General features: G+C 72.6%; 52 protein-coding genes (1 of these 52 cut by a window edge). 28 read left to right on the top strand and 24 right to left on the bottom strand.

Annotated elements, in window-relative coordinates; translation table 11 throughout:
* Window positions 1-65: 65 nt before the first annotated feature.
* From HHX37_RS26815 to HHX37_RS26790, 6 genes are all read right to left on the bottom strand, one after another.
* Window positions 66-1,736, bottom strand: coding sequence for a WS/DGAT/MGAT family O-acyltransferase (locus tag HHX37_RS26815; RefSeq protein ID WP_182887221.1), 1,671 nt, complete (start codon window positions 1,734-1,736; stop codon window positions 66-68).
* Window positions 1,737-2,081: 345 nt separating this feature from the next.
* Complete coding sequence (locus HHX37_RS26810; RefSeq protein WP_182887220.1) at window positions 2,082-2,537, bottom strand: hypothetical protein; 456 nt, start codon at window positions 2,535-2,537, stop codon at window positions 2,082-2,084.
* Window positions 2,538-2,540: 3 nt separating this feature from the next.
* On the bottom strand, window positions 2,541-3,002 hold the full coding sequence (locus HHX37_RS26805) for a MerR family transcriptional regulator (RefSeq protein ID WP_310740554.1): 462 nt from the start codon (window positions 3,000-3,002) through the stop codon (window positions 2,541-2,543).
* Window positions 2,999-3,376 (bottom strand): hypothetical protein, encoded by a 378-nt coding sequence (locus tag HHX37_RS26800; RefSeq protein WP_182887219.1) that lies wholly within the window; start codon window positions 3,374-3,376, stop codon window positions 2,999-3,001. The genes HHX37_RS26805 and HHX37_RS26800 overlap by 4 nt, the downstream gene beginning before the upstream one ends.
* 136 nt (window positions 3,377-3,512) lie before the next feature.
* Window positions 3,513-4,403 carry a peptidylprolyl isomerase gene (locus tag HHX37_RS26795; RefSeq protein WP_182887218.1) on the bottom strand — a complete coding sequence of 297 codons (891 nt, stop codon included), beginning with the start codon at window positions 4,401-4,403 and terminating at the stop codon, window positions 3,513-3,515.
* Window positions 4,404-4,599: 196 nt separating this feature from the next.
* A complete protein-coding gene (locus tag HHX37_RS26790; RefSeq protein ID WP_182887217.1) occupies window positions 4,600-9,018 on the bottom strand; it encodes an NEW3 domain-containing protein in 4,419 nt (1,472 codons plus the stop codon).
* Between the two features lie 148 nt (window positions 9,019-9,166).
* On the opposite strand from HHX37_RS26790, the gene HHX37_RS26785 reads away from it, so the two are divergent.
* Together HHX37_RS26785 and HHX37_RS26780 are read left to right on the top strand one after the other, a co-directional pair.
* The gene (locus HHX37_RS26785) at window positions 9,167-9,502 is read left to right on the top strand and encodes a putative quinol monooxygenase (protein ID WP_182887216.1); all 336 of its coding nucleotides are present in this window, start codon (window positions 9,167-9,169) and stop codon (window positions 9,500-9,502) included.
* A gap of 120 nt (window positions 9,503-9,622) precedes the next feature.
* On the top strand, window positions 9,623-11,905 hold the full coding sequence (locus tag HHX37_RS26780) for a glycoside hydrolase family 3 N-terminal domain-containing protein (protein WP_310740553.1): 2,283 nt from the start codon (window positions 9,623-9,625) through the stop codon (window positions 11,903-11,905).
* A 125-nt stretch (window positions 11,906-12,030) separates the two neighbouring features.
* On the opposite strand, the gene HHX37_RS26775 is transcribed toward HHX37_RS26780, so the two are convergent.
* The 4 genes from HHX37_RS26775 to HHX37_RS26760 all read right to left on the bottom strand — a co-directional run bounded on the left by HHX37_RS26775 (window position 12,031) and on the right by HHX37_RS26760 (window position 14,205).
* Window positions 12,031-12,447: a DUF3592 domain-containing protein gene (locus HHX37_RS26775; RefSeq protein WP_182881095.1), complete on the bottom strand. Its 417-nt coding sequence runs from the start codon at window positions 12,445-12,447 to the stop codon at window positions 12,031-12,033.
* Window positions 12,448-12,532: 85 nt separating this feature from the next.
* Window positions 12,533-12,946 carry a PH domain-containing protein gene (locus HHX37_RS26770; protein ID WP_208758954.1) on the bottom strand — a complete coding sequence of 138 codons (414 nt, stop codon included), beginning with the start codon at window positions 12,944-12,946 and terminating at the stop codon, window positions 12,533-12,535.
* Between the two features lie 114 nt (window positions 12,947-13,060).
* Entirely contained in the window at window positions 13,061-13,639 is a 579-nt protein-coding gene (locus HHX37_RS26765; RefSeq protein WP_182887215.1) for a DUF5709 domain-containing protein, read from the bottom strand.
* 74 nt (window positions 13,640-13,713) lie between these two features.
* Complete coding sequence (locus HHX37_RS26760) at window positions 13,714-14,205, bottom strand: metallophosphoesterase family protein (RefSeq protein WP_182887214.1); 492 nt, start codon at window positions 14,203-14,205, stop codon at window positions 13,714-13,716.
* Between the two features lie 127 nt (window positions 14,206-14,332).
* Between HHX37_RS26760 and HHX37_RS26755 the strand changes: the two genes are divergently transcribed.
* Window positions 14,333-14,473 carry a hypothetical protein gene (locus tag HHX37_RS26755; RefSeq protein WP_165900859.1) on the top strand — a complete coding sequence of 47 codons (141 nt, stop codon included), beginning with the start codon at window positions 14,333-14,335 and terminating at the stop codon, window positions 14,471-14,473.
* 108 nt (window positions 14,474-14,581) lie between these two features.
* Here HHX37_RS26755 and HHX37_RS26750 read toward each other — a convergent pair whose 3' ends face one another.
* Together HHX37_RS26750 and HHX37_RS26745 are read right to left on the bottom strand one after the other, a co-directional pair.
* Window positions 14,582-14,986 carry a hypothetical protein gene (locus HHX37_RS26750; protein ID WP_182887213.1) on the bottom strand — a complete coding sequence of 135 codons (405 nt, stop codon included), beginning with the start codon at window positions 14,984-14,986 and terminating at the stop codon, window positions 14,582-14,584.
* A gap of 129 nt (window positions 14,987-15,115) precedes the next feature.
* Window positions 15,116-16,069 carry a Ppx/GppA phosphatase family protein gene (locus tag HHX37_RS26745; protein WP_117409324.1) on the bottom strand — a complete coding sequence of 318 codons (954 nt, stop codon included), beginning with the start codon at window positions 16,067-16,069 and terminating at the stop codon, window positions 15,116-15,118.
* Between the two features lie 275 nt (window positions 16,070-16,344).
* On the opposite strand from HHX37_RS26745, the gene HHX37_RS26740 reads away from it, so the two are divergent.
* On the top strand, window positions 16,345-18,093 hold the full coding sequence (locus HHX37_RS26740; protein WP_182887212.1) for a RecQ family ATP-dependent DNA helicase: 1,749 nt from the start codon (window positions 16,345-16,347) through the stop codon (window positions 18,091-18,093).
* A gap of 148 nt (window positions 18,094-18,241) precedes the next feature.
* Window positions 18,242-18,496: a hypothetical protein gene (locus HHX37_RS26735; RefSeq protein ID WP_182887211.1), complete on the top strand. Its 255-nt coding sequence runs from the start codon at window positions 18,242-18,244 to the stop codon at window positions 18,494-18,496.
* Between the two features lie 21 nt (window positions 18,497-18,517).
* Here the strand turns inward: HHX37_RS26735 and HHX37_RS26730 are convergent, their stop codons facing one another.
* Window positions 18,518-20,443 (bottom strand): amino acid transporter, encoded by a 1,926-nt coding sequence (locus HHX37_RS26730; RefSeq protein WP_182887210.1) that lies wholly within the window; start codon window positions 20,441-20,443, stop codon window positions 18,518-18,520.
* Window positions 20,444-20,672: 229 nt separating this feature from the next.
* Between HHX37_RS26730 and HHX37_RS26725 the strand changes: the two genes are divergently transcribed.
* Window positions 20,673-23,078 carry a Tex family protein gene (locus HHX37_RS26725; protein ID WP_310740552.1) on the top strand — a complete coding sequence of 802 codons (2,406 nt, stop codon included), beginning with the start codon at window positions 20,673-20,675 and terminating at the stop codon, window positions 23,076-23,078.
* Window positions 23,079-23,457: 379 nt separating this feature from the next.
* On the opposite strand, the gene HHX37_RS26720 is transcribed toward HHX37_RS26725, so the two are convergent.
* Together HHX37_RS26720 and hutU are read right to left on the bottom strand one after the other, a co-directional pair.
* Window positions 23,458-24,690: an allantoate amidohydrolase gene (locus HHX37_RS26720; protein ID WP_182887271.1), complete on the bottom strand. Its 1,233-nt coding sequence runs from the start codon at window positions 24,688-24,690 to the stop codon at window positions 23,458-23,460.
* A 106-nt stretch (window positions 24,691-24,796) separates the two neighbouring features.
* Complete coding sequence (hutU, locus tag HHX37_RS26715; protein ID WP_182887270.1) at window positions 24,797-26,473, bottom strand: urocanate hydratase; 1,677 nt, start codon at window positions 26,471-26,473, stop codon at window positions 24,797-24,799.
* A 381-nt stretch (window positions 26,474-26,854) separates the two neighbouring features.
* On the opposite strand from hutU, the gene HHX37_RS26710 reads away from it, so the two are divergent.
* Complete coding sequence (locus HHX37_RS26710; protein WP_220503168.1) at window positions 26,855-27,979, top strand: MBL fold metallo-hydrolase; 1,125 nt, start codon at window positions 26,855-26,857, stop codon at window positions 27,977-27,979.
* A 214-nt stretch (window positions 27,980-28,193) separates the two neighbouring features.
* Here the strand turns inward: HHX37_RS26710 and HHX37_RS26705 are convergent, their stop codons facing one another.
* Window positions 28,194-28,568 carry an STAS domain-containing protein gene (locus HHX37_RS26705; RefSeq protein WP_165900860.1) on the bottom strand — a complete coding sequence of 125 codons (375 nt, stop codon included), beginning with the start codon at window positions 28,566-28,568 and terminating at the stop codon, window positions 28,194-28,196.
* A 141-nt stretch (window positions 28,569-28,709) separates the two neighbouring features.
* Between HHX37_RS26705 and HHX37_RS26700 the strand changes: the two genes are divergently transcribed.
* The 3 genes from HHX37_RS26700 to HHX37_RS26690 all read left to right on the top strand — a co-directional run bounded on the left by HHX37_RS26700 (window position 28,710) and on the right by HHX37_RS26690 (window position 31,160).
* A complete protein-coding gene (locus HHX37_RS26700) occupies window positions 28,710-28,937 on the top strand; it encodes a hypothetical protein (RefSeq protein WP_182887207.1) in 228 nt (75 codons plus the stop codon).
* Between the two features lie 237 nt (window positions 28,938-29,174).
* Entirely contained in the window at window positions 29,175-29,849 is a 675-nt protein-coding gene (locus tag HHX37_RS26695) for a DUF6766 family protein (RefSeq protein ID WP_182887206.1), read from the top strand.
* Window positions 29,850-29,960: 111 nt separating this feature from the next.
* Complete coding sequence (locus HHX37_RS26690) at window positions 29,961-31,160, top strand: hypothetical protein (protein ID WP_182887205.1); 1,200 nt, start codon at window positions 29,961-29,963, stop codon at window positions 31,158-31,160.
* Window positions 31,161-31,216: 56 nt separating this feature from the next.
* Here the strand turns inward: HHX37_RS26690 and HHX37_RS26685 are convergent, their stop codons facing one another.
* Window positions 31,217-31,801 (bottom strand): hemerythrin domain-containing protein, encoded by a 585-nt coding sequence (locus HHX37_RS26685; protein WP_117410201.1) that lies wholly within the window; start codon window positions 31,799-31,801, stop codon window positions 31,217-31,219.
* A 142-nt stretch (window positions 31,802-31,943) separates the two neighbouring features.
* Entirely contained in the window at window positions 31,944-33,320 is a 1,377-nt protein-coding gene (locus HHX37_RS26680) for a cellulose-binding domain-containing protein (protein ID WP_182887204.1), read from the bottom strand.
* A 499-nt stretch (window positions 33,321-33,819) separates the two neighbouring features.
* On the opposite strand from HHX37_RS26680, the gene HHX37_RS26675 reads away from it, so the two are divergent.
* Together HHX37_RS26675 and HHX37_RS26670 are read left to right on the top strand one after the other, a co-directional pair.
* Complete coding sequence (locus HHX37_RS26675) at window positions 33,820-34,848, top strand: ROK family protein (RefSeq protein WP_182887203.1); 1,029 nt, start codon at window positions 33,820-33,822, stop codon at window positions 34,846-34,848.
* Window positions 34,849-34,975: 127 nt separating this feature from the next.
* Window positions 34,976-35,326 (top strand): hypothetical protein, encoded by a 351-nt coding sequence (locus HHX37_RS26670; protein WP_310738117.1) that lies wholly within the window; start codon window positions 34,976-34,978, stop codon window positions 35,324-35,326.
* Window positions 35,327-35,336: 10 nt separating this feature from the next.
* Here the strand turns inward: HHX37_RS26670 and HHX37_RS26665 are convergent, their stop codons facing one another.
* Window positions 35,337-35,999: an Lrp/AsnC family transcriptional regulator gene (locus HHX37_RS26665; RefSeq protein WP_111701266.1), complete on the bottom strand. Its 663-nt coding sequence runs from the start codon at window positions 35,997-35,999 to the stop codon at window positions 35,337-35,339.
* 130 nt (window positions 36,000-36,129) lie between these two features.
* Here HHX37_RS26665 and HHX37_RS26660 point away from each other — a divergent pair, with 130 nt between their 5' ends.
* Genes HHX37_RS26660 through HHX37_RS26635 form a run of 6 tightly spaced genes read left to right on the top strand, consistent with a single transcriptional unit; the run spans window position 36,130 to window position 42,384 of the window.
* Window positions 36,130-37,725 (top strand): ABC transporter substrate-binding protein, encoded by a 1,596-nt coding sequence (locus HHX37_RS26660; protein ID WP_182887202.1) that lies wholly within the window; start codon window positions 36,130-36,132, stop codon window positions 37,723-37,725.
* A gap of 22 nt (window positions 37,726-37,747) precedes the next feature.
* Window positions 37,748-38,773 carry an ABC transporter permease gene (locus HHX37_RS26655; RefSeq protein ID WP_310738118.1) on the top strand — a complete coding sequence of 342 codons (1,026 nt, stop codon included), beginning with the start codon at window positions 37,748-37,750 and terminating at the stop codon, window positions 38,771-38,773.
* Window positions 38,770-39,645: an ABC transporter permease gene (locus HHX37_RS26650; RefSeq protein ID WP_182881110.1), complete on the top strand. Its 876-nt coding sequence runs from the start codon at window positions 38,770-38,772 to the stop codon at window positions 39,643-39,645. The genes HHX37_RS26655 and HHX37_RS26650 overlap by 4 nt, the downstream gene beginning before the upstream one ends.
* Window positions 39,642-40,445 (top strand): ABC transporter ATP-binding protein, encoded by an 804-nt coding sequence (locus tag HHX37_RS26645; protein WP_182887201.1) that lies wholly within the window; start codon window positions 39,642-39,644, stop codon window positions 40,443-40,445. Before HHX37_RS26650 ends, HHX37_RS26645 begins: the two co-directional genes overlap by 4 nt.
* Window positions 40,442-41,389: an ABC transporter ATP-binding protein gene (locus HHX37_RS26640; RefSeq protein ID WP_182887200.1), complete on the top strand. Its 948-nt coding sequence runs from the start codon at window positions 40,442-40,444 to the stop codon at window positions 41,387-41,389. The genes HHX37_RS26645 and HHX37_RS26640 overlap by 4 nt, the downstream gene beginning before the upstream one ends.
* Window positions 41,386-42,384, top strand: coding sequence for a M24 family metallopeptidase (locus tag HHX37_RS26635; protein WP_259406789.1), 999 nt, complete (start codon window positions 41,386-41,388; stop codon window positions 42,382-42,384). The genes HHX37_RS26640 and HHX37_RS26635 overlap by 4 nt, the downstream gene beginning before the upstream one ends.
* Before the next feature lie 77 nt (window positions 42,385-42,461).
* On the opposite strand, the gene HHX37_RS26630 is transcribed toward HHX37_RS26635, so the two are convergent.
* Window positions 42,462-43,049: a TetR/AcrR family transcriptional regulator gene (locus HHX37_RS26630; protein WP_220501492.1), complete on the bottom strand. Its 588-nt coding sequence runs from the start codon at window positions 43,047-43,049 to the stop codon at window positions 42,462-42,464.
* A gap of 320 nt (window positions 43,050-43,369) precedes the next feature.
* Between HHX37_RS26630 and HHX37_RS26625 the strand changes: the two genes are divergently transcribed.
* The 3 genes from HHX37_RS26625 to HHX37_RS37200 all read left to right on the top strand — a co-directional run bounded on the left by HHX37_RS26625 (window position 43,370) and on the right by HHX37_RS37200 (window position 45,553).
* The gene (locus tag HHX37_RS26625) at window positions 43,370-44,134 is read left to right on the top strand and encodes an SDR family NAD(P)-dependent oxidoreductase (RefSeq protein WP_182887198.1); all 765 of its coding nucleotides are present in this window, start codon (window positions 43,370-43,372) and stop codon (window positions 44,132-44,134) included.
* Between the two features lie 253 nt (window positions 44,135-44,387).
* Window positions 44,388-45,041, top strand: a complete 654-nt coding sequence (locus tag HHX37_RS26620) for a hypothetical protein (RefSeq protein ID WP_182887197.1) — start codon at window positions 44,388-44,390, stop codon at window positions 45,039-45,041.
* Window positions 45,042-45,427: 386 nt separating this feature from the next.
* The gene (locus HHX37_RS37200; RefSeq protein ID WP_259402148.1) at window positions 45,428-45,553 is read left to right on the top strand and encodes a hypothetical protein; all 126 of its coding nucleotides are present in this window, start codon (window positions 45,428-45,430) and stop codon (window positions 45,551-45,553) included.
* Window positions 45,554-45,889: 336 nt separating this feature from the next.
* On the opposite strand, the gene HHX37_RS26615 is transcribed toward HHX37_RS37200, so the two are convergent.
* Window positions 45,890-46,084, bottom strand: a complete 195-nt coding sequence (locus HHX37_RS26615; protein WP_111701274.1) for a CsbD family protein — start codon at window positions 46,082-46,084, stop codon at window positions 45,890-45,892.
* Between the two features lie 169 nt (window positions 46,085-46,253).
* Here HHX37_RS26615 and HHX37_RS26610 point away from each other — a divergent pair, with 169 nt between their 5' ends.
* The 5 genes from HHX37_RS26610 to HHX37_RS26590 all read left to right on the top strand — a co-directional run bounded on the left by HHX37_RS26610 (window position 46,254) and on the right by HHX37_RS26590 (window position 50,496).
* Window positions 46,254-46,709, top strand: coding sequence for an SPW repeat protein (locus tag HHX37_RS26610; RefSeq protein WP_111701275.1), 456 nt, complete (start codon window positions 46,254-46,256; stop codon window positions 46,707-46,709).
* Window positions 46,710-46,836: 127 nt separating this feature from the next.
* Entirely contained in the window at window positions 46,837-47,799 is a 963-nt protein-coding gene (locus HHX37_RS26605; RefSeq protein ID WP_182887196.1) for a glutathione S-transferase family protein, read from the top strand.
* 235 nt (window positions 47,800-48,034) lie between these two features.
* Window positions 48,035-48,946, top strand: a complete 912-nt coding sequence (locus HHX37_RS26600; RefSeq protein ID WP_182887195.1) for a TerC family protein — start codon at window positions 48,035-48,037, stop codon at window positions 48,944-48,946.
* Between the two features lie 27 nt (window positions 48,947-48,973).
* Window positions 48,974-49,852 carry a metallophosphoesterase family protein gene (locus HHX37_RS26595; protein WP_182881117.1) on the top strand — a complete coding sequence of 293 codons (879 nt, stop codon included), beginning with the start codon at window positions 48,974-48,976 and terminating at the stop codon, window positions 49,850-49,852.
* Window positions 49,849-50,496, top strand: a complete 648-nt coding sequence (locus tag HHX37_RS26590) for a 4'-phosphopantetheinyl transferase family protein (RefSeq protein ID WP_182887194.1) — start codon at window positions 49,849-49,851, stop codon at window positions 50,494-50,496. The genes HHX37_RS26595 and HHX37_RS26590 overlap by 4 nt, the downstream gene beginning before the upstream one ends.
* 64 nt (window positions 50,497-50,560) lie before the next feature.
* Here the strand turns inward: HHX37_RS26590 and HHX37_RS26585 are convergent, their stop codons facing one another.
* The 3 genes from HHX37_RS26585 to HHX37_RS26575 form a co-directional block, all read right to left on the bottom strand.
* Window positions 50,561-51,031, bottom strand: coding sequence for a DUF6194 family protein (locus tag HHX37_RS26585; RefSeq protein WP_182873519.1), 471 nt, complete (start codon window positions 51,029-51,031; stop codon window positions 50,561-50,563).
* A 114-nt stretch (window positions 51,032-51,145) separates the two neighbouring features.
* Window positions 51,146-52,006 carry a universal stress protein gene (locus tag HHX37_RS26580; protein ID WP_182887193.1) on the bottom strand — a complete coding sequence of 287 codons (861 nt, stop codon included), beginning with the start codon at window positions 52,004-52,006 and terminating at the stop codon, window positions 51,146-51,148.
* Between the two features lie 126 nt (window positions 52,007-52,132).
* Window positions 52,133-53,536: a cellulose binding domain-containing protein gene (locus tag HHX37_RS26575; protein ID WP_182887192.1), complete on the bottom strand. Its 1,404-nt coding sequence runs from the start codon at window positions 53,534-53,536 to the stop codon at window positions 52,133-52,135.
* 237 nt (window positions 53,537-53,773) lie between these two features.
* Between HHX37_RS26575 and HHX37_RS26570 the strand changes: the two genes are divergently transcribed.
* Together HHX37_RS26570 and HHX37_RS26565 are read left to right on the top strand one after the other, a co-directional pair.
* Window positions 53,774-54,937: a carboxylate-amine ligase gene (locus HHX37_RS26570; protein ID WP_182887191.1), complete on the top strand. Its 1,164-nt coding sequence runs from the start codon at window positions 53,774-53,776 to the stop codon at window positions 54,935-54,937.
* Between the two features lie 4 nt (window positions 54,938-54,941).
* Window positions 54,942-56,448, top strand: the 5' portion of a protein-coding gene (locus HHX37_RS26565) for an N-acetylglutaminylglutamine amidotransferase (protein WP_182887190.1). 275 nt of this gene lie beyond the right edge of the window; the window shows 1,507 of its 1,782 coding nt (coding positions 1-1,507); its start codon is at window positions 54,942-54,944; its stop codon lies beyond the right edge, outside the window.

The following is a 56,448-nucleotide window of genomic DNA, read 5'->3' as shown; positions in this document are numbered from 1 at the left end:
GCCGCGACGGTGCGCGACGGTGCGCGACGGTCGCCGGGAAGGTCTCCCTGCCGGCGTGCGGCGGGTCAGCCGGCCGGTCTCCCGGTCCTGGTGCTCCTGCCGGCCTTCGGGGGCCTCTCGGTCTTCTCGGTGCTCTTCTCGGTGCTCTTCTCGGTGCTCTTCCCGGCGGCCCTCCTGGCGGCCTTCTCAGTGCTCTTCCCGGTGGCCTTCTCCGTGACTTCCTCTGCGGCTTTCCCTGCGGCCTTCTTTCCCCGCCGGCGTGGCTCGGGGGCAGGCGGTTCGGCGGGGCCGGCCATCGCGCCGTATTCGGCGAGCGAGTCCCGCAGGTAGTCGATGAGGTTCCAGACGTCGGGCACCATCTCGCGGTCGGCGACGATGCCGAAGTCGAGCCGGCCGTCGTAGGAGAACACGGTGATGTTCACGCCGCCGCTGACATCCGTGATCACCGACATCGGATGGAGCGCGACGACCCGCGCCCCGCACACGTACAACGGCGACTGCGGCCCCGGCACATTGGAGATCATCAGGTTCATCGCGGGAGCCCGGCGCGAGGCGATCCGGAAGGCCGACCTGGCGGCCAGCGCGCTCAGCGCGGCCGGCATCGCCTGGCTGAACTCCAGGAGCCAGGCCGCCGGCGCGGCGGCGAGCCGTTCCTTGACCAGTCTCATCGAGCGGTTCACCGAGCGCAGCCGCTCGTCCGGGTCGGCCACGTTGGTGGGCAGGGTGGTCATGGTCAGCATGACCTCGTTGGCGGCCGAACCGTTGAACGCCTGACCCCGGGTGGAGACCGGGATCCCGGCCACCAGCGGCTGGCGGGGCAGCTCGTCCCGGCTGGCCAGCCAGCGCCGCAACGCCGTCGCGCACATCGCCATGACGACGTCGTTGACGGTCACGCCGAAGGCGTTCTTGATCCGCTTGACCTCGTCGAGCGGCAGCTCGCCGAAGGCGAAGCGCCGATGCTCCGAGATCGGCCCGGAGAACGGCGTGCGCGGCACCACCGTCCGGGGCAGCTCCGGCAGGTTCACGTCGGTGTCGGAGCCGATGCCCCGGACGAACCGCGAGACCCGCCCCACCCCCGGAAGCTGGGCGACGAACGGCACCTCGTCCAGCCGGGGCACCGCCTCGGCGACGAAGCGCAGCAGGGCCAGCGGGTTGTCCAGCACCCGCGCGACGCCCCTGATCACCATCTCCACCACGTCGGGGGCCCGCTGCGGCTCGGCCGCGTCCCCCGGGGGAGGCGTCTCGGACACCTGCGGCTGGAAGTCCATCAGCGCCGCAAGCACCTCCGCTCCGGTGACCCCGTCCACGGCGGCGTGATGAACCTTCGTGTAGATCGCCGTCCGGCCCTCGGCGAGGCCGTGGATCAGGTAGAGCTCCCACAGCGGCCGCCCCCGGTCGAGCCGCCTCCCGTGCAGCCGGGCGACCTGCTCGGCCAGCTTGTGCTCGTCGCCCGGAGGCGGCAGCGCCAGCTCCCGCACGTGGTAGTCGAAGTCGACCTCCCGGTCCTCCGCCCAGTACGGGTGGTCGAGTCCGAAGGGCACCTCGACCAGCCGCCTGCGCAGCGGCGGCGCGAGGTGGAGCCTCCGCCGGAGCAGCTCGATCAGCTCCTCACGGGCGGGCGCGCCACCCGGCCTGTCCGACGGGTCGAGAATGGTGAGCGCCGCGATGTGCGCGAGATTCGTTGGCGTCTCGAAGTTGAGGAACTGCGCGTCGAAGGCGCTGACTTGCTGTGCCATGTCTACTCACCTGCCCCGAAACGTCCTGGTCCGACCACCGGCGCGACCGGCTGCCGTGCTCCGGCGGTGTCCGATCCGCCGCCCGGCCGGTGCTCGATTCGAGCCTGGTCGGGATGCCCCCTTCTGGAGATTAGTCGGCGGGCGGTCCGATGCGGGCGCGGCCGGTCGGCGCGGCGCCCGCAGCCGGGGTGCGGTGCTCCTCGTGGGTGCTCACGGGTCAGCCCTGCATTAGGGAGCGCCCTTCGGCCAGGCGCCGGTGAAGGGAAGCGGGCAGTCGGGTCAGGTGCAGTGGGTCAGGCTGTCGCACCTGGTGTGGTGGTGCCGCAGGCCGGCGGGATCACAGGGTCAGCAGCCGCCGCACGCACAGCCGGACGGGCCGCACCCTGTTCCGGACGGGCCGCACCCTGTTCCGGACGGGCCGCACCCTGTTCCGGCGCTGCGCGCGGCGGCCGTGGTCGTGCGCCGGTGCAGCCACCACATGCCCGCGGCGGCGGCCAGCAGCAGTCCGGACACGGCGAGCAGCGTCCGCTCGGCCAGCGCCGCGCCCGCGCCGGTCAGCAGCCCGGCGCCGATCAGCACCGGCAGCGCGCAGCAGGCCGCGCACGCCAGCACGGCCAGCGCGACGGCGACCTTGCTGCGCAGCGGCGGCTCGCCCTCGTGGGCGGGGCGGCGGCCCTCCGACGTGTGAGCGGTGACGGCGAGCGGCACCGTGACCGGCCTCGCCGGACCCTCCGCCGGAAGCGCGGACGGGCCGGGCGGCGGGGCCGCGACCGGCCTGCGGTGTTCCTCGTGGGTGCTCACGGATCAGCTCTCCTTCGGGGAGCGGCCTTCGGCCAGGCCGGCGAAGGGCAACGGGCAGTCCGGGCAGGTGCAGTGGGTCAGGCTGTCGCACCCGGCGCTGACCACCTGGGCCAGCGCGTGGCGGATGGTGGTCAGATCGGCGATCTTCGCGTCCACTTCGAGGATCTTGGCCTGGGCACGGGCCCGCAGGTCGGGGGTGGAGTGACCACGCCGGCCGGTGTCGAGCAGCTCGGCCACCTCCTCCAGGGTGAAGCCGAGCCGCTGCGCGGCTTTGATCACTGTCAGCAGGGCGACGGTCTCGGGCGGGTAGGAACGGTGGCCGCCCGGGCTGCGCGCCGGTTCGGCGATCAGGCCGCGCCGCTCGTAGTAGCGCAGGGTCTGGACGTTGACCCCGGCCTGCTCGGCCACCTGCCCGGTGCGCAGGTAGGGCCCGCCCGGGCCCCGCAGCACGACGTCCTGCTTCACGCCGGCCGCCCCACCTCGGCGGGCGCCGTGGATCGGCCGGCCGCGCCGGCCCGGGCCTGCAGCGCGTCCAGCACCTCGGCGTGCTCGGGCGGGACCGCCACGTCCAGCGTCAGGCCGCCTCCGGCGATGGTGAGGGTGAAGGTGAAGAAGGAGCAGCAGCCGCTCTCCCGCGCCGTCAGCTCGGCCGCCCGCGCGGCGTGCTCCGGACCGGAGGCGAGCTCCAGCCGCAGGCGCCCACGCTCTTCGCGCCGCATCCCCTGGACCGTCTCGGCGAACAACGCGTCGAACTCGGCCATCCGCAGCGGCTGGTCGGCGGTGGGCAGCGTGCACGCCGGAGGAGCCCATCCCTGAGCGAGGACGATGTCTTGGGTCATGCCTCGACGGTAAGCCTGTACCCAGGTACCGGATGCAACCCCCAATCCTCCACGCCGCCGGATCGGGCGTGCGGATCGAGCGCCCGGACCGCCGGTGCCGAGGAGCCGCGCAGCCGTGCGGCGCTCCGAGGGCCGGTCAGTGGCGGTGGCCGGCGTCGGGCTGCGCCGGGTCGGCGGGATGCTCGTGACCCGGCGTGAGCCGCACACACCCGGCCTGCCGGGCGTCCAGCCAGCGGGCGAACGCGCGTTCCCCCTCGCGCTCCGCCAGTTCCGCGCGGATCAGCGCACGCACGGCCTCGTAAGGCTCGCGCCGCGCCGCCTCGATCCGCTCCACCACCAGCGTCCACGGACCGCCGGGGCCATCGATCGGCCCGACCGTCTCCCCCTCGCGGGCGGCGAAGACGGCGTCCTCCAGCGGCCCGGTCATGTCCCCTCGCCGTACCGGCCCGAACGGCCTGACCCAGCGCGTCTCGGGAGTGGTGAAACGGTCGAGGTTGCGCCGGTAGTAGTCGCGCGCGTCCTCCTCGGAGGGCGTGCTCTCCGCCGTCAGCGCCCGGCACACCGCCCTCGCGGCCGGGGCCGTCGCCAGCACCGCCGCCGCGACCCCGCCGGTCCGCAGCGCGCCCGCCAAGGTGAGCACGGCCCGGGCGGCGTCCTCCGCAACACGAGACGGCGCAGGACGGCCGGAAGGCGCGGGGGACGCCGAGGGCTCGGTGGGCCGGGCGGAGGTCGTGGACCCGGGCGGCTCGGGCGACTTGGAGGGCTCGGGCGGCTCGGGCGGCTCGGGTGGCTCGGGTGGCAGGCCGAGCCGGGCCGCCTCCTGCCCGGCCAGGATCTCGGCCACCATGACCTGCACCAGCCAGCGGCGCAGGTTGCGGCCCTCGGCGGTATCCGGGGCCGGCAGCCGGGCCGCGAGCGGCCCGCTTCTGAGCAGGCGGAGCCGGTGGTCCACCTCGGCGACCGTCATCACCCGCTCCCCCACCACCGCCGCGATCTCGGCGTCGTGGGCCGGAACGTCAGGTCTCATGGCACACCGCCGCGACCTCTCCGCCACCGGCCGGACCGTCAGATCCCACGGCCCGACCGCCGCGATCTCTTCCGCCGCGGACCGGAACGTCAGGTCTCATGGCACACCGCCGCGACCTCTCCGCCACCGGCCGGACCGCCAGGCTCCACGGCCCGACCGCCGCGATCTCGTCCATCGCGGACCGGAGCGCCCGGGCTCACGGCTCGACCTCGATCTCGATCGTGTCGGTGTAGTGGACCCACCCGGCACAGGCGATCTTCACGAGTGCCCACCACCGGCCGGGCCGGGTGCCGGGCGGCACCCGCACGGGGAAGCGCACCCACGCCTCGTCCCCGGGCGGCACGACCGTGCCGCCGTTCCACTCCGGGAACATCTCGAACGTCTGCCATGGGCTGACCAGCTGAACCTGCGCCGGCATCGGCGACCGCGCGCCGGACTGCAGCCGGACCACGACCTCCGCCCGGCCACCGGGCCACAGCCGGAGGCCGGGAGGGTGGCCCAGACCCTCGACCGTCACCTCCAGGCCCGGCGACCGCCGCCCTCCCTCGCCGGGCCGGGCGAGATGGAGCCGGGTCACGTCCTCGTACGCCTGGCCGCCGAACTCCGTACCCGCCGTGAGCAGGTAGAGGCCGGGTTCGGCGCCGGGCGGCGGCGTCAGCCGCACCGGCACCGCCGCGTGGCCGCCCGGCGGCAGCACGTACGGCCGGACGGCGGGCGTCACGGTCCAGCCGCGGGGGGCGGTGAGCGTCACCACGCCCTCCGCCCGGTCCTCGGTGAGGCAGGAGGCGATGGTTAGTGTGAGGTCCACCGGCCCGGCGACGTCGACGTCCGGCTCGGACAAATGCACCGCGACGGGCAGGTCGCCGATGGGCGCGGGCCCGGTGTCGTTGAGCCAGTACCGCGTGTAGACCGGCTGGTGCGGCTCCGCCTCCGGCACGCCGCCGGGCTCGGCGCCCCCGCCTCCAGTGCTGTCAGCCCCAGTGCTGTCAGCCCCGATGTTGTCAGCCCCGAGGCTGTGAGCCCCGATGCTGTTAGAAACGGTGCCCCCGGCCGGGCCGCCGCCCGCGGCCGCCTTTTCGGGTCTGTCGGCGGGGCCGTCGAGCAGCGGGGCGACGAGCGTGACGATCTCCATGCCGTCGAGCGTGCCGGGGGCGTCCCCGGTGACGTTCTCCAGCAGCCCGGCCCGCCGCCACGCGCCGAGCGGCAGCGTGGTGGCGATCGACAGCGGGATGGTCCCGCCGCCCGCCTCGTACACGCGGGCGGTCAGCGCTGTGACCGGGCCGGGCGTACGGCCCTCGGCGATCGGGTTGCCGGCGGCCTTGAGCGCGGTGAGGACCAGGCCGGGACCGGTCTCCAGGAACGACCGCGACTCGCCCGCGGGCCCGTCGGCTCCCACCGTCGCGATCAGCGGATGGTTGACGTCGTGGCCGATCCGGACGAGCCCGGCGTCGCGCCAGTCGCCCGGGGCGGCCACCAGGCAGCACTCGAACGCGTGGGTCCAGTGCTGGAGCTGGAAGTTGGAGCCGTCGGGCGCGGTGCGGCGGGGCGGGTCGATCCACACGCCGGACGGCCAGCCCGTGCACGAGCGCATCAGCGACATGTGCAGCGCCCCCGACGGATCGACCGCGAAACCCGGAACGCCCCGATTGACGAGCCCGACGGTGTAGCCGGCCAACACGGCGTCGTCCGGCACGGCGTCGTCGAATACACCGTCGTCGCACTCGGCACCCGTCACCACCTCCACCACGGCGTCGGCGAGGTCGGCCACCAGTTCTTCGACGGCGCCCTCGCCGCAGACCACGAGGACGGGAAGGTCTCGGGCTCCGGTGAGGTCCGCGCTCGGCACCCAGACCTTCTCCAGCGGCTCGGCGGCCGGGACCCACAGCCGCGCCCGGCCCCCGGCGCCGAGCCGCGCGCGTAGCTCCGCCGCCTCCTCGTCGTCCAGCAGCGCGGCGACGAACGGGTTCTCCTCCGGCGTGCCGACGGCGATCCGCACGTCGGGCAGGTTCGAGTCGACGGCCAGGTTCCCGTACCGGGGGCCGGGGGCGGTGGAGCACGTCGAGGTGACGCCCTGCCGCACCAGCGCGACGGCCAGCTCCCTGAGCCCGTCCCCGAGCGCCTCCCCGGCCCCGCCCGCCGACGCCTCCGACCGCCCCTCGGACGGCGCCTCGGACGGTGCCTCGGACGGTGCGATGATCTCGGCGACGCCGACGGCCCGCGTGCCGAGGACGCGGCCCGCGGGCGTGCGCAGCACGACGCGGGCGGTGGACGACAGCGCGAACCAGTTGTGCGCGGGGTTGTCCAGCGTCCACGGGTGCTCGGCCGAGTCGACGTCGATCAGGGCGAACCCGCGGCCGACGACGGCGCCGGCGACCTCGGCGACCGGCAGCGCCCCCGGCACGCGCACCGGCCAGCGCAGCCGCAGCAGCACGTCGGAGCCGTGGAAGTCGTCCACGTGCGTGGTGAGATCGACCCGGGGCAGCCCGTCCCATAGGGTGATCTCCTGCGTGTAGGCGACGGGCCCCGACTTTCCGGACCCCACTTTCCCCGACACCGTGATCCGCCGTCCCGCCGGGCACTCGGCGACGGCGACCTCCGCGTGCGCTCCGGCCGAACCGGTCACCTCGCCGTTGGGCAGCAGGTGCCAGGGGCCCTCCCCGAAGCGCGGGTGCGCCGGGTGCTCGTCGTAGACGAGCAGTTCGTTGCCCACCCGCGCCTCCTGCAGCAGTTCGCGGCCCTCCACGACGAGGCTCGAGACCGTCCCACCGCGCTCGGGGTCGACCTCCACCGCGTGGGTGGCGTTCGCGATGCGGTTCCCCTCCCGTGCGGCCCAGCCGATCGGGACGGGGTCGCCGGTCGGCGCCAGGCGGAACGTCCGGTAGCCGAGCGCGGGCACGTCGCGGGCGACGAAGACCGCGTCCACGGCGGCCAGGCTGCCGTCCGGGTGCCGCTCGGGGTGCTCCAGCAGCAGCCCCGGCGCGGGCGGGTCGAGCGTGACGCCGTACGTCCCCGGTTCGGGCAGCGTCAGCCGCACGCGCACGAGGTCGGTCCTCGGCCAGGAGGAGGGGTTCCAGACGGCGACGCCGGTCAGGCCCTCCCCCAGGCGGCGCAGCGACGCGTCGAGGACCCGCCCGCCCAGGTCGTACGCCTCCCGCCAGCCGGTCATCAGGTCCAGGTACACCTGGTCGGACTCCGAGCCGGTGACGGCGTCGTGGTGCGCGCCGTACGCGATCTGGCGCCAGGCCTTGTCGAGGGCGGCGTGCGGGTAGGGCGCGCCGAGGACGGCGGTGGCGACGGCGGCGAACTTCTCGGCGTCGGCGAGGCGCGTCTCGGCGTGCCGCTGGGCCTGCTTGGTGTCGGCGTACGACACGTCCTTGCCGGTGTAGATCGGGTTCATGTCCCGGGTCTGCGGCGTCAGCCGGACGCCCGCGGCGCGCACCGCCGCGAAGAAGTCCTTCGGCAGCCCGCAGACGAACCGGGGCGAGACGTAGCGCCGGTTCCAGTCGCGGTGGATCTCCGTGACCCACTTGTTGGGCGGGGTGTAGTCGGTGCCGACGGGCAGCAGCACGTTGCGGGTCGCCGCGACCTTCTTCAGCCGCAGGAACAGTTCGTAGACGGCGGCCTCGGCCTCCTCCAGGGACGGCGCCGAGTCCATCCACCACCCGGCGCTGTAGTGGGCGGGCATGTAGTGGGTCGGCACGCCCCGGCCCGACGGCGACAGCCACTCGAACTCCGACGGGAACTGCATCACCGACGGGTCGCCCCACCCGCCGCCGAGGAGCATCGGGCCCCACTGGTGGTACGGTCCGCGCGCCCAAGAGCTGGAGGTGAGCCCGGCGTCGGCGGCGAGGCCCGGGAACTGCGGGTCGTGCCCGAACGCGTCGAGCTGCCAGGCCGTCGCCGGGTCGCCGCCGAGCACGTCGCGCTGGAAGCCGATCCCGTGGACCATGTTGCGGATCGTCGCCTCCGGGCCGGTCAGGTTGGTGTTCGGCTCGTTGTACGTCCCGCCGACGATCTCCAGCCGGCCCTCGGCCAGCAGGCGGCGCAGGTACGCCCGGTCTTCGGGGTGGGCGTTCCAGTAGGGCTTGAGGTAGTCGACCTCCGCCAGCACGAACCGGTACTCCGGCTCCCTGCGGGCCGTGTCCAGGTGGAGCCGGACGAGGGCGAAGCCCGCGTGCTGGAACTCCTGCCGGTGGGCCTGCGCGAGGCCGCCCGCCCGGTCCCAGGTGGCGGTGTAGGCGGCCTGGGTGTTCCACCAGACGGGGTCGTAGTGGAAGTGGGGGATCATCCAGACCGTCCAGCCCGGCTCGGCGACGACCAGTTCGCCGTCCGCCGCGCACCGCTCGCCGCCCGCGGCCGCCCGCACGGTGATCGGGACGCGGGCTCCCGGCGCCCGCGCCGGCCCCTCCGTCTCGACGGGCACCTCCACCACCACCGTCGCGGGCCCCGGCTCCGTGGTCTCCCTGACGCCGGCCGTCCGCCGGCCACGCGCTCCCGGGCCGCCGGCCTCGACCACCAGGGAGGATCCGTACGGCACCTCGGCGAGGGTGACGCGCACGACCTGGCGGGGGCCGCGGACGAACAGTTCGGTGGACTCGACGGCGGTGACGCGCATGCGCACCCCTAACCGCGGCCTCTCAGGGCGGCCTCTGGGGGACAGGTGACGGTCGGGACATCCCCCGTCCGCGCCGGGCTCACCCCTGCCGTCCCGGCCGGTCGTCCCGCCCCGGTGGCGCTTGGCCGCGCCGCGCCGTACGCTGACCATGATCAACGACTCAGAGGCCCTGCCGAGAGGAGACCGGACGGTGTCGGTGTGCGTGGCGATCCTGCAGGCCAAGCCCGAGCACGCGGAGGAGGTGGAGGCGACGCTCCGCGACATCGTCGACGCCACCCGGGACGAGAAGGGCGCCCTGACCTTCGTGATCCACCGGCAGGGCGCGGACAGGTTCATCGTCTACGAGAAGTACGCGGACGACGCCGCGCGCGACGCCCACTTCGGCACGCCGTACGTCTCGGGGTTCGTGGCCCGGTTCGGAGAGCTGCTCGTGGCCGAGCCGCAGATCGAGTTCGCCGAGGAGCTGGCCGGCTTCACCCGGTGAGGCGGGCCGCGGGCGTGAAAGTTTCCCGGCGTACGGCTGGTGGCGCGTGTCCGTAGCCGACGTTGTTTGACCCGAAAATCCCTTGATTCCTACGGTCAGCAGGAATGTGAGGGAGGACCCATGACATCCCGGCTGAGATCCCCGTGGATCATCGCGCTCGTGATGCTGCTCGCCGCGGCGCTGGGCGCCGTCCCCGCCGCCGGCCGCGGCGTCGCACGGGCGGCGGACGCTCCCTATAAGGATCCGAGCCTGCCCGTTGCCACCCGGGTGGCCGACCTGCTGTCCCGGATGTCCCTCGACGACAAGGCCGGCCAGATGACCCAGGCCGACCGGGGCGCCCTGACCACGGTGTCCGACGTGGCGGCGTACCGGCTGGGCTCGATCCTGTCCGGCGGCGGCTCGGCTCCCTCCCCCAACACCCCGTCGTCCTGGGCCGACATGTACGACAACTTTCAGCGGCAGGCGTTGTCCACCCCGCTCGGCATCCCGATGATCTACGGAATCGACGCCGTGCACGGGCACAACAACGTCGTGGGCGCGACGATCTTCCCGCACAACATCGGGCTGGGCGCGACCCGCGACCCCGACCTGGTCGAACGGGTCGGCCGGGCGACCGCCGAGGAGGTCTCCGGCACCGGTATCGACTGGACCTTCGCCCCCTGCCTGTGCGTGGCCCGCAACGACCGCTGGGGTCGCACGTACGAGTCGTTCAGCGAGGACCCCCAGCTCGTCACGCAGATGACCACGATCGTGGACGGGTTCCAGAAGGCCGGGAACGCCTCCATCCTCGCCACCGCCAAGCACTACGTGGGCGACGGCGGCACCACGGGAGGCAGGGACCAGGGCAACACCGAGCTGAGCGAGGCCGACCTGCGGGCCATCCACCTCGCGCCGTTCAAGGCGGCCGTACAGCGCGGCGTGGGCAGCGTGATGGTCAGCTACAGCAGCTGGAACGGCGCCAGGATGCACGGCAACAAGTACCTGATCACGGACGTGCTGAAGGGCGAGCTGGGCTTCAAGGGCTTCGTGGTGACCGACTGGGCGGGCATCGACCAGCTCGACGGCCAGACCGGGTTCACCGCGAACGAGATCACCACCGCGATCAACGCGGGCGTCGACATGGTGATGGTGCCGAACGACTACAAGAAGTTCATCACGCTCCTCAAGCAGGAGGTGCAGGCGGGCCGCATCCCGACGTCGCGGATCGACGACGCCAACCGGCGCATCCTGACCAAGAAGTTCGAGCTCGGGCTGTTCGAGAAGCCGCTGACCGACCGCTCCTACACCTCCACCGTGGGCAGCGCCGCGCACCGGGCCGTCGCCCGCGAGGCCGTGCGCAAGTCGCTGGTGCTGCTGAAGAACGCGGGGGACGTGCTCCCGCTGGCGAAGACCGGCGGCAAGATCTTCGTGGCCGGCAAGAGCGCCGACGACATCGGCAACCAGAGTGGCGGCTGGACGATCAGCTGGCAGGGCTCGTCCGGAAACATCACCGGCGGCACCACGATCCTGCAGGGCATCCGCGACCTCGTCGGCTCGGGCGCCCAGGTCATCTACAACCGCGACGGCAGCGGCATCGACTCGTCCTACCGCGCGGCGATCGCCGTCGTCGGCGAGACGCCGTACGCCGAGGGCCAGGGCGACCGGACGGGGTCGATGGGCCTCGACTCCACCGACCTCGCGACGCTGCAGCGGCTCAAGGCGTCGGGCGTGCCGCTGGTCGTGGTGCTCGTCTCCGGCCGCCCGCTGGACATCGCGGGCCAGATCGACCAGTGGAACGCGCTGGTGGCGGCCTGGCTGCCGGGCACCGAGGGGCGCGGTGTGGCCGACATGCTGTTCGGCGACTCCGCCCCGAGCGGGCGGCTGCCGATGACGTGGCCGCGCAGCGCCGACCAGGAGCCGATCAACGACGGGGACGGCAAGGACGCCCTGTTCAAGTACGGCTACGGGCTCGACTACACGGTCCCGCCCCCGCACTCCCCGTCGCCGTCCCCGTCCCCTTCGCCCAGTCCCTCGCCCAGCCCGTCTCCTTCTCCGTCCCTGTCGCCCAGCCCGTCGCCCTCGCCGAGCGTCAGCCCGCCGGCCGGCGGATGCGTGGTGACCTACCGGACGAACGACTGGGGCGGCGGATTCACCGCGGACGTCACGATCACCAACAGGTCGTCCAGCGCCGTGAACGGCTGGCGGCTCCAGTGGACGTACGCGGGGAACCAGAAGATCACCGGCTACTGGAACGCGGTCGTCACCCAGTCGGGCCAGCAGGTCACGGCGTCGAACGCCTCCTACAACGGGACGATCGGCGCGAACGGCGGCACGGCGAGCTTCGGCTTCCAGGGCACCTACAGCGGTGCCAACGCCACCCCCGCCGCGTTCACGCTGAACGGCGCGGCCTGCGCCGCCGGGTGACCGGCCGCGCCGCGCCGTAGTCCGACCGCCCGCCGCTCGGGGTCCAGGAGGAGACATCCCCCTGGGCCCCGGGCAGCAGGGCATGATCCGTCAGGCACGACCGTGTGGCGCGGCCTTCCGGGCGTTCAGAACGTCTGCCCGAGGGCGATGCCCGCTCCCACGGTGAACAGGACGACGCCCAGCGCGAGGAAGATCCCGCCGAGCAGCGTGCCGCTCCCCACCGCGCTGTCGATGCGGATCCGGGTGGGCTTCGCCGGGTCGTACAGCACCGGCACCTCCTCGCCGGGCCGCGCGGGCGGCGGGTTGCTCCCGTACGTGCTCTCGGCCTCGACCTGCTGGCCGTACAGGGTGACGAAGCGGACGGTCGGGTAGTAGACGGTGCCGTCGTCGGAATGGCTCGCCCGCAGCCCCACGACGAGGCCGCTGGCGCGGTGTGCCCGGCGGCGGAACTCCCGGGCGTTGACCGTGATCCCTCCGCCGATGAGGCCGAAGACGAGTCCGAGGCCGGACAGGATCAGAGTGATGAGAGCGGTTTGTGACACGCACCGGACTCTAGGACGCCAAGCTTGACATCCGCTTGCACCCCTTTCGCCGGCCTCCCCGGGCACTGACCGGGAGGCGGCCGGGTCAGGGGCGCAGCCGCATGAGCGCCTCGGCCACGGCCACCACGGGCTCGCCGAGGTCGAACCGGCTGAACAGGTGGATCTGCTCCCCCGCGTCGATCTCCAGCAGTTCCGTGGTCAGGCCGTACCTGCGGTTGGTGTTCACCCGGATGCGGTCGACGTCGTTCCAGGAGATCCGCTCCCTGCCGCCGAGCCCGCTGACGACCAGCCCGTCCTCCCCCGCCGTGAGCCGTACGGGTGCCACCAGGTCACGTCCGGCCAGCACGGCGAAGCCCAGGGCGGCCACACCGGCGAGGAAGAGCAGCCAGCCGTCGCCGGTGAGCGCCAGCACGGCGCACAACACGGCGCCGGCGGCCTTCAGCGCGACGATCCCCCGGGGCACCCGCCACTCGTGCCGCGTCTCCTGAACATCCGCCATCGGGGCAGCGTAACGAATCAGGGGTCCTCTCGCCGCCCCCACCGGACACGACCCCAGGCCCGGGGCGAGGCACGGCCCCGGGCCACCAGGGCCGATCGTTCCGGGTGGCGCGGCTCAGGGGCCCTCGTCCTCCACGTGCATCGCCTGCTCCTCGGCGGTGTATCCGCCGAAGTCCGGCCCCACGTCCTCGGCGATCATGTCCTTCTCGGTGTCCACGCCCATGCCGCCGTCGGGGTCGACGAGCCGCCCGGCCCGGCCCGGCTCGTCGGTGCCGTACCTGCCCGCCTGGGCCGGATTCACGGTGGCGTACCTGCCCGCCTGGGCCGGATTCACGGTGGCGTAGCCGTCGGGGTCCTCCGACCCGTATCCGCCGGCCTCGTCCCCGGTCAGCTCCTCGTACTCGTCGTACGGCCGCTCGCCGCCCTCGGCGCCCGTTTCACTGCCCGCATCAGGGCCGAAGCGCACGTCGGTGTCCGGGACCTCGCGGGACAGGCGGAGGTCGAGGGACTCGCCCTCGCGCATCTCGTTCGGGGTGGTGCCGTACTCGTCGAGGCCAAGGGGCCGGTCGCCGGGCAGCGGCATCTCCTGCGGGTCGGCCGCCCACTGCTGCTCGGGTGTGCCCTCCTGCAGGTCCGGAATGCCTTCATCCTCGAACCGCGACCGCGGATCGGGCTGTGGTCTGTTCTCTCTCATACCGGCCCCATGCCCCGCCGTACGGTCCTTAGGCAGGTCTCCCGGCAGTCCGCCCGGGCCGGTCCGCCGGTCCGTCAGGTGACGGGCACGATCTCGGCCCGCCGCAGCTCGCCCCCGGCGATGTCGAGCAGGCCGATCGTGCCGTGCGGCTGGCGGCGGCGGTCGGTGGGCGAGCCGGGGTTGAACACCCGCACCCCGTCGCCGGTCAGGTCCATAGGGATGTGGGAGTGGCCGTAGACGACGAGATCCGCGCCGGGGAAGCGGCGCCGCATCCGGGCGGTCCGCCCGGTGGCCTGGCCGCTGTCGTGAATCATTCCCACCCGCAGGCCGCCGAGGTCGAGTTCGAGCGTCTCGGGAGCCCCCCAGGCCGCCACGTCCGGGCCGTCGTTGTTGCCCAGCACCGCGCGTACCGGCGCGTAGGCCGACAGCTCCACCAGCACCTCCGCCGTGCAGACGTCGCCGGCGTGCAGGATCAGGTCCGCCCCCCGCAGGTGCCGCGCGACGGCGGCCGGGCACGACTTCCAGCGCCGGGGAGCGTGGGTGTCCGCCAGCACGACGACCTTCATCTCTCCATCTTCACCCGCGAGAAGAGGTGCCAAGCGACGTATTCCGGGAATAGAAAGGCAGGTCCCCGACAACCCTCGGCCCGCACCCCCAATGCCGGTTCCCCGCCGGCGCCGTTCGGGAGGACATATGAGCAGGCAGATCGCCGACGGCTTCCAAGCCCCCACGCTGACCGAACTGGAGGCGCGCGTGCGCGGGCTGGAAAGCCAGGTCGCCCGCCTCACCCAGCTGGTCAAGGAGCTGTCCGGGCAGAGCGGCGACACTCGCTGAGCCGACGAGGGGCCGCGCGAAGCTCCGCGGAGACCCCGGGAAACGAGGCGTCCCCGCCAGGCGGGGCCTGACGGGGACGCCGGGGTGAGTTGTGCGCCAGACGTGGTGTCACGCGCCGCGTACGGAGGCGGCACTCGCACGGACGCGGTGCTCACGCACCGCCGCACCGCCCTTCGCACCGCCCTTCGCGCCGCGCACGGCACCGCTCGCGGCGCTGTTCGCGCCACGAACGGCGCCACTCGTAGCACCACGTTCAGCACCACGTTCGGCACCGCTCGCGGCACCACGTGCGGCACCACTCACAGCGCTGTCCCGCGAGACCGCGCCGCGCGCCGGCTCTCCCGAGCCCTCACCGGCCGGGACGGGCGGCACCCGGCCGTAGTTCTCGCGCCCGGTGCTCGCCGCCAGCGCGCCCAGCGCGACGAGGGTCACGACCGCGATCGTCACCAACGCGCCGAGCGCGAGCACCGCCACCGCCGCCAGGGAGACCACGGCTCCCAGCAGCTCCACCATTCCCATTCCTCCAGAGGTCGACCCCGATACGGCACTCCAGTGACCGGCGGTCCAATCACCGGCCATGCGGTAGGAGCGGAAAAATTGCCGAGTATTGGTGCCTTGCCCCGTTTGGAGGGCGCTCATACCTTACTGATCGGTCACCGGGGAGCGCCCCATGGGCAGGTTGTCGAGCCTGCGCAGGATGACCCCCTCTCGTAAGGCCCACGGGCAGATCTCCAGGACCGGCAGCTCGAACAGGTCCATCGCGGCGTCCGCGACGATCGCCCCGGCGAGCAGCTGCCCCGCCCGCCCTTCGGACACGCCGGGCAGCTCCGCGCGCCGGGCCGCCGGCATCCCGGCCAGCCGGGCCGTCCACTCCACCAGGTGCTCGTGCGTCAGCGTCCGCCTGACGTACGGCCCCTCGGTCGAGGACGCCGCCCCCGCGATCCGGGCGAGCTGGCGGAACGTCTTGGAAGTCGCGACCGCGTGGTCCGGCCTGCCGTACTTGGTCACCGTTCCGACGGTCCGGGCGATCTCCGTGCGGACGTGCCGCCGCAGCGTCCGTACCTCCTCGGGGCCGGGCGGGTCGGCGGTGAACCAGTCGCGGGTGAGCCGTCCCGCGCCGAGCGGGAGCGACACCGCGACGTCCGGCTCCTCGTCGATGCCGGAGGCGATCTCCAGCGAACCGCCCCCGATGTCGGTGACCAGCAGCCGTCCCGAGGACCAGCCGAACCAGCGGCGCACGGCCAGGAAGGTCAGCCGGGCCTCGTCGTCGCCCGACAGCACCTGAACGTCCACCCTGGTCTCGGCCTTGATGCGGGCCAGCACGTCCACGCCGTTGACCGCGTCGCGCACGGCGGAGGTGGCGAAGGCCACGAGGTCCTCCACGCCCTTGTCCTCCGCGATGCGGGCGGCCTCCCGCACGAAGGCCCGCAGCCGCGCGGCCCCCTCCTCACCGAGCCTGTTCCCGTCGACGAGGTGCTCGGCCAGGCGCAGCTCCTCCTTGTGCGAGAAGGCGGGCAGTGGCCTTGCTCCCTGGTGCGCGTCCATGACCAGCAGGTGCACCGTGTTGGAACCGACGTCCAGGACTCCGAGTCGCATGCCCCGACCGTACAGCCTGCTCCCGGCCGCGCCCGCGCACGGCTGATCATTCGGCGGCGACGCCGGCGGGCACCTTTCCGATCACTCCGACCGCACCGCGTCGTGCGCGCCGGCCGTGCGCTCCGGCGGGGAGGTGACGAAGGGGCGGCCCGGCCTCCTCCCCACCCGCGGCGCGCCCGCCGTGAGCGGCGTGGGCCATTCCGGTTCGACCCATGTGCGGCGGGTAGTGGCACGCCGATCGGGCGACGGAGCCCGATCGGCGAGGGAGCGACGGCATGAGCGTCAGGCAGCGGTACGGCGGCCTGTCCGGCGGCAGGCCCGGTGACCGGCTCGGCGGGACGTCGGGCGGCTGGTCGAGGGACTGGTCCGGCGGCTGGGCCAGGGGGTGGGCGGGCGGCCGGTTCGGCCGCCGCTTCGGGCGCAGGGGCAGGCGGCTGCGCGCCACGGCGAGGGATGCGTTCGGCTGGGAGCAGCTGCGCCCGGGACAGCAGGAGGCGATGGAGCACCTGCTCGCCGGGCGGGACGTGCTGCTCGTGATGCCGACCGGCGGCGGCAAGTCCGCCGTCTACCAGGTGCCCGGCCTGCTGCTCGACGGCCCGACGATCGTCGTCTCACCGCTCATCGCCCTGCAGCGCGACCAGGTCATGAGCCTGCTCAAGGCGGGGGCCGCGGGCGCGGTGGCGGTCAACTCGGCCGGCTCCGTGGAGGCGGGCCTCGACCAGGTCACCGCCGGGAACGCCGAGTACGTCTTCCTGTCGCCCGAGCAGCTCGCCAAGCCCGAGGTGGTGGAGCGCCTGGCCGCGGCCCGGCCCTCGCTGATCGCGGTGGACGAGGCGCACTGCGTCTCCTCCTGGGGGCACGACTTCCGGCCGGAGTACCTGCGCCTGGCCAAGGTCATCGAGCGTCTGGGTCACCCTCCGGTCATCGCGATGACGGCCACCGCCGCGCCCACGGTCCGCGAGGAGATCGTCGAGTCGCTGGGCCTGACCGGGGCGCAGCAGATCGTCCGGGGTTTCGACCGCCCGAATCTCCATCTGGAGGTGCGGCGGTTCGTCGGCGAGGACGACAAGCGCACCGCCCTGGCCGACCACGCCGCCGGGCTGGAGGGGGTCGGGCTGGTCTACGTGGCGACGCGGCGGCAGGCCGAGGAGTACGCCGACCTCCTGAAGGAGCGGGGCCGCCGGGCCGAGGCCTACCACGCGGGGATGAAGACCACCGAACGCCGCAGCATCCACGAGCGGTTCCAGGGCGACGACCTGGACACCGTCGTGGCGACGTCGGCGTTCGGGATGGGGATCGACAAGCCCGACGTGCGTTACGTGCTGCACGCGGCGCCGCCCGAGTCGATCGACTCCTACTACCAGGAGATCGGGCGGGCCGGGCGGGACGGCAACCCGGCCGAGGTCGTGCTGTTCTACCGGCCCGAGGACCTCGGGTTGCGCAAGTTCTTCGCGGGCGGCCGGGCGGACGGCGACCTGATCCGGCGCGTCGCGACGCTGGTCCACGAGCACGGCGGCGAGGTGGACGCCGTGGAGCTGCGCGAGCTGCTCGGCGTGGGAGCCGCCAAGCTCACCTCGCAGGTCAACCTGCTGGAGCGGACCGGCGCGGTCGAGGTCGCCCACGGCGGCGCGCTGCGGTACGTCCCCGGCGGCCCGCCGCCGGACGAGGCCGCCGCCCGCGCGGTGGAGCTCGACGACCTCAGGCACCGGATGGAGGACTCCCGGCTGGAGATGATGCGCGGCTACGCCGAGACGACCGGATGCCGCCGCCGTTTCCTGCTGGAGTACTTCGGGGAGCCGTACGAGCGGGCGTGCGGCGACTGCGACACCTGCCGGTCCGGGACGGTGGCCGCGCCGGCGGCCGGCGACGGCCCGTTCCCCATGCACGCGAACGTCCGGCACGCCGAGTGGGGACACGGCATCGTGATGAGCCGGGAGCAGGACCGGATCACGGTGCTGTTCGACTCGGTGGGCTACAAGACGCTGGCGCTCGGGGTCGTCGACGAGCTGCTCGAAGTCGTCTGATCCGCCCCCGGCCCGGCGGAGCACGGCAGGGCAGGGCAGGGCACGGCAGGGCACGGCGCAAACATTACTTTCCGTGTCCACACCGCCACTTGCGGTGGTTTCGCCGCCTGCCGAGACTCGAAGACGGAGGCAGTGGGGGGTGGTACCGGTGCGAGAGACGATCGGCTCCGGCGAGACGTGGCCGTTCAGGTGCCTGCGCTGCCTGCTGGTCTGGGAGGTGGAGTACGTCGTCCGCCGCACCGGAGACGGGCAAGGCGGCGAGCACGGGGACAAGCGCGAGGACGACGTCGCGGTGTGGACGCGGGAGGGCGTCGCCGTCCAGCCGCCCTGGTCCGGGACGACCTGCCCCGGGTGCGGATGCGGCACCGTGACCACCTTTCCCACCGGCTACCTGACCCGCTGAGAGCGCCGTACGGCGGCGTCGCTAGCCGACGTGGACCTGCGGGCGGCGGGCGAGGTCGGGCTCGGCCTTGCGGATGACCTCCCGGGTGAGCGGCGGCACGTCCCCGCCGCCGAAGATCAGATAGCGCAGCAGGGCGCCGACGGGGTTGCCCTCCGCCCAGTGGAAGTACACGTGCGGCCGCTTGCCGGTCAGGTCCCGCAGGTGGAACAGGACCGCGGCGATCGTGTTGGCCACGGCGGGGCTCTCCACCTTGAGCACCTGGTAGCCGTGCCGCTCCTCCCCCGCGACGCGCAGCTCCGACTCGAACTCCGAGGCGTCGCTGAGCGTGACCTCCAGGAAGATCATGCACTCGTCCTCGGGCAGGTGGTGGTACTCGCGCGTCTCGCGGTCCTTGTCCTCGTACTCGGCCGGGTCGCGGGCGTCCGGCTCGTTGGCGATCAGCCGCAGCTCCCCGCCGACGCCCAGCACGAACTTCCTCGCCGTCTCGTCGAGCTCGACGCGGGTGGCGCGCAGCTCGGTCGACCGGGTGGCCCGCGAGATCAACGACGTCGCGACGATCGCGACCACGAACAGCAGGGCGATCTTCAGTCCGTCCGGCCGCTCCCTGATGTTCTCCACGGTCGCGTAGCACAGGACGAGCGAGATCAGGCAGTAGGCGGCCGCGGCGACCGGACGGCCCTCCCGGTAGGCGGTGATGGTCACGGCCGCCGCGGCCGAGAGGATCAGCGCCAGCACCCCGGTGGCGTACGCGCCGCCCTGGGCCTCCACCTGGGCGCCGAACAGGAGCGTGATGCCGAACGCGACAGCGGTGAACACCAGCACCAGGGGCCGTACGGCACGGGCCCAGTCGGGCGCCATGCCGTATCTGGGCAGGTAGCGGGGGACGATGTTGAGCAGCCCGGTGAGCGCCGACGCGCCCGCGAACCACAGGATCGCGATCGTGCTGAGGTCGTAGGCCGTGCCGAACCAGTCGCCCAGGAGACGATGGGCCAGGTAGGCGAGCGCACGCCCGCCGGCCTTGCCGCCCTCCCGGAACTCGGCGGCCGGGATGAGGACGGTGGTCGCGACGCTGCTGGCGAGCAGGAACACGCTCATGACCAGCGCGGCGGTCGTCAGCAGGCGGCGGGCGCCGGCGATCCGCTGCCGCAGGTCGCCGTCGATCTGCGGCATCACCGCGACGCCGGTTTCGAACCCCGACAGGCCGAGGGCCAGCTTCGGCAGCACGAGCAGCGACATGCCGACCATCGCGAGCGGGCTCGCGTGCTCGGCCGTCAGCGCGCCGTGCCAGTCCGCCACCAGGTCCGGGGCGGTGACCACCTCGCCCAGCGCGACCGCCACGACCACCGTGTTCAGCACGAGATACGTCACCACGAGGACCACGGCCAGCCCGATGGCCTCACTGAAGCCACGCAGGAAGATCCCGCCGAGGACGGCGATCAGCACCAGCGTGATGGCGACCCGCTGCCCGGCGAGGGCCTTGGGAAAGAACGGGTTCTCGATCAGGTGCGCGGTCGCGTCCGACGCCGACAGCGTGATGGTGAACACGAACGCGGTGGCGACGAAGCCCAGCAGCACGAGCACGAGGAGCTTGCCCCACCATCTCGGCAGCAGCCGCTCCAGCATCGCGATGGACCCCATGCCGTGCGGGCTGTGCTCGGCGACCGCACGGTAGGTGGGCAGGGCGCCGAACAGGGTGAGCGCCACCAGCAACGCCGTCGCGATCGGCGACAGCGCCCCCGCCGCCAGGGCGGCGATGCCCGGCTGATAGCCGAGCGTGGAGAAGTAGTCGACCCCGGTGAGGCACATCACCTGCCACCACGGGTGGCGGCTGCCCGGCTGCCCGGCATGGGAGCCCGCCGTCCCCTGGTCGTGCTGAAGGCCCTCCAGCAACCAGGCGCGGAGCGGCCCGCTCCCGCCCTCCGTCTCCTGCCGCGCGGACGTCGCCACCCCGGCTCACCTTCTCGTCGGCCCCCGGGGATTCGGGGGCGCCGGGACAGACGATAGCGAGGCCCGTGCGCGTCCGCGCGGAGTTGTCCACAGCGGCGGCCGGCCCGGACGCCGCTGTGCCGGGTCGTCCACAGGCGGACCGAGAGTGTCGGCCGGATCCGGCAGAATGAAACTCCCCGGACAGGGCCGGCCCGGGGAGGGCGAGCCCGGAAGAAGGCGGATCAGGATCGTGACGACGTCCATTCAGCGGCGGATCGCCGAAGAGCTCGGTGTGCGCGAGAGCCAGGTGGCCTCGGCGGTCGACCTGCTCGACGGCGGTGCCACCGTGCCGTTCATCGCCCGCTACCGCAAGGAGGCGACGGGCGCGCTGGACGACGCCCAGCTGCGCGCGCTGGAGGAGCGTCTGCGCTACCTGCGCGAGCTGGAGGAGCGGCGCGCGGCCATCCTCGAGTCGATCCGTTCCCAGGGCAAGCTCGACGAGGCCCTGGAAGCCCGCATCATGGAGGCCGACTCGAAGGCCCGGCTGGAGGACATCTACCTGCCCTTCAAGCCCAAGCGCCGGACCAAGGCGCAGATCGCCAGGGAGCTCGGGCTGGAGCCGCTGGCCGACGCGCTGCTCGCCGATCCCTCGCTCGACCCCCAGGCGACCGCCGGGGCGTACGTGCGCGAGGGCGTGGCCGACGCCGCCGCGGCGCTGGAGGGGGCCAGGGCGATCCTGGTCGAGCGCTTCGCCGAGGACGCCGACCTGATCGGCGACCTGCGCGAGCGCATGTGGAGCCGGGGCCGGCTGGTCTCGCAGGTCCGGGAGGACAAGCAGGAGGCGGGGGCCAAGTTCTCCGACTACTTCGACTTCTCCGAGCCGTTCACGCGGCTGCCCTCCCACCGGATCCTCGCGATGTTCCGGGGAGAGAAGGAGGAGGTCCTCACCCTCACGCTCGACCCGGAGGCCGAGGAGCCGAACGACTACGAGGCGCGGATCGCGCGGCGGTTCGGCGTCGCCGACCTGGGCCGCCCCGCCGACAGGTGGCTGCTCGACACCGTCCGCTGGGCCTGGCGGACGCGGGTCCTGGTGCACCTCGGCATCGATCTGCGCACCCGCCTGTGGCAGGCGGCCGAGGAGGAGGCCGTGCGCGTGTTCGCGGCCAACCTGCGCGACCTGCTGCTGGCCGCCCCCGCCGGGGCCCGGCCCACGATGGGCCTCGACCCCGGGCTGCGCACCGGCGTGAAGGTCGCGGTGGTCGACGGCACCGGCAAGGTCGTGGCGACCGAGACCATCTACCCGCACGAGCCGAGGCGGCAGTGGGACCAGTCGCTCGCCGTGCTCGCCCGGCTGGCGACCGAGCATAACGTGGAGCTGGTGGCCATCGGCAACGGCACGGCCTCGCGGGAGACCGACAAGCTCGCCGGGGAGCTCGTCAGGCACCTGCCGCAGCTCACCAAGATCGTGGTCTCCGAGGCCGGGGCCTCGGTGTACTCCGCCTCGGCCTACGCCTCGCAGGAACTTCCCGGTCTCGACGTCTCGCTGCGCGGCGCGGTCTCGATCGCGCGGCGGCTGCAGGACCCGCTGGCCGAACTGGTGAAGATCGACCCCAAGTCGATCGGCGTCGGGCAGTACCAGCACGACGTGTCCGAGGTGAAACTGTCGCGCTCGCTCGACGCGGTGGTGGAGGACTGTGTGAACGCGGTGGGCGTGGACGTCAACACCGCCTCCGCTCCCCTGCTGACCCGGGTCTCCGGCATCGGCGCCGGGCTCGCGGAGAACATCGTCGCCCACCGGGACGCCAACGGCCCGTTCCGCTCCCGTACGGGGCTGAAAGGGGTGCCGCGGCTCGGCCCGAAGGCGTTCGAGCAGTGCGCGGGCTTCCTCCGCATCCCCGGCGGGGACGACCCGCTCGACGCCTCCAGCGTGCACCCCGAGGCGTACCCGGTGGTGCGCCGCATCCTCGACTTCTCGAAGAGCGACCTGCGCACGCTGATCGGCAACACCTCGGCGCTCCGCACGCTGAAGCCGTCCGACTTCGTCGACGACACCTTCGGTCTGCCCACCGTCACCGACATCCTCAAAGAGCTGGAGAAGCCCGGCCGCGACCCCCGGCCCGCGTTCAAGACCGCCACGTTCAAGGAGGGCGTCGAGAAGCCGTCCGACCTGTCGCCCGGGATGATCCTGGAGGGCGTCGTCACCAACGTCGCCGCGTTCGGGGCGTTCGTGGACGTCGGCGTGCACCAGGACGGCCTCGTCCACGTGTCCGCCATGTCCAATTCGTTCGTGAAGGACCCGCGCGAGGTGGTCAAGCCCGGCGACATCGTGCGGGTCAAGGTGCTCGACGTGGATCTCCAGCGCAAGCGCATCTCCCTGACGCTGCGCCTGGACGATGAGACGGCGGGCAACGGCCGCAGGGGCGGCCCCGGCGGCGAGTCCCGCGACGGCTCACGCGACGACCGGCCGAACGGCCGCCGCGGTCAGGGCGGGCAGAACCAGTCCCGCCAGGGCCAGCCCCGTCAGGGCGGCGGCCGAGGTGGGTCGGGCCAAGGTGCAGGCCGGGGTTCAGGCGGGGCAGCGGCCGGCGGAGCCATGGCCGAGGCCCTCCGCCGGGCCGGTCTCGGCGACTCCGGCGGCGACCGCCGCTCCCGCTGACGAGGGCATCCCCACTCACAAGCGGCGCTGCCACTGAGCGCCGCTCCCACTGACGACGGTCTCCCACTCCTGAGCGGCGCTGCCACTGACCGGCGCCGCTCCCGCTGACGAACGACCGCCTCACTCCCGAGCGGCGCTCCTACTGACGGACGCCGTTCGCGCTGAGAGCGGCAGGCCGCTCTCAGCGGCGGCGCTCTGCCGACGAACGGCTGCCGCACTTCCGCTGCCCGCCCTGCCTCACACTCGGGTGCCTCCCCCCTTCCCCGCCGCCGCTTGTGGTGGTCGCGGGAGGAGCACGATCTCCCCCTCCCCGCTCGCCGCTGGCGGTGGTCGTGGGAGGAGGAGATCGAGGGCTCGGCGTCGGGCGGGCGGCCGGGGGTCAACGGCGGTGGGAGGTGTCGTCGGCCGGGCTCCCGGCGGTCCGCGCGGGAGGTGCCGGCGGGGTCGGCGGGGTCGTGAGCAGGTCCGCGAGCACGGCGGCGAGGGCGGCGACACCGGCGAGGCAGTCGGACTCCTCCGCGTGCTCCCGCGGTGAGTGGGAGACGCCGGTGGGATTGCGGACGAACAGCATGGCGGCCGGGATCTCCGCGGCGAGGACGCCCGCGTCGTGTCCCGCGCCCGTGGGCAGCGTGGGCACGCCGCCGAGGACGCGGACGGCACGCTCGCGCAGCGCTCCGTCGAACGTCACGACCGGGGTGTAGGACTCCCGGGTCACTTCGGCCCCCGCCGCCGCCCGCGCCGTCTCCTCGACGAGCCTGTCCAGGACATCCGGGTCGGGCGCCCGGCCGTCGAGCCAGGCCGTCACCCGCGAGGGGATGGCGTTCGTTCCGTTGGGCTCCACCCTGACCCGGCCGAAGGTGGCCAGGGCTCCCAGGCGCCCGGCCTCGGCGCGAGCCGCCAGCACGGCCGCCGCGTAGGACGGCATGGGATCACGCCGGTCCTCCATCCTGGTGGTCCCCGCGTGGTTGGCCTCGCCGCGGAAGTCGAAGCGCCAGCGCCCGTGCGGCCAGATGGCGGAGGCGACGCCCACCCGGTGCGGGGTGCCGGCGAGGTGACGGCCCTGCTCCACGTGCAGCTCCACGAACACGCCGACGCGGGCGAGGCGCTCGTCGTCGCGCCCCACGGCCTCCGGATCGCGCCCGGCCCGCTCCATGGCCGCCGCGAGGGAGACGCCGTCCGCGTCGCGCAGCGCCAGGGCGGCATCCGGCGCGACGGCCCCGGTCATCAGCCGCGATCCCAGGCAGGCCAGGCCGAACCGGGCGCCCTCCTCCTCGGTGAAGTTCACCAGTGCCAGCGGCCGCCGCGGACGAAGGCCACGGGTCCGCAGCGCGTCGAGCGCCGCGAAGGCCCCCACCACCCCCAGCGGGCCGTCGTACGCTCCGCCGTCGGGCACCGAGTCGAGGTGCGACCCGGTGACCACGGCGTCTCCCGCCGCCGGGTCGCCCAGCCAGGCCCACTGGTTGCCGTTGCGGTCGGTCTCGTACGCCAGCCCCCGCGCCCGGGCCTGCCCGGCGAACCAGGCACGGCAGTCGGCGTCGGCCGCCGTCCACCCGTGCCGGCGGTATCCACCGGTCCCGGCGTCCAGCCCGATGGGCAGCAGGTCACGCCACATCGCGCGGAACCCGTCCCCGGCCTCCTCCGCGATCTCCGCCTGCCATGCCTCCTGCCCTCCGTGCCGCCACGCGGGGTCGTCGACGCCGCCCGGGCCCGCGGCTTGGTCAGGCGCGGGCATCGGGGTGCTCCGTCCCCGCCATCGGGACCCGCACACCGCGCTCACGCGCGACCTCCGCGGCCCGGTCGTACCCGGCGTCCACGTGCCGGATCACCCCCATGCCGGGGTCGTTGGTCAGCACCCGGCGGATCTTCTCCCCGGCCAGCGGTGTGCCGTCGGCGACGGTGACCTGCCCGGCGTGGATGGAACGGCCGATGCCGACCCCGCCGCCGTGGTGGATCGACACCCAGGACGCGCCCGAGGCCACGTTGACCATGGCGTTCAGCAGCGGCCAGTCGGCGATCGCGTCGGAGCCGTCCAGCATCCCCTCCGTCTCCCGGTACGGCGAGGCGACCGACCCGCAGTCGAGGTGGTCGCGGCCGATGACGAGGGGAGCCGAGACCTTCCCGGAGGCGACGAGGTCGTTGAAGCGCTCCCCCGCGCGGTCGCGCTCGCCGTACCCCAGCCAGCAGATGCGCGCGGGCAGGCCCTGGTAGCGCACCCGCTCCCCCGCCATCCGGATCCACCGCGCCAGTGGTTCGTTGTCCGGGAAAAGATCGAGGACCGCGCGGTCGGTCGCGGCGATGTCGGCCGGGTCCCCGGACAGCGCCGCCCAGCGGAACGGGCCCTTTCCCTCGCAGAACAACGGCCGGATGTAGGCGGGCACGAACCCGGGGAAGTCGAACGCCCGCGCGTACCCGGCGAGGCTCGCCTCCCCCCTGATCGAGTTGCCGTAGTCGAACACCTCCGCGCCGGCGTCCTGGAAGCCGACCATCGCCTCGACGTGCCGGGCCATCGACTCCCGGGCCCGCCGGGTGAAGCCCTCGGGGTCTTTCCGCGCCAGCGCCGCCATGTCCTCGAACGCGACGCCCAGCGGCAGGTACGCCAGGGGGTCGTGGGCGCTGGTCTGGTCGGTGACGACGTCGATCTCCGCGCCGCGCGCCAGCAGGGCGGGCACGGCCTCGGCCGCGTTGGCCACCACGCCGATCGACAGCGGGCGCCGCGCGTCCCTGGCCTCGTACGCCAGGCGCAGCGCCTCGTCCAGGCCGTCGGCGCGCACGTCCAGGTAGCCGTGGCCGATCCGGCGCTCGACGCCGTGCGGGTCGCAGTCGACGCAGACGGCCACGCCGCCGTTCATGGTCACCGCCAGCGGCTGCGCGCCGCCCATTCCGCCCAGCCCGGCGGTGAGTGTGATCGTCCCCGCGAGGCTGCCGCCGAACCTCTTGGCCGCGACCGCGGCGAACGTCTCGTACGTGCCCTGCAGGATCCCCTGGGTGCCGATGTAGATCCACGAACCGGCGGTCATCTGGCCGTACATCGTGAGCCCGAGCTGTTCCAGCCGCCGGAACTCGGGCCAGGTCGCCCAGTCGCCGACCAGGTTGGAGTTGGCGATGAGCACCCGGGGAGCCCACTCGTGGGTGGTCATCACCCCGACGGGGCGGCCCGACTGCACCAGCAGCGTCTCGTCGGCGCGCAGGACGGTGAGCTCCCGCACGATCGCGTCGAAGGAGGGCCAGTCGCGGGCCGCCTTACCACTGCCGCCGTAGACGACGAGCCGGTCCGGATGCTCGGCGACCTCGGGGTCGAGGTTGTTCATCAGCATCCGCAGGGCCGCCTCCTGCGGCCAGCCGCGCGCGTTCAGGGTGGCACCGCGGGGAGCCCGGACGGGGCCACGGCCGGCCACCGGATCGGGGGCCGGATCGGGGGCCGGCGTGAAGGTCCGGCCTGCGGTCCGGGGCGAGGTGCTGTCGTCGTCGGTCACGAGTGCTCCTTCCGCCTGCGCGCCGGCCTCGCCTGTCCTGTCCGGCGTGTCCGGTCTCACGCTCTCGGTCCTCCCTACCCTGCCCCGTTCCCCTTGTTGTGCGGTGGGCGGGACAGCGCGAAACCCAACGGGGGAAACATTCCAAGACCGGCCGCCCCGGCCGACGCCCGCTCGCGTCTCTGCGGCGGACCGGTCCGTACGGTCTCGTTCACGGCGTGGTCGTCCACAGACGGGAGACGCGGTGCGCGCGCGGGCGCCGGAATTGCCTAGGCTGATCGGCAGAACCCAGCAAGGAGATTGCCGTTGAAGACCGGTGGACAGAAGAACGGTGCGTGGGGCCGTCGTGTGGGCCTGCTCGCGGGAGCGGCGGCCCTGGCGGCCGTCGGATGGACGTTGCGGGAGGTTCCCGCCGCGCTGGGGGCGCGACCGTCGGGCGAGCGGGCTCAGCGGGTGCGCCGCTCCAAGCAGTTCCGCGACGGCGCGTTCCGCAACACGGCGCCCACGTCGATCCTCCCGCCCGGGACGTCCCGGCAGGTCGTGCGTGACCTGCTGTTCGGCAAGGCCCCGCGCAAGCCCCGGCTGCCGGTCCCCCTGGTGACCCCGGGCGCGTCCGCCGGAGGCGACCTCGACGCGATCTGGTACGGCCACTCCTCGGCTCTGATCGAGATCGAGGGCCGGCGGGTGCTGCTCGACCCGGTGTGGAGCGAGCGCTGCTCACCGGCGTCGTTCACCGGGCCCCGTCGCCTGCATCCTCCGCCGGTGCCGGTGTACGAACTGCCCGAACTCGACGCGATCGTCATCTCGCACGACCACTACGATCATCTCGACATGGCCACGGTGCGTCTGCTGACCCGGACGCAGACCGCGCCGTTCCTCGTGCCGCTGGGCGTGGGCGCCCACCTGGAGCGGTGGAAGGTGCCGGCGTCGCGGATCGTCGAGCTGGACTGGGACGAGGAGACCACGGTGTCCGGCATCCGGTTCGTCGCGACCGCCGGGCGCCATTTCTCGGGCCGCGCCTTCCGCCGCGACCAGACCCTCTGGGCGTCGTGGGTCATCGCGGGCGAGCGCAGGAAGGTCTTCTACACCGGTGACTCCGGTTACTTCGACGGGTACGCCGCGATCGGCGCGGCGCACGGGCCCTTCGACCTCTCGGTGGTGCAGATCGGCGCCTACAGCAAGGGCTGGCCGGACATCCACATGACGCCCGAAGAGGCCGTCCTCACCCACCTGGACGTGCGCGCCGGGGTGCTGCTGCCGGTGCACTGGGGCACCTTCTCCCTCGCCCCGCACGCGTGGAGCGAGCCGATCGACCAGTTGTGGCGTGAGGCGAAGGAGCGCGACGTGCGGCTGGTGGTCCCCCGACCGGGCGAGCGGGTCTCCGTCGACGACCCGCCGGCGGTCGACGGGTGGTGGCAGACGATCGTGTGAGGGCCGCGCCCCGCGGCCGACCGCCCCTGCTTACCGCCCCTCCCCGTTGGCCCTACCCACCGCCCTGGTCCCCTGCCCCGGTCCCCCGTCTCGGGGCACCGTCCCTGCTCCGGCGGCCCCGCCCACCGGGCGCAGGGCGGGCGGGCGGTGTGGGAGGCCCACCTCAATGGCAGGCGCCGCTCAGTGACAGGCCCAGCCCAGTGGCAGGCGCAGCTCAGCGGAGAGGGGCGGCGTGGCGCGTGATGGTCACGGGGCGGTTGAGGGCGTCGGCGAGGGCCGGATACATGGTGAACCGCTCGGTGAGGCCGAGCATCCCGAACAGATGCCGCAGGTGATCGCTGAGACCGCACACGGCCCCGTCTCCGCCCTCCGGAGGCGTCCGGACGCAGGCGTCGATGAGCACTCTGATGCCCGCGCTGTCGATGAAGCGCAGCTTCTCGAGGTCGAACAGGATGCGCGTCGCGGGCCGGGCCAGCAGAGGGGCCACGTGGTCCCGCAGCCTGGACACGGTGAGCACGTCGAGTTCCCCGCTCAGTGTGACCACGGTGAACGGTGGCGACTGCGTCACCGTGACCTGGAAATCGTGCAAGGGTCCCACCTCCGTTGGAGTGACGACCCTCAGGAGAACCTTCGGGACTCGCTCATTTTACGCTTTGTAGGCGATTAATCCCATATGACCGTTCCGATCGCGGCCCTCGTTTCACACCTGCCTCCAGGGTAGTCCCCATCCATGGCTGCACGAGCAATGGTGGTCGTCTGCCTCGCACTGATCGCCGCGGGCTGCGCGTCCGCCGAGAAGGACCCGGTCGTCTCGACGGTCGAGCGGTTCCTGTCCGCCGCCGGCCAGGGCCAGGGCGGGCCGGCCTGCGGGCTCCTGGCGCCGAAGGCCGCGCGGTCCCTGGACGACTGTGAGAAGCAGATCGTCTCCGTCGGCCTGCGGCCCGCCGCCGTACGCTAGGTCGACGTCTGGGGTGACGAGGCGCGGGTGCGGCTGGACGGCGACACCCTCTTTCTGCACCGGTTCCCCCAAGGCTGGCGAATCCGGGCCGCGGGCTGCGACCCCCGGCCGGGCCGGCCGTACGAATGCGAGGTGGAGGCGTGAACGGCGCGCGCACGCTCTATTGGGCGCTCCTGGTGATGATCGCGCTGGTCCTCGGATACGTGATCTTCATCGGTCTGGCGGGGAGGTAGCGGCGTGTGGCGCCTGGTTCGTGACAACGCCCTCGCGGCGTGCTTCCTGCTGCTGTTCCTGCTCAGCCTGGCCGGGCAGTCGGTCGCGGGCACGGCGGCCTACAACGAGGACCAGGTCGCGGAGGGCGGGTCCCCCGTCACGTGGCTCCAGTACGTCACCTCCTCGACCTTCGCCGTGGACGTGGCCGAGAACTGGCAGTCGGAGTATCTGCAGTTCTTCCTCTACATCCTCATCACCGTGTGGCTGATCCAGCGCGGCTCGCCGGAGTCGAAGAAGAGGGGCGAGGAGGGCCTGGAGTCCGACGCCGAGCAGAAGGTCGGCCGGTTCGCCGGAGCCGGGTCCCCCGCGTGGGCGGCGGCGGACGGATGGCGCCGGACGCTCTTCAGCCACTCCCTCGGCCTCGCGATGGGCCTGATCTTCCTGCTGTCCTGGCTGGCCCAGTCGGTCGCCGGGCTCGCCGCGTACGACGAGGAGCGGCTGGCCCGGCTGGAGGACCCGGTGGGCTGGGGCGGGTACGTCATGTCGGCCGAGTTCTGGAACCGCACGCTGCAGAACTGGCAGTCGGAGTTCCTGGCCGTCGCCTCGATGGTCCTGCTGGCGATCTTCCTTCGGGAGCGCGGCTCCCCGCAGTCGAAGAAGGTCGGCGACCCGCACTCCGCGACGGCGTCGTCCGGCTGATCCCCCGCACGCCACCGGATGCCAATCTCGGTCAAAAGCTCCAAATAGCCACGTTTGTCGCATTCCATGGCCTGGGTACGCCCAGCGCGAATCGTGGGGAGGAGCACCGAGATGACGTTCAATCCACTGCGTGAGCGCGGAATCCCGCTGGACCGGCAGGTGCGGAACTGGCGTGAGCTGGACGTCACGCCGATCGACCCCGACCATGCCGACCCCTACACGCGGTGCCGGATCATCACGATGAACGGCATCGAGATCGAATCGATCATGTTCAGCCACCACTTCGCCCGCCGCTGCCCGGACCTCGGCGTCCGGCAGCGGCTCGCGGAGGTGCGCTACGTCGAGCAGCAGCAGCAGAAGGCGGTCAACTGGCTGCTGCCGGGGCTCGCCTCGGTGCTGGAGACGACGATCGCCTACGAGCAGGTCGCGGTGGACCTGACGGCGTGGGTGGCGCGGATGGAGCCCGACCCCTACCTCAGGAAGGCCTACGAGTTCGGCGTGCTGGAGGACTTCGACCACCTGTACCGGTACGCCAACCTGTACGAGATGATCGAGCACCGCAAGGCCGAGAAGATCGTCGACCAGCTGACCGAGGTCATGCCGGGCCGGCCGACGAAGATGCACCACCGCCACCCCGTCGACAACGTCCGCGAGCACTACGACCGGGAGAAGGCGAAGCCGGTCTCGAAGCTGCACGCGTTGACGATCATGTCCGCCGAGCAGCAGACGATGAACTTCTACATGAACGTCGGCCCGACGTACATGGAGCCGATCGCGCGGCAGCTGTACCAGGAGATCGGGCTCATCGAGGAGGAGCACGTCACCCACTACGAGTCGCTGCTCGACCCGCGGGAGACGTGGTGGGAGCAGTGGCTCAACCACGAGTACAACGAGTGCTACCTGTACCACTCGTTCATGGAGACCGAGTCGGACCCCAAGGTGAAGGGGATCTGGGAGCTGCACCTGAACATGGAGCTGGAACACCTGCGGATCGCCGCGGAGTTGTTCCGCGAGCACGACGGCCGGGACCCGGAGCAGGTGCTGGCCCCCACGCTGCCCACGCCGGTCACCTTCGAGCCGAACAAGGGCTACCTGCGCGAGCTCATCTCCACGCAGATCGACCACACGACCCTGGGCACCGGTTATGTCCAGGAGGCCCACGAACGGTTCCAGCGCTGGCAGGAGCAGGTCCACGACGACGTCGAGCCGGCCAGCGAGCGGGTCATCGACGACAACCGCGCCAGGTCGGGCGAGGAGTACCGCCTGGAGATCGAGGGCGGGCACCCTCTCTACAGCCTGCGCTCCCACTGACAGGGCGCCCGGCCCGGGTCGGCACGCACCGCGTACGGACCCGGGCCGGGCCGGTGTCAGCCCTTCCGGCCCAGCGCCTGGCGGATCAGGTCGCGGGCCCGGTCGACGATCGCCGCGGGCGGGCCGAACAGCAGGTTCCTCGTCATCGACTCCACCCCGGGATGCGGCCGTGTGGGGGCCATCGCCAGCGCCGCCCGCACTCCCAGGGCCATCGCACGCCGTTCGGCCGCCGTCGTCTCGGCGCGGAGCCGGGTGAACTCGTAACGCTCCTCGGCCCGCGCGTGCGCGAGCACGGCCGTACGCAGCCTGTCGAGGTTGGGCATGAACTCGGAGTGCTCGGGGCCCAGGTCGTCCAGCATGGCCAGCATGCGTTTGGCCTCGTGTTCCTCCTTGAGCCGGTCGGCGACGATCTCTCCTCCCCCGTCGACCCGCAGCCGGGTGTAGGGGTGGACGATCTCCTCCTCCGCCGTCTCGTGCACGGCCAGCATCCGCACCAGCCGCCGGAAGGGCTCGTGACGCTCGCCGGGCGCCGCCCGCTCCACCTCCTCGAACATGTCCCTGATCACGGCGTGCTGGTGGACGAGGAGGTCGACGACGTCGCCCTCCTTCATCAGTTCGGGCACCGGGTGCACGTCGGTCATGTACCTCTCCCCTCGGATGCGGCGTCCGGCCTCCCGCAAGAGGCCGGACGCCGGGACGAACGGGACCGTAAGCCGTCCCGCACCACGGCGGGCACTCAGCTACTTACCCTTTTCGGTCACCGTCCGTCACCAAGGGCTTCGTTCAGCAGCCGACGGGGCTGGAGCCGAGAGCCACGTCGTCGTACCAGAGCGTGTCCGAGTCGCTGCCGTAGCTCTCCCAGCCCAGGCGGAAGGTCGTGGGCCGCGGCGCGGTGGTGCGCCGCAGCCACTGGGCGTCCACGTTCTGGGTGGGCGTGCCGTCCACCCGCAGGCCGGCGATCTCCTGGTCGTCCAGGTACGTACGCATCGCCTGCTGGCTGGTGTCGATCTGGAAGCGCAGGCAGACCCAGCGGTTGGTGGGCAGCGGGGCGCTCAGCGCGATGCCGGCCGGGCTCTGCTCGGGCAGTGTGGCGTCGTCGGACTCCCGGTTCCACTGGAGCGCGTTGCCCTGACCGCCGATCCGCAGGTCCTTGCCGCCGTCCCGGGAGTCCGCCATGGTGATCATGGTGACGTGGTTGGCCGGGAGCGCGGTCGTGTGCCGCACCCACATCCGGCCGTACACCACGGGCCCGATCGCCGAGACGTTCTTGGTGGTCCCGACGAACATGTGGTTGCAGTAGTTGCCGCCGCCGTTGACCCGCAGGGACTTGCCGCCGCTGTGCGCGGTGGAGGTGTCGATCGTGGCGGTGCCGCTGCCCGAGCAGTTCGGCGTGCTGACCTGCCATTCACCCGACGGCGCGCCCGACTGGTCCTCGAACCCCGAGCAGACCACCAGGCCGCTTCCGGAGCAGCCGGTCGAAGGCGTCGTCGAGGGCGACGGAGACGGCGACGGCGACGGCGACGGCGACGGCGACGGCGACGGCGACGCGGACGGGGAGGCCGAAGGAGACGGCGAGGGAGAGGGCGACGGCGAAGGAGACGGTGACGGCGAGGGCGAGGGCGAGGGGGACGCCGACGGAGACGCCGAAGGAGACGGGGACGGCGAGGGCGACGGCGACGACGTGCCTCCGCACGGCACGCCGTTCAGGTAGTAGTCGGACGGCGGTGTGAGGCTGCCCGACCAGGTGCCCTGGAAGCCGAAGTCCGCCGTGGCGCCCGTGGCCAGCGACCCGTTGTAGGAGGCGTTGGTGGCGGTCACCGTCGTGCCCGACTGGCTGACCTGCGCGCTCCAGGCGTTGGTGATCTGCTGGCTGGTGCCCGCCGTCCAGCGCAGCGTCCACGAGCTCACCGCGGAGCCGAGGTTGGTGAGCCGCACCGAGGCGGTGAAGCCGCCCTGCCACTGGTTGACCGTGTAGTCCACCTTGCAGACCGGGGCCGCGGAGGCGACGGTGGGCACCAGCACGACCACGAGCCCGGCCACCAGCGCGGCCAGGGCCGCGACCAGGCGCGCCGCCGGGGAGCCGGGCAGGCCGCGACCGGCGCGCGCACCCCTCCGGATGCCCGCACGCCGGTCACCGGGTGCGGGACGGAACTGCTTCATGCGTACCTCGCTTCCTGCGCATCTGTCGTGTGGCGCTTGGCGCGGCCGCGTCGGCCCGCCTCGCCCGGATCGGCGGATCAGCCCGGATCGGACCGGGCCGGCCGGAGGCGGCGGCAGGGCGGACGCCGCGCGTGCGCGACGACGGGAGCGGCGCCGGCCGGCCTGGCCGGGCGCACGGGTCGCGACGCTGCGGCCCCGGACGCAGATGTTTTCTCCCGGTCGCACGGCAGGTCAACGGACGCCGCCGCGCCCTCGCCGCTCCGCCCCGGGCCACGCGTCCGGCGGCGGCGTACGGCCCAGCTCACGGGCGCGGCGGCGGCCGGAGGCGGCCGGGCCGGGGCGGTGGCCGAACTGAATCTTTCACCATGCCGTCATGTGACGAAGGCCGCCGTACCCTGCGCCTGTGCCCCATCCGGCCGGTCGCGGCCCAGCGGCTGCCCACCGGACGCCGGCTCTCGTAGTCTTCGCTCTGACACGCTCGAACAAAGGACATCCCCCAATGACAGATGCAGGGTCCTGGGTCGTCGTCGGGCTCGACAACGGCGGGACAAGCAACAACGCGACCGTCCTCGACGCCTCCGGACGTTTCCTCGTGGACCGCATGGTCGAGACCCCGAGCCTCGTGCGGGAGGGCCCCGAGGTCGCGGTCGAGCAGCTCCTCCTCGCCCTCGGCAACGTGCTGGAGCTGACCGGCACCCCCCGGTCCACGGTGCGCGCGGTGGGCCTCGACACCCCCGGCCCGGCCAGCGCCGGCGGCGTGATCTCCTCCAAGGGCGCGACGAACTTCGTCGACCCCGGCTGGTTCGGCTTCGACTTCCGCGCCGCCCTGGAGGCCCGGCTGGGGCTGCCGGTCGTCTACAACAACGACGGCAACGCGGCGGCGCTCTACTCCCACCACGTGCGCTTCGGCGGGGACGCCTGGCAGCGCTCGTCCGTCTCCGCGATCGTCGGCACGGGTCTCGGCGGCGGCGTGATCCAGTCGGGGCACGTCGTGAAGGGCGCCGCCGGGATGGCCGGCGAGCTCGGGCACGTCCACATCCCCATGCAGGGCCTGCTGGAGGCGGACCAGCCGCTGCCGGAGTGCAACTGCGGCTTCACCGGGGACGCCGAGAGCGTCGCCTCGCTGACCGGCATCGAGAAGAACCTGCTGCCCTACTGGCTGACCCGCTTCCCCGGCCACGAGCTCACCGGGGTCGAACCCGTCGCGAAGGCGGCCCGGCTGCTGCGCGGGTACGCCGAGAACGGCGACGCGCTGGCTCTCAAGGTCTTCGAACAGCAGGCGATGGCCATCGGCAGGCTGTTCACCGTCGCGGCCAACTTCACCGACCCCGACGCGTACTTCCTCGGCGGCGGGGTGGTCGAGGCGGCCCCGCACTTCCGCGAGTGGTTCCTGGAGAAGGTCCGCGAGCACACGCTGCTGCGGGAGGAGCAGCGGCAGGTGGCCACGATCACGCTGGTGGAGGACCTCGACATGGCCGGAGCCCGGGGCGCCGCCCTGGCCGCGCTCTCCGAGATAGTCGGCCGCTGACACCTGTTCACGATCGGGCCGGGCCGCGGCGGGTGATCTGGACGGATCATCCGCCCCGCCGGTGTCCGGCGAGCGGAACGTCCAGAGCGGGTTGCGAATCTCGTTCGGTTCGGCACGATGCGGACTCGTGAACGACACAGACCTGCTCAACGGCCGCCGCTTCATCATGATCAGCTCCACGGCCGGCCCGGTGGACGCCGACGCGCCCACCGAGTTCGCGTACCAGGAGTCGGGCGGCGTCATCTGGGGGCACTACACGGGCGACACCGTCGTCGACGGCCGGTTCGTCGGCACCCGGGAGGCCGACCGTGTCGAGCTGTCCTACGTCCACCTGCTGAAGACAGGCGAGCGCGCGAGCGGCCGCAGCACCAGCCGCATCGAGGCGGCCGAGGACGGCAGGCTGCGACTGGTGGAGGAGTTCCAGTTCGAGGGCGACGACGTCACCCACGTCAGCGTCTGCGCCGAAGTGGTCTCCTGACTCGTCCCCGCTAAGTGGCATCGCGCAGCGCGGCGCGGCCCTCGGCCGCGCCGACGAAGCGCATCTTGCCGAGCGGCAGCCCCTGTCCCTGCTCGGGCTCCGGCGAGGCCGAGGGGGCGGGCCGCCGCGGGGCGCCGCGGCCCCGGTCCCGCTCCATGTCGCCGGGCAGCACGTACGGCCGCCTGAGCACCTCGTCGAGGATGAACACGGTCTCGGTGGCCTTGACGGCCGGGATGCCGGCCAGCCGCTCGGTGACCATCGCGTGCACCTCGGCCACGTCGGCCATCCGCACCTGGATCATGGCGTCGTGCTGCCCGGTGGTGATTGCGCAGTACTCCACCTCCGGCATCTGCGCGAGCTGGGCGCGGAACTGCCGCCACATCTGCTGGCGCACGGTCACGAAGATCAGCGCGACGATGCCGAGGCCGGCCCGCTGGTGGTCGATCTCGGCCGTGAAGCGCCTGATCACGCCGTCGGCGCGGAGCGCCTCGAAGCGTGTGTAGGCGTTGGCCCTGGAGATCCCCACCCGCTCGGCGAGAGCGGACACCGAGACGCGCCCGTTGTCTCTGAGCACCTCAAGGATCTTCAGATGGGTCGCGTCCAGCTCCAGGCCGATGCCGATCCGTCCAGCGGCGCCGCCTCCGGACCCCGAGTTGCCTGATATTTCGGTCACTGGTTCATCCTCCACGGGAGATTCGTCTCGGCCTAGCCGCATGAGCTGGACTTTCTGCCGGACAATCCTGGACGATCGGCGACCAAACGTCCATACGGCCAAGAGTCGGCCTGTTTTCGGAGGACACATAATGACGACCCGTTCGTGGCAGGCGAGGGCCGGCCTGCTCCCGGTTGTGCTCACCGGCGCCCTCGCCCTCGCGGCCTGCTCCGGCGGCGGCTCGTCCAGCAGCACCCCAAGCGGCGCCGCGGGCAAGACGCTCGTGATAGACACCTCCTTCGACCTCAAGACGGCGGACCCGGGGCGGACCTACGAGCCGACCGGCCTGATCGTCGACAAGGCGACCTACGACACGCTCCTCACGTTCGAAGGCTCCGACGTCACCAAGCCGGTGCCGTCGCTCGCCGAGTCGTACGAACTGTCGTCCGACGGCAAGGAGCTCACGCTCAAGCTGCGGCAGGGCGCCAAGTTCTCCGACGGCTCCCCGGTGACGGCCGACGACGTGGTGTTCTCCCTCACCCGCGTGCGCGACATGAAGGGCACGCCGTCGTTCCTGCTCGACGGCGTGGAGATCGCCAAGAACGACGACACGACCATCACGCTGACGTCGAAGACGCCGAACCCGGCGCTTCCGTACATCCTTCCGAACCCGGCCCTCGGCATCCTCAACTCGAAGGCGGCCAAGGAGCACGGCGCGACGAACGACCCGAACGACAAGGCCGAGCAGTACCTGAACTCCGCCTCGGCGGGCTCCGGGCCGTACACGATCGAGTCCTTCAACGTGAGCACCCAGGTCGTGCTGAAGGCGAACGCGCAGTACTGGGGCACGAAGAGGCCCTACTACGACAAGGTGGTCATCCGCAACGTCGAGTCGGCCGCGCAGAAGCTCAACGTGCAGCGCGGCGACAGCCAGGTGGCGCTGAACCTGTCCGGCGACCAGGTGGCCGGCGTCTCCGGCGGCCTGCAGGTCAAGCGGACCGCCTCGGCGTACGTGTTCTTCCTGCTCGCCAACCAGGACCCGGCCGTCAGCAAGGTCACCTCCAACCCCAGGTTCGTCGAGGCCGTGCGCAAGGGCATCGACTACCCGGGCCTGCTGGAGCTGGCCGGGGAGGGCTCGACGCAGGCGTCGGGCATCATCCCGTCGATGTTCCTCGGCGCGCTCCCGCCCGACCAGGCGGCCAAGCGCGACGTCGAGGGCGCCAAGGCGGCGCTGGCGGAGAGCGGCGTGACCGACCCCGCGGTCAAGCTGGAGTACCCCAGCGAGCTGACCGTGAACGGCCTGTCCTTCCAGCCGCTGGCCGAGCGCATCCAGGCCAACCTCAAGGAGGTCGGCATCACGGTCGAGCTGACCCCCGCTCCGGTCACCACCGCGCTGGACAACTACCGCAACGGCAAGGAGGAGCTGGGCCTGTGGTACTGGGGCCCCGACTTCCCCGACCCCAGCAACTACCTGTCGTTCGCCCCGGGCAAGCTGGTCGGCCTGCGGGCCGGGTGGAAGGCGGGCGCGGACAAGGACGTCGAGGCCGCGGCCGGCAAGGCCGGCGCCGCGGTGACCGACGACGACCGCAAGCAGGCGTACACCGACTTCCAGCAGAAGCTCAACGCGACCGGTCCGTTCATGCCGCTGATCCAGCCGGGCCAGAACATCGTGACGGCGGCGTCCGTCACCGGCGTGGAGTACCACCCCGTGTGGACGATCGATGTCGCCGGCCTCGGCGCCAAGTAGTCGCCGTACGGGGAACCGGGCGGTGCGCAGCCCGCTCGCCCGGTTCCTGGTGCGGCGGATCCTCACGGCGCTGCTGCTGGCGGTAGGGATCACGCTGGTCACCTTCGTGCTGACCAACCTGGTGCCGGGTGACCCGGTGGCGGCCAACCTCGGCCAGCGGGCGGTCGGCGACCCGGCGATCGTGGCCCAGTGGCGCGCCGACCACGGACTCGACCGGCCGCTGCCGCAGCAATACCTGATGCACCTCGAAGGACTGCTGCACGGCGACCTCGGGACGAGCCAGCAGAGCCACCGCCCGGTGCTGGACGACCTCGCCGAGTCCGTGCCGGCCACGCTGGAGCTGGCGGGCGCCGCCATCCTCGTCTCGCTGGTCCTCGGCGTCGGATTCGGGGTGGTCGCGGCGCTGCGCCGCGACCGTCTGTCCGACCACGTGCTGCGGGTGCTGAGCCTGGTCGGCATCTCGGTGCCGACGTTCTGGCTCGCCTTGGTGGCGTTCTACGTGTTCTTCTTCCGGCTGCAGATCACCCCGGGCAGCGGCCGGGTCGATCCCGGGATGACCCCGCCGCCGCAGGTCACCGGCCTCTACACGGTCGACGCCCTACTGTCGGGGCGCTGGGACGCGCTTTCCTCGGCCGTCGGCCACCTGGCCGCGCCGGCGCTCGTGCTGGCCCTCTACACGATCGGCCTGCTGACGCGGTTCACCCGCTCGGCGGTGCTGGAGGTGCTCGGGCAGGACTACGTGCGCGCCGCCCGCGCCAAGGGCCTGCCCGGCCGCGTGGTGCTGTTCCGCTACGTCCTGCGCCCGGCGCTGGTGCCCGTCATCACCGTCGCCGGCCTGGCGTTCGGCAGCCTGCTGTCCGGCACCGTGCTGGTGGAGGCCGTCTTCGCCTGGCCCGGGGTCGGCCAGTACGCCTACAAGAGCGCCACCACCCTCGACCTTCCCGCCGTCATGGGCGTCGGTCTCGTGGTGGGCGTGGTCTACCTCGTCATCAACCTGGTCGTCGACGTGCTGTACGGCGTCATCGACCCGAGGGTGAGGGTCTCATGAAGCGCGCCGGCCTGTTCGCGCGCAGCCGCGTGAGCCGGCTCCCGCAGGCGTGGCGGCGGCCGCTGGCGGTCGTCGGCACCGTCGTCGCGCTGGCCTGGATCGTGGTCGCGCTGGCCGCGCCGGTGCTCGCGCCGCACGACCCGCTGGCCCAGGAGCTGCCCCGGCTCGCGCCGCCCGGCCCGGGCCACTGGCTCGGCACCGACCAGCTCGGCCGCGACGTCCTCAGCCGGATCATGTACGGCGCGCGGGTGTCCATCCCGCTCACGCTGCTGCTCGTGGCGCTGTCGGTGGTGGTCGGCGGCCTGCTCGGCGCCTGCGCGGGATACTTCGGCCGGTGGGTGGACGAGACGATCATGCGCCTGGCCGACCTCGTGTTCGCCTTCCCCACCGTCATCCTCGCGATGGTCGTCGCCGCCGCCCTCGGCGCGAGCCTCGGCAACGCGGTGCTCGCCGTGCTCGTCGTCGCCTGGCCGGCGTACGCCCGGGTGACCCGCGGCCTCGTGCTCGGCGTACGGGAGCGGGAGTTCGTGCTCAGCGGGCGGCTGCTGGGCTTCTCCGCCTGGCGGTCGCTGCGGGTGGACGTGCTGCCGAACGTCACCGGGCCCGTCATGGTGCTCGCCACCCTCGACATCGGGACCGCGCTGCTGTTGCTGTCGGGCCTTTCGTTCCTCGGGCTCGGCGCGAAGCCGCCGTCGCCCGAGTGGGGTGCGATGGTCGCCGCCGGAGTGGACGTCTTCGACAGCTGGTGGGTCGCGACGTTCCCCGGGCTCGCGATCCTGACGGTCGTCCTCGCGTTCAACTTCCTCGGCGACACGCTGCGCGACGCGCTCGACCCGCGTACCGCCGGGGCGATCAAGGAGCGTGCGCTGTGACGGCGGAACCACAGGCGGCCGCGCTGACGGTCGAGGGGCTACGGGTGTCGATCGGCGGCCACGACGTCCTGCACGGCGTCGACCTGGCCCTGGAAGCGGGGCGCGTGCACGGCCTCGCCGGCGAGAGCGGCTCGGGCAAGACCATGACCGGTCTCGCCGTGCTCGGCCTGCTCCCCCACGGCTCCCGCGCGTCGGGACGGATCGCCTTCGGCGGCCGTGACCTGCTGGAGATGCCCGCCCGCGAGCTCAACGAGGTGCGCGGCTCGAAGATCGCCATGGTCTTCCAGGACCCGGCGACCAGCCTGCACCCGATGCTGACGGTGGAGCGGCAGCTCACCGAGCACATGCGCCACCACCTGGGCATCGGCAGGAGGGAAGCGCGCGAGCGGGCCGCCGGCCTGCTCGCCAAGGTGCGCATCCCGGGCCCCGAGGAGGCGCTGAAGCGCTACCCGCACCAGTTCTCCGGCGGCATGCGGCAGCGGATCGCCATCGCCGTCGCGCTGGCCTGCGAGCCCGAGGTGCTCATCGCCGACGAGCCGACGACCGCGCTCGACGTGACCGTGCAGGCGGGAATCCTCCGCCTGCTGCGCGGGCTGTGCGACGACCTCGGCCTCGCCATCCTCCTCGTCACCCACGACCTCGGTGTGATGTCGGCCGTCGCCGACGAGGTGAGCGTGATGAAGGACGGGCTGGTCGTGGAGACCGGCCCGCGCGGCCGGGTGCTGCGGGAGCCGCGCCATCCCTACACCCGCTCGCTGCTCGACGCCCTGCCCGTGCCTCCTGGGGAGAACTCGCCATGACCATGCCTCTGACTGGGCCCCTGCTGTCCGTGGAGGACCTGGTCGTCGAGCACCGCACGCCGGGCCGCCCTGTCGTGCGGGCCGTGGCCGGGGCCGGCCTGCACGTCGCCGCCGGCGAGGTCGTCGGCCTGGTGGGCGAGTCGGGGTGCGGCAAGTCCACCCTGGCCCGGGCGGTGTGCGGGCTGCACGGCGCGGCCTCCGGGCGGATCCTCGTCGGCGGCCACCCCGTGACGCCCCTCGGCCTGCGCCGCAGGGACCCCGGGCTGACCGGCGTACAGATGGTGTTTCAGGATCCGTACTCCTCGCTGAACCCGCGCCGCCGCGTGGGCGCGCAGATCGCCGACGGACTGCGTACGGCGGGCGACACCGCGACCAGCCCCGCCGACCTGCTCGAACGGGTCGGGCTGCCGCGCGCGTTCGCCGGCCGATACCCGCACGAGTTCTCCGGAGGGCAGCGGCAGCGCGTCGCCATCGCGCGGGCGCTCGCCGCCCGGCCGTCGCTGCTGATCGGGGACGAGCCCATCTCCGCGCTGGACGCCTCCGCCCAGGCGCAGGTGGCCCGGCTGATGCGCGACCTCGCCGTGGAGTCCGGCGCGGGCCTGCTGTTCATCAGCCACGACCTGTCCGTCGTGCGGCTGATCGCCGACCGGATCGCGGTCATGTACCTCGGCAAGGTCGTGGAGACCGGGCCGACCGCGGAGGTGTGGGCCGACCCCAGGCACCCGTACACGCGGGCGCTGCTCGCCGCGATCCCTTCCCCCGACGGCGCCGGGGTGCTGCCCGCCGAACTGCCCGGAGACGTGCCCGACCCCGCCGATCCCCCGGTGGGCTGCCGGTTCCACCCCCGCTGCCCGCTCGCCATGGACGTGTGCCGGGAGCGGGAGCCGGACTTCGGGCCGGTGGCCTGCTGGCTGCACGAGCCGGAGCCGTCCTCCCTGTCATGATCGACCCCCTCATGCTGGAGGACGTACGTGCCGGGATGGCCGATGCGGGTATCGACGCCCTCGTGCTGCGGCCCTCGCCGGACTTCCGGTATCTGCGCGCCCGCTCGGCGGGGCTCGCGGAGGCGGGCTATCTCGTCATGGCGCTCGACGGGCCGCCCACCCCGGCGGGCGACCCCGCGCAGGCGGCGGCCCTCGTGCCCCCGGCGGCACGCCGCGTGGCAGTGGACCCGCAGATGCACGCCGCCGAACTGTTCGCGCTGCGCCTGGACGCGGAGCTCGTGCTGGCCTCGGCCGTGCTCGCGCCGCTCCGCCTGCGCAAGCGGGCCGACGAGGTGACCGCGATGCGGCACGCCGCCGCGGTGGCCGACGCCGTGCTGCTCGCGGCCCGCGAGCTGGCCTGGTTCGGCGCCACCGAGCTGGCGATGGCCCGCAGGCTGCGGGCGATGCTCGCCGAGACGGGTTGTGAGGGGACGCCCTCCGTGCTCGTCGCGGCGGGCGAGCACTCCGCCGAGGCGCGTCACCGGCCGTGCGAGCGGGTGATCAACCCCGGTGACGCGCTGCTCGTCTCGGTCGGCGGGCGCTGGAACGGCTACTGCGCCGAGGTCGCCCGGGTCTTCGCGGTCGCCGAGCCGCCGGAGGACTTCGACGCCATGTACTCGGTCGTCCTCGCCGCTCAGCGGGCCGCCGTCGACCTCGTACGCCCCGGAGTGGCGTGCGCCGAGGCCGCGACGGTCGCCGGCGAGGTCATCTACGGCAGCGGCTACGGCGACTACGCCGCCGCCGGGGCCGGCCGGGGCATCGGGCTGAGCCCGGTGGAGGGGCCCTGGCTGGCGGCCGGGGAGAGGTTCGAGGCCGGGATGACCGTCTGCCTGGAGCCCGCCGTCTACCTGCCCGACCTCTTCGGCGCCCGGGTGGCCGACGTGGTCGTGTGCGGCGAGGAGGGGCCGGAGCCGCTCAGCACCGGCTCCCGCGCGCTGCACGTCCTCGACCGTTAGTGCCACGTTCCTCCGAGCCGGCGCCGGCCAGGGCCTCGGCCACGGCGGGCACACCGGCGTCGCGGGCCGGGCGCCGTTCAGCTCGTCACGATGCCGTGCAGGAGCAGGTCGATGAGCCTTGTGGCGAGGGCGGGTTCCTGCTCGGCGCCCGCCATGTAGCTGATGCCGCCGAGCGCCATCAGGACGTCCTGGGGCTTCGCCTGTTCTCGCACGGCCCCGTGGCTCCTCCCGGCAGCGAGAAGGCGATCCACCGCTTCGGCGAGGTCGGCGCGGGTCTGCAGCCGCTCGCTGTCGTCGGTCAGCACCACACGGAGGGCGTCGGCCATGCCGTGCTTGGTGGCCATGAAGTCGATGAAGCGCTCCATCCAGGCACGTAGCGCGTCCACCGGGGGCAGCGAGGCCGCGAGCTCGGGCGCCGCCTCGCACAGGAGCCGCACCTCATGCCGGTGCACCGCCTCGATCAGCAGTTCCTTGGACGGGAACCGGCGGTAGAGCGTGCCCACACCCACGCCGGCCTCGCGCGCGACGTCCTTGACCGAGGCGTCGGCTCCATCGCGGGCCAGGACGACTGCCGCGGCCCTGAGCAGACGGTCTTCGTTGCGCTTCGCGTCGGCCCGCAGCGGCCGGTGCCGCCGTACGGAGCCGTCCTCGCCATCGTCGGCCAATCCCCGCCCTTTCTCTCCAGCTTGTATCCGGAACCGGTTCCGGATACGGTTACAACCGGAACCGGTTCCGGATAAAAGGCTACCGCGGCTCCGGGCCTCCCCGCGAGTGATCGGGCCGTCCGCCGCCGGACGCCAGGGGCCGCTCCCCACCCCCGCCGACGTGGTGATGAACTCCGGCAGACCCGTGCAGGAAGCACTTTCCACAGCAGGCGGCACGGCGCCGACACACTCACCGGGCCCTTCGAGGTCCGCAGCCGCGGACGGCCACAGCCCAGGGGCCCGCGAAGGCCACGACCACGACGACATCGGAGGAGAACACCATGACCGGACGACTGCGGAACACCGTGGCGCTGGTGACCGGCGCCGGCAGCGGCATCGGCGAGGCGACCGCCCGCGGCCTCGCCGCGGAGGGCGCGGCGGTCGCCGTCCTCGGGCGGCGGCGCGGCAGGCTGGAGGAGGTCGCGGACAAGGTCCGGGCCGACGGCGGCACCGCGCTCGTCGTGCAGGCCGACATCACCGACCGGCGACAGGCCGCGGCGGCGGTGGAAAGCGTGGTGACCGAGCTCGGCCGCCTGGACACGCTCGTCAACAACGCCGGTTTCATGGGCATGGGGCAGGCCGCGGAATCCCCGCTCGAGGAGTGGGATCACATGCTCGCGGTCAACGTCCAGGGCCTGCTGTACACCACCCATGCCGCCCTGCCGCACCTCCTCCGCGCCGCGGAGGACTCCCCGCGGAAGGTCGCGGACCTGGTCAACATCAGTTCCACGGGGGGCAGGGTCGCCCGGCCCGGGACGGCCGTCTACAACCTGACGAAGTTCGGCGTCAACGGGTTCACCGAGGCCCTGCGGCAGGAGGTCGTGCGGAAGGGCCTCCGGGTGAGCGTGGTCGAGCCCGGCACGGTGGACACCGAGCTGAGCTCCCACCTCCGCGACGGCGTGCGACAGGCCGTGGAGCGCCAGATCGAGAACATCGAGTTGCTGCATCCGGAGGACATCGCCGACGCGGTCTCCTACATCGTCACCCGGGACCGTCGAGTCGCCGTCAACGAGATCCTCGTGCGCGCCGGCGAGCAGACCTGGTGACGGGGCCGCGGCCCGCGGCCGCACCGAACCGCAAGATCACTGTCCGTGTCATGCCCGCTGTCCTCGCGCGTGGGGCGTACGGAGACGAAAGCAGCGGCAAAAGTGGGCAAATTGTCGCTATCAACACCAGCAACCCCAGTAGGCACGATAGAGGATAGAAAGGTCATTTTCGTAGTGACGTTCCCGCGGGTCGTCCGCGATCGGAGACATTTCGTCGCGGAGAACCATCGGGAAGGATCACGGAGGAGGATCCATGACCACGACCGAGGCGACACCGGGCCCGACGGCCGGAGGCACGACGACCACCCGGGCCCGGACATCCCGTGCCCGCACGACGACGCCCACGCCGCCCACACCCGCACCCGCGCCGCCTGCACCCGCCCCGTCCATGGGCCCGGGGGCCGAGGAGGCGCACCCGCCGCGACTGGACCTGGACCTGCCGTTCATGCGCCTCCAGCTTCGCGCGCCCGAGATGCACCTGCCGCACGTCGGCATGCCGCACATCAGCGGACGGGAGGTCGGGCACGCCATGGACGTCGCCCGGACCTTCCTGCCTCCACCGGAGCGCATCATGTACTACGGCGGTCTCGGCGCGCTCGCGGTCCTCGGCATCCTGGAGTGGCCGGTGGCGGCGGCCATCGGCGCGGGGACCATGATCGCCCAGCGGGCCAGGTCGCGTGAGCAGCGCTGGTCACCGCTCGGCGGACCGCAGCAGAAGGACACCCGGGGAGCGGCCACGCCCATGCCCACACCTGGGGCGACCACGCCGGGAATGCCCGGCGCGGGCGCCATGGAGACCACGCCGGAAGCCGCCAAGCAGGTCACGGGGAGGCGGGCCGCGGCGAAGGGCGAGACGAAGGCACCGGCCGCCGGCGCCGCCCGGCGCGCCAGGGCCACCACCAAGTAGCCGCCGCCAGGGGCGCGCCCGCACAGGGCCCACACAGGGCCGCACAGGGCTCACACAGGGCTCACACAGGGCCGCACAGGGCTCACACAGGGCTCACACAGGGCTCACAGGGCTCATCACACAGAGCCGGCCGAGGAGCCCGTCCAGGACCAACCGCCACGGACAGGACGCCACGGACAGGACGGCACGGACGGGGCCGCACGGCCGGCAGACGCCGCACGGGCACGACCAACAGGTGCCCGTGCGGTCGCGCCCTGGGCGCGTGATCAGGGAAGTATCCGGAACGGTCACCCGCTGTTCACCAAACGGTAACCTTAACTACGCCCGTTTGGGAGGTTTATGCGTCAGTCTTCCATAGAAGCCGATTTGTCCTACCGAGGTGCGAAGTGACTGAGTTCCTTGCCGCCGTTCTCTCCCGTGCGGCCCTCATGGTCCTGGAGGCGCTGCTCGTGCGTCTCATCCATGCGCTCGTGACGTCGTCCTTCCGCGTCACGCTGCCACACGCGGCCTGATCCCGGCCTGACCGGCCCACCGATCCGGGCCGAAGCCCCGGCGCCCCCGGCGTCCGGGGATCCGATCGACAGTTACCCCCGGCCCCCCGCGGCGACTTCACGCGGGCGTTCCCCGAGGTTCTCACAGCGATCTCGCGGGGATGATCTCAGGAGATCCGGACGGATCTCAGGGGATGTCGCAGGGCCCCCACAGGAGAACCCCGCGCACGGGGGACGAGAGCGCCGGTGGCGTCGCCCCGGCTCAGCGTGATCACCCTCGTCCCCGCACCGGTGACGGCCGCGGCCCCTCCCCCCGGAGGGCCCGGCGCCCCGTCACCTCACGCACGATCGCGCGGGTCAGTCCTTGAAGGCGTCCTTGACCTTGCCGGCCGCGTCCTTCACCTTCTCGCCCGCCTGCTTGATGTGGCTCTTCGACTGGTCGGCCTGACCCTCGGCCTCGAGGCGCTCGTCGTCGGTGACCTTGCCGAGCCCCTCCTTGGCCTTACCGGTGATCTCTTCCGACTTGTTACGGAACTTGTCCTCCGTACCCATGTGGTTACCCCTCTCGGTCGCAGAGCTGACGACCACCCCTCTTTCCGCTGGTGGAGGGGCTAAACGCGTCCTGGCCGACACTCAGTCACCAAACCGGGAAAAGGGGACGAAACGGGCGTACGCTAGAAATAAGGACTACAGCACACGCCTTTGAAGGGTGGTGTGAGGCATGACACACGGTGCCGACATCGGGACGCATCCCGACATCATGCAGATGCGGGCCCGATACGAGGCCGCCGCGGCGAATCCCGCCGCGCAGCTGGCCGATGGTCTGACGCTCCTGAGCGGGCTGTATCTGGCGTTGTCACCCTGGATCGTCGGATTCAGCGGCACGCGGACTCCGCTCGCGGTGAACAACCTCGTCACCGGTCTCGCCGTGGCACTCCTGGCGATGGGTTACAGCTCGGCGTTCGGGCGCACCTACGGAATCTCCTGGGTCGCCCCGCTGCTCGGCATCTGGACCATCATCGCCCCCTGGGTCATCCGGGGAGGCATGGCGACCACCTCCACGATCATCAGCAACGTGGTCGTGGGCGCGCTCATCCTGCTGTTCGGCCTCGCCACCATGCGGTTCGGCATGATGGAGCGCGAGCGGCCCGGCGGCTTCCGCACGCCGGCGCACTGAGCCGGCACTCCGAGCCGACACTCCGAGCCAACGGAGCGCGGGTGCGTGGTTGTCACAGGCGCCGGTTACTCTCGTCGGAGTCGCGACCCACAGGTCGGACTCACACAGGCGAGAGGACGGTGCGCGCGTGACGACCACGGCTCCCGTCGCGGGTCCGGTGGACTTCGCGGCCTACGGTGACTACACGGTGAAGGCGGCCACCAGGCCGGACGGGTCGTTCGCGCGGCCGCTCTACCGGTTCCGCGACCGCGTCACGGCCGACGGCGACGGCGCCTTTCCCGCCGAGCCCGGCCGCTACCATCTGTACGTCTCGCTGGCCTGCCCGTGGGCGCACCGCTCGGTGATCGTGCGCGCGCTTCTCGGGCTGGAGGACGTCGTCTCGATGTCCGTCGTCGACCCCGTGCGCGACGGGCGCGGCTGGGCGTTCCGCGAGGGCCCGGGGCACGGGCCCGATGAGCTCAACGGGTTCACCCTGCTCCGGGAGGCGTACGAGGCGACCGAGCCCGGCTACGACGGCCACGTGTCGGTCCCGGTGCTGTGGGACCGCTGCACCGGGCGGATCGTCAGCAACAACTTCCCCGACATCAGCCTCGACCTGGGCCAGGCGTTCGGCCGATGGGCCCGGCCGGGTGTCGATCTCTACCCCGAGGACCTGCGGGCGGAGATCGACGCGCTCAACGAGCGCGTGTACGCCGACGTCAACAACGGCGTGTACAAGTGCGGCTTCGCCGAGAGCCAGGAGGCGTACGACTCGGCGGTCACGGCGCTCTTCGCGGCGCTCGGCGAACTCGACGAGCGGCTGGCCGGCCGCCGCTACCTGTTCGGCGACCGGATCACCGAGGCCGACGTGCGCCTGTGGGTCACGCTCGTCCGCTTCGACACCGTCTACGTGACCCACTTCAAGGCCAACATCCGCCGTCTGTCCGACCACCCCAACCTCTGGCGTTACGCCCGCGACCTCTACGCCGGCCCCGCGTTCGGCGGCACGACGGACTTCGACCACATCAAGCGCCACTACTACGGCACCCATCCCAAGATCAATCCGCTGCGCATCGTGCCCGCGGGGCCGGTCATCGACTGGTCCCTGTAGGCCGCCGCCCGCCCGGCCGTGGCTCGGTGCCGGGCGTGCCCGGCCGCCGCTTTGACGTATCGACCCGGTTTCCCGAATAATCGGGCGTAGTTCGAGGGGGAGTACCCGGCTTCCCGCAGCGTCGTCATCACGGCCGCCGACCTGAGGCGTCCCGGCGCGGGGGTCACCGTATCCGGTGGCACGGGGAGACCGTCGACCTGCCGATTCCGCCGTGCGCGGTTGTGGGGGTTGACGTATGTCCGTTCCTCTGTGGGCCTGGGCCGCCGTTCTGGCGGTCATCCTCGTCATGCTGGCCGTCGATCTCTATGCCCATCGCAGCGCCCATGTCGTGCGGTTCCGCGAGGCGCTGGCCTGGTCGGGCGTGTGGATCGTCCTCGGCCTCGGCTTCGGCGCCATCGTCTGGCTGACCTGGGGGCCCGGGGCCGGTGGCGAGTACCTGGCCGGTTACCTGATCGAGAAGTCGCTGGCCGTCGACAACGTGTTCGTGTTCGCGCTGCTGTTCTCCTTCTTCGCGGTCCCCCGCGAACTGGAGCATCGCGTGCTGTTCTTCGGCGTGCTGGGCGCGCTGGTCTTCCGCGCGCTGTTCATCGGCGCGGGCGCCGTGCTGCTCGGCCGCTTCCACTGGATCCTGTACGTCTTCGGCGCCTTCCTGCTCTACACGGGCGTGAAGATGGCCAGGCACGCCGCGATCGAGGTGCATCCCGAGCGCAACCCCGTGCTGCGCGCCATGCGGCGGGTGATGCCCGTCACCGACGCCTTCCAGGGGTCGCGGTTCCTCGTCCGGCAGGACGGCCGGTGGGCCGCCACGCCGCTGCTGGCCGTGCTGGTCGCCGTCGAGACCACCGACATCGTCTTCGCCGTCGACTCGATCCCCGCCATCTTCGCGGTCACCTCCGAGCCGTTCCTCGTCTTCACCTCCAACGCGTTCGCGATCCTCGGGCTGCGGGCGATGTACTTCCTGCTGGCCGGGGCGATGCACCGGTTCGGCTACCTCAGGTACGGCCTCGCCGCGATCCTCGTGTTCGTGGGGGCGAAGATGCTCCTGGCCGACCTCTACGCGATCCCCGTCTGGCTGTCACTGGTGGTGATCTTCGCCTGCCTCGCGATCTCCGTGGGGGCGAGCCATTACCGGACGCGTAGGGGTTGATCGTTCTTCCCCTGCCCCTCCGCCGATATGTACCCTCCTGTCCAGGGGAGCCGGCGGGCGGTGGGAGGACTCGGCAACGTGACGGGCTTGTACGCCATCAGCGATCTGCACGTCGCCCACGACGAGAACCGCGAGATCGTCGAGAACCTCCGTCCGGAGTCCGACGGCGACTGGCTCGTCGTGGCCGGCGACGTGGCGGAGACCCCGGCCGACATCGAGTGGGCGCTGGCCACGCTGGCGCGGCGGTTCGCGAGAGTCGTCTGGGCTCCCGGCAACCACGAACTGTGGACCACCCCGACCGACCCGGTGCAGCTGCGGGGCGTCGCCCGATACGAGCGCCTTGTCCAGATCTGCCGTGACCTCGGGGTGCTCACGCCCGAGGATCCGTACGCGGTGTGGGAGAGCGAGGACGGGCCGGTCACGGTGGCCCCGCTGTTCCTCCTCTACGACTACACCTTCCGTCCCGACGGCACCGCGACCAAGGAGACGGCCCTGGCACGGGCCTACGAGGCCGGCGTCGTGTGCACCGACGAATACCTCCTGCACCCCGATCCGCACCCCACCCGCGACGCCTGGTGCGAGGCGCGTCTGGCCGAGACCGAGCGCCGCCTCGCCGGCGTCGGCGGCCCGGTCGTGCTGGTCAACCACTTCCCGCTGGTCCGGGAGCCGACCCGGATCCTGCGGTATCCCGAGTTCGCGCTGTGGTGCGGCACCGAGCGCACCGCCGACTGGCATGTGCGCTACCGGGCCGCCGCCGTGGTCTACGGTCACCTGCACATCCCCCGGACGACCTGGCACGACGGCGTACGCTTCGAGGAGGTCTCGCTGGGCTATCCACGCGAGTGGCGCGGTCGCCCGGCGGGGCCGGCGCGCCCGCGTCTGGTGCTCGCCGGGGCGGCCCGGTGATCGCTGAGATCCTGCCGCCGTGGGTCGCGTCGGCGGAGGAGTTCGGCGACGTCCCGGAGGAGACCCTCTTCCCCGAGGAGCGGCCGCTCGTCGAGCGGGTCGCCGACCGGCGGCGGCGGGAGTTCGTCACCGGGCGCCACTGCGCCAGGCGCGCGCTCGCCGCGATCGGCGTGGCGCCCGTCGCGATCCCGCGCGGTGAGCGGGGCGCGCCGGTCTGGCCGGACGGCGTGGTCGGCAGCATCACGCACTGCTCGGGGTTCCGTGCGGCGGCGGTGGCCCCGGCGGAGGCGGCGCTGGCGGTCGGCATCGACGCCGAGCCGCACGAGCACCTCCCCGAGGGCGTCCTCCCCCGGGTCGCCGCCCCGGCGGAGATCGCCGCGCTCACGGCGCTGCGCGACGCGGACGACGCGGTGTGCTGGGACGCCATCCTGTTCAGTGCCAAGGAGTCGGTCTACAAGGTCTGGTTTCCGCTGACCCGCAGATGGCTCGACTTCGCCGAGGCGGTGGTGGACATCGACCCCTCGGGCGAATTCAGCGCCCGCCTTCTGGTCACCGACCCGGCCGTCGGCACGCCTGTGCTGCGGGGCCGGTGGACGGTGCGCGACGGCCACCTCGCCACCTCGATCGCCCTCCCCCGGGCCTGACGACGCCCCTCACGACGGCCCTCACGACGGCCCTGACGACGGCCCTGACGACGCCTGCGGGCCGTCAGCCGCGCGGCCGGTGACGGGCGGCCGCGCGGGCGTGCGCGGCGGTCAGAAGGGCGGGCACCCGGGGCGCGGTGGCCTCGCCGGGGTTGAGCACGCAGACCCAGGACTGGGCCGCGTACACCGGATGCGGCAGGATCCGGTCGAGCGCGCGGTAGTCCACCGTCTCGTGCCGTCCGGCGTGCGCGGCCGGGGGATAGCCGAGCAGTTCCTCGAAGCCGGCGCGGCCGACGGCGATGTTCAGCCGGAACACCCCGGGCCGGTCGAGGCCGGAGGCGGTGTCGAACCCCTCGTAGTCCTTGACCACGATCGTGGCGAAGGGCATCTGCCGGGCGGACGGGTCGTCGTCGGGATCGTAGAAGAAGAAGGTGTCCCCCCACGCCGCCCGGGGGGCCCCGGTGCCCTCGGCGGCGGTGAAGGCGACGACGCCCGGCAGGCCGGTCACGAAGCCGGCGATGTCGTTCTCGGTCACGAAGGATCCCTTGTCTCGGCCGGTGATTCCTCCTTGAATCGTCTCATTGAACCGCCCTGTGAGACTTTCCCGGATGGGTCCTCCGATTCTGGCGCGAAACCTTAAACTCACACTTCAGGACCGGCGGGGCGGGCGCACCACCGCGACGGGGCAGTGCGCGTGGTGCAGGACGGCCCGGCTGACCGAGCCGAGCACCGCCGAGCCGACCGCGCCGTGGCCCCGGGAGCCGACGACGAGCAGGTCCGCCTTCTCCCCGGCCTCCACCAGGGCGGGCACCGGGTGCGCGCAGACGGCCCGCATCTCGGCGTCCAGCTCGGGGTAGCGCTCCCGGTGGGCCGTCAGCATCTCCGCCACGTAGTCCTCCTGGGCCCTGCGCACCTCGTCGACGTCGTAGGTGATCTCGGGCGCGAACGTGTGCACCGGAAGCTGCCACGCGTAGAGGACGAGCAGGCGGCAGCCGCGCAGCCGCGCCTGCTCCGACGCGTAGGTCAGCGCGGCCTCCGCCTCGGCCGAGCCGTCGACGCCGGCGACGACCAGTCCGTGCGGCACCCGCAGCCCCTGGCGTACGACCACGACGGGGACGTCGACCTGACCGGCGAGGTGCATGCTCACCGAGCCGAGCAGCATTCCGGCGAAACCGCCGTGGCCCCGGTTGCCGACGACGATCTCCGCCGCCCCGGCGGCCTCCCGCCGCAGCATCCTCGACGGGTCCCCCTCGACGAGGTCGGGGACGACGCGGACGGCGGGATGGATCTCGCGTACGGACTGCGCGGCCTCCTCCAGGATCCGCCGGCCGGCCCGGTCGAGCTGGTCCTCGATGGGGATGGGATAGCGGGCGATCTCGTACGGCAGGCGGTCCACGGCGTGGACGATCCGCAGCGACAGGCCCCTGCGCGCGGCGTCTCCCGCGGCCCACTCCACCGCGGCGGCCGCGGCGCGCGAGCCGTCGGTGCCCACGACGACGGGTTCGGACATGGCTCCTCCTTCGTGCCTGTCCTCATCCCACCGTCCGCGCGCCGCCCCGGGCAGGGCCGCTGGTCCCTGTCTCCCGGGACCTTCCGCCCTTCGGAAGGTCCCCGGTGGGAGATCAGGAACCGGAGATCAGGGACAGGTGATGGCGGTCGGCCCCGGCGAGGAGGATCCGGACGCCTGGAAGCCGAAGCTCGCCGACGCGCCGGGCGCGAGGGTCTTGCCCCAGGAGGGAGCCCGCGCCGTCCAGCGGGACCCGCTGGCGGTCACGGTCGCGCTCCAGCCGCTGACGAGGCCCACTCCGGCCGGCATGGTCCAGCCGACCGTCCAGTCCGCCCAGGTCGTCGTGCCGGTGTTCTTGACCGTGACGTTCGCGGTGAAGCCCCCCTGCCACGAACTGGCCACCTGGTAGCTCACCTGGCACGTCCCCGGGTTCCCGGACGGGCTCGCCGACGGGGAGGCGGACGGAGACGTCGAGGGAGACGCCGAGGGGGAAGCGGAGGGTGAGACCGACGGGGAGGAGGACGGAGACACCGAGGGGGACGACGAGGGGGACGCGCTGGGCGACGTCGTGGTCGTGGTGTAGCTCGCCTCGGTGTAGTCGGCGGCGCACTGCGTGCCGCACGACGAGGGCAGGCCGAAGCTGTAGACGCGGCCGCCGTTCAGCGGCTGGTCGGCCGCGTCGCGCACGCGGATCTGGAACCGCGTCGCGCCCTTGCTGGTCCCGCTGATGAGGTACGACTGGCCCATGTCGGAGTTCATCTGGGCCGGCTGCCAGGCGCCGTCGGCGTAGTACTCCACCCCGTGGATGCCGTTGGGCAGGTGGGAGATCGCGATCGCGGTCCAGTACGCCTGGGAGCCCTTGAGGAACCCGATGCGGATGTCGCCCGAGTAGTTCGGCGCCGGGATGAACGACCAGGTGACGTGGCGGTTGTTCCAGTGGTTCGGGTACATGTCCCCGACCGGCGCGCCGTTCTTCACGAACCTGTTGAGCGAGGGCTTCGACAGGTCGAGGTGGTAGCGGTCGTCGCGGCACCAGCCGTTGGAGTCGCCGCAGCTGTCGGCGACGATCATGGTCAGCGTGGCGCCGTTGTAGGCGTCGGAGACCCACGAGCCGTTCCGGCAGAACTGCGAGTTCTGCCCGCCGTCGTTGACGCCGGTGCAGAAGTCCGAGATCTGCACCTGGACGAAGCGGCCGCAGTTCAGCCCGTTGTTCCACAACCCGGTCTTGGACGCGTTGGCGCCGGTCAGCGGCCGGGGGTAGAAGTTGTAGTCGCCGGGGGTGTCGTACACGTTGAGGGCGACGAAGTCCTGCGAGTCGAGCTGGGACTGCGGCATCCCGCAGCCGCCGTACGGCGAGCCTAGGGCGTCGAAGTAGGTGGCGTTGCCGGTCACCGGCGCGGGCGGGTCGCCGACGGCGCCCGCCGGGGACGCGGCGGGCCAGGCGGTCAGCAGCACCGCGGCGACGGCGGCGGTCCAGATGCGGCGCCGGAGGCGCCGGATGCGACCTCGGACGGAGAATGCGCGGCCGGTCATCGGACTCCCTGCGCTCACGGTCGGGGCTCGGAACGCCGTGATCCTGGCGGCGGGCCGGTGCCGGGTCAAGGGCCCGCCACAACGGCCGCGGCGACCAACCCGGTGAGCTGCGTGCGAAGTCCGCACCGTTTGGTGACTGCCTGTAACTTTCATCACCCTCCTGAGCCGATGACGTGCGTAAGCCGACTTTCGGGGCAGAAGAGACGAAATGATTCGTGACGGGCGGGGAGCGGCCACATGACGGATTTCGCAGAGGACATGGCGGTCGGCGTCGAGGAGGAGTTCCACATCGTGGACCTCGCGACCCGGCAGCTCGTTCCCCGAGCCGGCCTGCTGCTCCAGCAGTTGCGATCCGACCATTTCACCCAGGAACTGCAGCGGTCGGTCCTGGAGACCGGGACGACGCCGCGGATCCGGCTGGAGGACCTCGCCGGGGAGCTGACCGGGCTGCGCGCCGACGCGGTCGCGGCGGCGGAGGGGCTCGGCCTCGGCATCGCGGCGGCCGGGACCGTCCCGCTGCTGGACCCGGAGGCGATGAAGATCTCCCCCGACCCGCGCTACGAGCAGATGCTGGACGACTACCAGGTGCTCGCCCGCGAGCAGCTCATCTGCGGCACGCAGGTGCACGCCGAGGTGCGCGACCGGGACCTCGCCGTGGCCGTCACCCACCGGCTCGGCCCGTGGCTGCCTCCCCTGCTGGCCCTGAGCTGCAGCTCGCCGTACTGGATGGGCGCCGACACCGGCTACGCGAGCTTCCGGTCGATGGTGTGGCAGCGCTGGCCCACGGCCGGCCCGGCGGAGCGGTTCGAGTCGGCCGACGAGTACGACGCGATGGTGAGGGAGCTGGTCAGGTCGGGGGTCATCAGCGATCCCGGGATGCTCTACTTCGACGTCCGGCCCTCGGCGCACGTGCCGACCGTGGAGTTGCGGTTGTGCGACTCCTGCCCCCGGATCGACGACATCGTGCTGATCGCCGGGCTGTTCCGCGCGCTGGTCACCCGGGAGCTCCACGCCCTCACCACCGGTGCGCCCACTCCCCTGGACCCCGGCACCGTACGCCCGGAGCTGGTCCGGGCCGCCTCGTGGCGGGCGGCGCGGTCCGGCCTGGACGGCGAGCTGGTCGACCCCGTCGAGGGCGTCCCGAAGCCCGCCCGCACCGTGGTGAGCCGGCTGCTGGAGGGCCTGCGGCCGCAGCTCGAGGCGTACGGCGACTGGGCGCTGGTCAGCTCGCTCGCCGCCGAGGCGCTGGACCGCGGCGGCTCCGCCGCGCGGCAGCGCGAGGCGTTCCGGCGGGCCGGCCGCCTGACCGACGTGGTGGACCTCGTCCTGGCCGAGACCAGGTCCCGAACCGGGCCCCGAACCAGACCCGCGAGCCCGTGCGCCGCGGCGGCCGGGAGGTAGGAGCGTGTGCGGACTGAGCGGTGAGATCCGCTTCGACGGGCGGCCGGCGGACATCGGCGTGGTGGGCAGGATGACCGACGCCATGCACGAGCGCGGCCCGGACGGCTCGGGGCTGTGGGAGTGGGGGCCGGTCGCCCTCGGCCATCGGCGCCTGAAGATCATCGACCTTTCGGACAAGGCCGCGCAGCCGATGGCCGACCCCGCCCTCGGGCTGACGGCGGTCTTCAACGGCTGCCTGTACAACTACCGTGAGCTGCGTGAGGAGCTGCGGGGCGACGGCTACCGCTTCTTCTCCACCTCCGACACGGAGGTGCTGGTCAAGGCGTTCCACCGGTGGGGAGCCGACTGCGTGCGCCGGTTCGCCGGGATGTTCGCCTTCGCCGTGTTCGAGCAGGAGACCGGGCGGCTGACGCTCGCCCGCGACCGCCTGGGCATCAAGCCGTTGTACGTGTCGGGGAACGGCGACCGGCTGCGCTTCGCCTCGACCCTGCCCGCGCTGCTGGCCGGGGGCGAGGTCGACACGGACATCGACCCGGTCGCGCTGCACCACTACATGACCTTCCACTCGCTGGTGCCGGGCGAGCGCACGATCCTCGCGGGCGTGCGGAAGCTGCCCCCGGCCACCGTCCGCACGGTCGAGGCGGACGGCTCCTCCCGCGACACCGTCTACTGGGACCCGCCGTTCACCCGGCTGCCGGAGCACGAGGCGATGGACGCCGCCGACTGGCGCGACGCCGTGCACGACCGGTTGCGGGCGGCCGTACGGCGGCGGATGGTCGCGGACGTGCCCGTCGGCGTGCTGCTGTCGGGCGGCCTCGACTCCAGCGTCATCGTCGCGATGCTCGCCGAGGAGGGCCAGCGGGACCTGTCGACGTTCAGCATCGGGTTCCACGCGGCGGGGGGCGACTCGGGGGACGAGTTCCGCTACTCCGACCTGGTCGCCGACCATTTCGGCACCGACCACCACCGCATCCTCATCGAGGACTCCCGGCTGCTGTCGGGCCTGCCGGACGCGGTGCGGGCGATGAGCGAGCCGATGGTCAGCCACGACTGCGTCGCCTTCCACCTGCTGTCGCAGGAGGTGGCCAGGCACGTCAGGGTCGTGCAGTCCGGGCAGGGCGCCGACGAGGTGTTCGCCGGATACCGCTGGTTCCCGCCGCTCGCCGCCGTGCCCCGTGAGGAGGCGTTCGCGACGTACGCCAGGGAGTTCTTCGACCACCCGCACGAGGACCTGGCGGGGATCGTGGCTCCCGAGCACCTCGTCGACGAGGACGTGAGCGGGGAGGTCATCCGCCGCCACCTCGGCCGTCCGGGCGCGGAGACCGCGCTGGACGCGGTGCTGCGCCTGGAGACGCGGCTGATGCTGCCCGACGACCCGGTCAAGCGGGTGGACAACATGACCATGGCCCACGGGCTGGAGGGGCGCACCCCGTTCCTCGACCACGAACTGGTCGAGCTGGCCGCGGCGTGCCCGCCGGAGCTGAAGCTCGTCGGGGGCGGCAAGGGGATCC

Origin of the sequence: Microbispora sp. H10885, from assembly GCF_014161415.1 — a bacterium.
Lineage (GTDB): Bacteria > Actinomycetota > Actinomycetes > Streptosporangiales > Streptosporangiaceae > Microbispora > Microbispora triticiradicis.
The sequence above is the reverse complement of the archived record's forward strand: the minus strand, read 5'-3'. Positions and strand labels throughout refer to the sequence as shown.

Bases quoted from the DNA above. Each gene is read 5' to 3' on its own strand.
- HHX37_RS26795 (WP_182887218.1), bottom strand. From the start codon at position 4,403: ATGAGACCTGACGTTCCGGCCCACGACGCCGAGATCGCGGCGGTGGTG.
- HHX37_RS26570 (WP_182887191.1), top strand. From the start codon at position 53,774: ATGACGGATTTCGCAGAGGACATGGCGGTCGGCGTCGAGGAGGAGTTC.
- HHX37_RS26625 (WP_182887198.1), top strand. From the start codon at position 43,370: ATGACCGGACGACTGCGGAACACCGTGGCGCTGGTGACCGGCGCCGGC.
- HHX37_RS26785 (WP_182887216.1), top strand. From the start codon at position 9,167: ATGATCAACGACTCAGAGGCCCTGCCGAGAGGAGACCGGACGGTGTCG.
- HHX37_RS26595 (WP_182881117.1), top strand. From the start codon at position 48,974: ATGTACCCTCCTGTCCAGGGGAGCCGGCGGGCGGTGGGAGGACTCGGC.
- HHX37_RS26580 (WP_182887193.1), bottom strand. From the start codon at position 52,006: ATGTCCGAACCCGTCGTCGTGGGCACCGACGGCTCGCGCGCCGCGGCC.
- HHX37_RS26815 (WP_182887221.1), bottom strand. From the start codon at position 1,736: ATGGCACAGCAAGTCAGCGCCTTCGACGCGCAGTTCCTCAACTTCGAG.
- HHX37_RS26650 (WP_182881110.1), top strand. From the start codon at position 38,770: ATGAAGCGCGCCGGCCTGTTCGCGCGCAGCCGCGTGAGCCGGCTCCCG.
- HHX37_RS26750 (WP_182887213.1), bottom strand. From the start codon at position 14,986: ATGGTGGAGCTGCTGGGAGCCGTGGTCTCCCTGGCGGCGGTGGCGGTG.
- HHX37_RS26760 (WP_182887214.1), bottom strand. From the start codon at position 14,205: ATGAAGGTCGTCGTGCTGGCGGACACCCACGCTCCCCGGCGCTGGAAG.
- HHX37_RS26575 (WP_182887192.1), bottom strand. From the start codon at position 53,536: ATGACCGGCCGCGCATTCTCCGTCCGAGGTCGCATCCGGCGCCTCCGG.
- HHX37_RS26675 (WP_182887203.1), top strand. From the start codon at position 33,820: ATGACAGATGCAGGGTCCTGGGTCGTCGTCGGGCTCGACAACGGCGGG.
- HHX37_RS26790 (WP_182887217.1), bottom strand. From the start codon at position 9,018: ATGCGCGTCACCGCCGTCGAGTCCACCGAACTGTTCGTCCGCGGCCCC.
- HHX37_RS26635 (WP_259406789.1), top strand. From the start codon at position 41,386: ATGATCGACCCCCTCATGCTGGAGGACGTACGTGCCGGGATGGCCGAT.
- HHX37_RS26770 (WP_208758954.1), bottom strand. From the start codon at position 12,946: ATGGCGGATGTTCAGGAGACGCGGCACGAGTGGCGGGTGCCCCGGGGG.
- HHX37_RS26620 (WP_182887197.1), top strand. From the start codon at position 44,388: ATGACCACGACCGAGGCGACACCGGGCCCGACGGCCGGAGGCACGACG.
- HHX37_RS26765 (WP_182887215.1), bottom strand. From the start codon at position 13,639: ATGAGAGAGAACAGACCACAGCCCGATCCGCGGTCGCGGTTCGAGGAT.
- HHX37_RS26700 (WP_182887207.1), top strand. From the start codon at position 28,710: ATGGCTGCACGAGCAATGGTGGTCGTCTGCCTCGCACTGATCGCCGCG.
- HHX37_RS26745 (WP_117409324.1), bottom strand. From the start codon at position 16,069: ATGCGACTCGGAGTCCTGGACGTCGGTTCCAACACGGTGCACCTGCTG.
- HHX37_RS26660 (WP_182887202.1), top strand. From the start codon at position 36,130: ATGACGACCCGTTCGTGGCAGGCGAGGGCCGGCCTGCTCCCGGTTGTG.
- HHX37_RS26685 (WP_117410201.1), bottom strand. From the start codon at position 31,801: ATGACCGACGTGCACCCGGTGCCCGAACTGATGAAGGAGGGCGACGTC.
- HHX37_RS26800 (WP_182887219.1), bottom strand. From the start codon at position 3,376: ATGACCCAAGACATCGTCCTCGCTCAGGGATGGGCTCCTCCGGCGTGC.
- HHX37_RS26680 (WP_182887204.1), bottom strand. From the start codon at position 33,320: ATGAAGCAGTTCCGTCCCGCACCCGGTGACCGGCGTGCGGGCATCCGG.
- HHX37_RS26780 (WP_310740553.1), top strand. From the start codon at position 9,623: ATGACATCCCGGCTGAGATCCCCGTGGATCATCGCGCTCGTGATGCTG.
- HHX37_RS26690 (WP_182887205.1), top strand. From the start codon at position 29,961: ATGACGTTCAATCCACTGCGTGAGCGCGGAATCCCGCTGGACCGGCAG.
- HHX37_RS26600 (WP_182887195.1), top strand. From the start codon at position 48,035: ATGTCCGTTCCTCTGTGGGCCTGGGCCGCCGTTCTGGCGGTCATCCTC.
- HHX37_RS26755 (WP_165900859.1), top strand. From the start codon at position 14,333: ATGAGCAGGCAGATCGCCGACGGCTTCCAAGCCCCCACGCTGACCGAA.
- HHX37_RS26610 (WP_111701275.1), top strand. From the start codon at position 46,254: ATGACACACGGTGCCGACATCGGGACGCATCCCGACATCATGCAGATG.
- HHX37_RS26720 (WP_182887271.1), bottom strand. From the start codon at position 24,690: ATGTGGCGTGACCTGCTGCCCATCGGGCTGGACGCCGGGACCGGTGGA.
- HHX37_RS26740 (WP_182887212.1), top strand. From the start codon at position 16,345: ATGAGCGTCAGGCAGCGGTACGGCGGCCTGTCCGGCGGCAGGCCCGGT.
- HHX37_RS26615 (WP_111701274.1), bottom strand. From the start codon at position 46,084: ATGGGTACGGAGGACAAGTTCCGTAACAAGTCGGAAGAGATCACCGGT.
- HHX37_RS26640 (WP_182887200.1), top strand. From the start codon at position 40,442: ATGACCATGCCTCTGACTGGGCCCCTGCTGTCCGTGGAGGACCTGGTC.